This is a genomic window from Psychrobacter sp. Ps3 (genome assembly GCF_022129275.1).
Classification (GTDB): Bacteria; Pseudomonadota; Gammaproteobacteria; order Pseudomonadales; family Moraxellaceae; genus Psychrobacter; species Psychrobacter submarinus.
Map to the genome: position 1 here is coordinate 1 of NZ_JADQAL010000013.1, position 57,671 is coordinate 57,671.

Annotated in this window: 48 protein-coding genes; 42 read left to right on the forward strand and 6 right to left on the reverse strand. The window is 42.8% G+C overall.

Annotation, left to right across the window (positions count from 1 at the left end; all coding sequences use genetic code 11):
* The first annotated feature begins 91 nt into the window (after positions 1 to 91).
* The 3 genes from I3248_RS05810 to I3248_RS05820 all read left to right on the forward strand — a co-directional run bounded on the left by I3248_RS05810 (position 92) and on the right by I3248_RS05820 (position 4,010).
* On the forward strand, positions 92 to 1,396 hold the full coding sequence (locus I3248_RS05810) for a UbiH/UbiF/VisC/COQ6 family ubiquinone biosynthesis hydroxylase (RefSeq protein ID WP_238062908.1): 1,305 nt from the start codon (positions 92 to 94) through the stop codon (positions 1,394 to 1,396).
* An 85-nt stretch (positions 1,397 to 1,481) separates the two neighbouring features.
* The gene (locus I3248_RS05815; RefSeq protein ID WP_238062909.1) at positions 1,482 to 2,732 is read left to right on the forward strand and encodes an FAD-dependent oxidoreductase; all 1,251 of its coding nucleotides are present in this window, start codon (positions 1,482 to 1,484) and stop codon (positions 2,730 to 2,732) included.
* A gap of 36 nt (positions 2,733 to 2,768) precedes the next feature.
* Positions 2,769 to 4,010, forward strand: coding sequence for a PIN domain-containing protein (locus tag I3248_RS05820; protein WP_238062910.1), 1,242 nt, complete (start codon positions 2,769 to 2,771; stop codon positions 4,008 to 4,010).
* Positions 4,011 to 4,015: 5 nt separating this feature from the next.
* On the opposite strand, the gene I3248_RS05825 is transcribed toward I3248_RS05820, so the two are convergent.
* Positions 4,016 to 4,927, reverse strand: a complete 912-nt coding sequence (locus tag I3248_RS05825) for a lysine exporter LysO family protein (RefSeq protein WP_238062911.1) — start codon at positions 4,925 to 4,927, stop codon at positions 4,016 to 4,018.
* Positions 4,928 to 5,077: 150 nt separating this feature from the next.
* Here I3248_RS05825 and I3248_RS05830 point away from each other — a divergent pair, with 150 nt between their 5' ends.
* Complete coding sequence (locus I3248_RS05830) at positions 5,078 to 5,926, forward strand: SDR family oxidoreductase (RefSeq protein ID WP_238062912.1); 849 nt, start codon at positions 5,078 to 5,080, stop codon at positions 5,924 to 5,926.
* Positions 5,927 to 5,955: 29 nt separating this feature from the next.
* Here I3248_RS05830 and I3248_RS05835 read toward each other — a convergent pair whose 3' ends face one another.
* From I3248_RS05835 to nadA, 3 genes are read right to left on the reverse strand one after another with little or no spacing between them, the layout of a single operon-like run.
* Positions 5,956 to 6,927: a phosphatidate cytidylyltransferase gene (locus I3248_RS05835; protein ID WP_238062913.1), complete on the reverse strand. Its 972-nt coding sequence runs from the start codon at positions 6,925 to 6,927 to the stop codon at positions 5,956 to 5,958.
* A gap of 59 nt (positions 6,928 to 6,986) precedes the next feature.
* Entirely contained in the window at positions 6,987 to 8,921 is a 1,935-nt protein-coding gene (gene nadB / locus I3248_RS05840; RefSeq protein WP_238062914.1) for an L-aspartate oxidase, read from the reverse strand.
* 1 nt (position 8,922) lies between these two features.
* Positions 8,923 to 10,062: a quinolinate synthase NadA gene (gene nadA, locus I3248_RS05845; protein ID WP_238062915.1), complete on the reverse strand. Its 1,140-nt coding sequence runs from the start codon at positions 10,060 to 10,062 to the stop codon at positions 8,923 to 8,925.
* A 316-nt stretch (positions 10,063 to 10,378) separates the two neighbouring features.
* On the opposite strand from nadA, the gene I3248_RS05850 reads away from it, so the two are divergent.
* From I3248_RS05850 to I3248_RS05865, 4 genes are all read left to right on the forward strand, one after another.
* On the forward strand, positions 10,379 to 11,383 hold the full coding sequence (locus I3248_RS05850) for a hypothetical protein (RefSeq protein WP_238062916.1): 1,005 nt from the start codon (positions 10,379 to 10,381) through the stop codon (positions 11,381 to 11,383).
* A 214-nt stretch (positions 11,384 to 11,597) separates the two neighbouring features.
* Positions 11,598 to 12,458: a carboxylating nicotinate-nucleotide diphosphorylase gene (nadC, locus tag I3248_RS05855; protein WP_238062917.1), complete on the forward strand. Its 861-nt coding sequence runs from the start codon at positions 11,598 to 11,600 to the stop codon at positions 12,456 to 12,458.
* Positions 12,459 to 12,781: 323 nt separating this feature from the next.
* A complete protein-coding gene (locus I3248_RS05860; protein WP_025647182.1) occupies positions 12,782 to 13,423 on the forward strand; it encodes a MarC family protein in 642 nt (213 codons plus the stop codon).
* 354 nt (positions 13,424 to 13,777) lie between these two features.
* Positions 13,778 to 15,160: an NAD(P)/FAD-dependent oxidoreductase gene (locus tag I3248_RS05865; protein WP_238062918.1), complete on the forward strand. Its 1,383-nt coding sequence runs from the start codon at positions 13,778 to 13,780 to the stop codon at positions 15,158 to 15,160.
* A 156-nt stretch (positions 15,161 to 15,316) separates the two neighbouring features.
* On the opposite strand, the gene I3248_RS05870 is transcribed toward I3248_RS05865, so the two are convergent.
* A complete protein-coding gene (locus tag I3248_RS05870; protein WP_238062919.1) occupies positions 15,317 to 15,919 on the reverse strand; it encodes a LysE/ArgO family amino acid transporter in 603 nt (200 codons plus the stop codon).
* A gap of 152 nt (positions 15,920 to 16,071) precedes the next feature.
* On the opposite strand from I3248_RS05870, the gene I3248_RS05875 reads away from it, so the two are divergent.
* The 3 genes from I3248_RS05875 to I3248_RS05885 all read left to right on the forward strand — a co-directional run bounded on the left by I3248_RS05875 (position 16,072) and on the right by I3248_RS05885 (position 18,226).
* A complete protein-coding gene (locus I3248_RS05875) occupies positions 16,072 to 16,833 on the forward strand; it encodes a hypothetical protein (protein WP_238062920.1) in 762 nt (253 codons plus the stop codon).
* Positions 16,834 to 16,913: 80 nt separating this feature from the next.
* Positions 16,914 to 17,537: a hypothetical protein gene (locus tag I3248_RS05880; RefSeq protein ID WP_238062921.1), complete on the forward strand. Its 624-nt coding sequence runs from the start codon at positions 16,914 to 16,916 to the stop codon at positions 17,535 to 17,537.
* A 116-nt stretch (positions 17,538 to 17,653) separates the two neighbouring features.
* Positions 17,654 to 18,226 carry a hypothetical protein gene (locus tag I3248_RS05885; RefSeq protein ID WP_238062922.1) on the forward strand — a complete coding sequence of 191 codons (573 nt, stop codon included), beginning with the start codon at positions 17,654 to 17,656 and terminating at the stop codon, positions 18,224 to 18,226.
* A 180-nt stretch (positions 18,227 to 18,406) separates the two neighbouring features.
* Here I3248_RS05885 and rluB read toward each other — a convergent pair whose 3' ends face one another.
* Positions 18,407 to 19,324, reverse strand: coding sequence for a 23S rRNA pseudouridine(2605) synthase RluB (gene rluB, locus I3248_RS05890; RefSeq protein ID WP_238062923.1), 918 nt, complete (start codon positions 19,322 to 19,324; stop codon positions 18,407 to 18,409).
* Positions 19,325 to 19,602: 278 nt separating this feature from the next.
* Here rluB and I3248_RS05895 point away from each other — a divergent pair, with 278 nt between their 5' ends.
* The 31 genes from I3248_RS05895 to I3248_RS06045 all read left to right on the forward strand — a co-directional run bounded on the left by I3248_RS05895 (position 19,603) and on the right by I3248_RS06045 (position 57,515).
* A complete protein-coding gene (locus tag I3248_RS05895; RefSeq protein ID WP_238062924.1) occupies positions 19,603 to 20,709 on the forward strand; it encodes a polysaccharide biosynthesis/export family protein in 1,107 nt (368 codons plus the stop codon).
* Positions 20,710 to 20,721: 12 nt separating this feature from the next.
* Positions 20,722 to 21,153: a low molecular weight protein-tyrosine-phosphatase gene (locus I3248_RS05900; RefSeq protein ID WP_025647174.1), complete on the forward strand. Its 432-nt coding sequence runs from the start codon at positions 20,722 to 20,724 to the stop codon at positions 21,151 to 21,153.
* 73 nt (positions 21,154 to 21,226) lie between these two features.
* Entirely contained in the window at positions 21,227 to 23,431 is a 2,205-nt protein-coding gene (locus tag I3248_RS05905; RefSeq protein WP_238062925.1) for a polysaccharide biosynthesis tyrosine autokinase, read from the forward strand.
* A gap of 59 nt (positions 23,432 to 23,490) precedes the next feature.
* Positions 23,491 to 25,500 (forward strand): nucleoside-diphosphate sugar epimerase/dehydratase, encoded by a 2,010-nt coding sequence (locus I3248_RS05910; RefSeq protein WP_238062926.1) that lies wholly within the window; start codon positions 23,491 to 23,493, stop codon positions 25,498 to 25,500.
* A 9-nt stretch (positions 25,501 to 25,509) separates the two neighbouring features.
* Positions 25,510 to 26,787: a Vi polysaccharide biosynthesis UDP-N-acetylglucosamine C-6 dehydrogenase TviB gene (gene tviB / locus I3248_RS05915; RefSeq protein WP_238062927.1), complete on the forward strand. Its 1,278-nt coding sequence runs from the start codon at positions 25,510 to 25,512 to the stop codon at positions 26,785 to 26,787.
* A gap of 30 nt (positions 26,788 to 26,817) precedes the next feature.
* Complete coding sequence (locus I3248_RS05920) at positions 26,818 to 27,840, forward strand: NAD-dependent epimerase/dehydratase family protein (protein ID WP_238062928.1); 1,023 nt, start codon at positions 26,818 to 26,820, stop codon at positions 27,838 to 27,840.
* A 42-nt stretch (positions 27,841 to 27,882) separates the two neighbouring features.
* The gene (locus I3248_RS05925) at positions 27,883 to 29,319 is read left to right on the forward strand and encodes a lipopolysaccharide biosynthesis protein (protein WP_238062929.1); all 1,437 of its coding nucleotides are present in this window, start codon (positions 27,883 to 27,885) and stop codon (positions 29,317 to 29,319) included.
* A gap of 46 nt (positions 29,320 to 29,365) precedes the next feature.
* Positions 29,366 to 30,232, forward strand: coding sequence for a glycosyltransferase family A protein (locus tag I3248_RS05930; protein ID WP_238062930.1), 867 nt, complete (start codon positions 29,366 to 29,368; stop codon positions 30,230 to 30,232).
* 243 nt (positions 30,233 to 30,475) lie between these two features.
* Entirely contained in the window at positions 30,476 to 31,903 is a 1,428-nt protein-coding gene (locus tag I3248_RS05935; RefSeq protein ID WP_238062931.1) for an O-antigen polymerase, read from the forward strand.
* On the forward strand, positions 31,900 to 32,958 hold the full coding sequence (locus I3248_RS05940) for a glycosyltransferase (RefSeq protein WP_238062932.1): 1,059 nt from the start codon (positions 31,900 to 31,902) through the stop codon (positions 32,956 to 32,958). Before I3248_RS05935 ends, I3248_RS05940 begins: the two co-directional genes overlap by 4 nt.
* A gap of 253 nt (positions 32,959 to 33,211) precedes the next feature.
* Positions 33,212 to 34,129, forward strand: a complete 918-nt coding sequence (locus I3248_RS05945; protein WP_238062933.1) for a glycosyltransferase family 2 protein — start codon at positions 33,212 to 33,214, stop codon at positions 34,127 to 34,129.
* Position 34,130: 1 nt separating this feature from the next.
* Entirely contained in the window at positions 34,131 to 35,267 is a 1,137-nt protein-coding gene (locus I3248_RS05950) for a glycosyltransferase (RefSeq protein ID WP_238062934.1), read from the forward strand.
* 7 nt (positions 35,268 to 35,274) lie between these two features.
* Positions 35,275 to 35,868: a sugar transferase gene (locus I3248_RS05955; RefSeq protein ID WP_269117149.1), complete on the forward strand. Its 594-nt coding sequence runs from the start codon at positions 35,275 to 35,277 to the stop codon at positions 35,866 to 35,868.
* An 11-nt stretch (positions 35,869 to 35,879) separates the two neighbouring features.
* Positions 35,880 to 36,533: a NeuD/PglB/VioB family sugar acetyltransferase gene (locus I3248_RS05960; RefSeq protein WP_238062935.1), complete on the forward strand. Its 654-nt coding sequence runs from the start codon at positions 35,880 to 35,882 to the stop codon at positions 36,531 to 36,533.
* 58 nt (positions 36,534 to 36,591) lie between these two features.
* Entirely contained in the window at positions 36,592 to 37,797 is a 1,206-nt protein-coding gene (locus I3248_RS05965; protein WP_238062936.1) for a DegT/DnrJ/EryC1/StrS aminotransferase family protein, read from the forward strand.
* A gap of 58 nt (positions 37,798 to 37,855) precedes the next feature.
* Positions 37,856 to 39,307: a capsule assembly Wzi family protein gene (locus I3248_RS05970; RefSeq protein WP_238062937.1), complete on the forward strand. Its 1,452-nt coding sequence runs from the start codon at positions 37,856 to 37,858 to the stop codon at positions 39,305 to 39,307.
* Between the two features lie 531 nt (positions 39,308 to 39,838).
* Entirely contained in the window at positions 39,839 to 40,912 is a 1,074-nt protein-coding gene (locus I3248_RS05975) for a polysaccharide biosynthesis/export family protein (RefSeq protein WP_238062938.1), read from the forward strand.
* Between the two features lie 201 nt (positions 40,913 to 41,113).
* Positions 41,114 to 43,426, forward strand: a complete 2,313-nt coding sequence (locus I3248_RS05980; RefSeq protein ID WP_238062939.1) for a GNVR domain-containing protein — start codon at positions 41,114 to 41,116, stop codon at positions 43,424 to 43,426.
* Between the two features lie 82 nt (positions 43,427 to 43,508).
* Entirely contained in the window at positions 43,509 to 44,786 is a 1,278-nt protein-coding gene (tviB, locus tag I3248_RS05985) for a Vi polysaccharide biosynthesis UDP-N-acetylglucosamine C-6 dehydrogenase TviB (protein ID WP_238062940.1), read from the forward strand.
* A gap of 45 nt (positions 44,787 to 44,831) precedes the next feature.
* Positions 44,832 to 45,887 (forward strand): NAD-dependent epimerase/dehydratase family protein, encoded by a 1,056-nt coding sequence (locus I3248_RS05990; RefSeq protein WP_238062941.1) that lies wholly within the window; start codon positions 44,832 to 44,834, stop codon positions 45,885 to 45,887.
* Positions 45,881 to 47,680 carry an ABC transporter ATP-binding protein gene (locus I3248_RS05995; protein WP_238062942.1) on the forward strand — a complete coding sequence of 600 codons (1,800 nt, stop codon included), beginning with the start codon at positions 45,881 to 45,883 and terminating at the stop codon, positions 47,678 to 47,680. The genes I3248_RS05990 and I3248_RS05995 overlap by 7 nt, the downstream gene beginning before the upstream one ends.
* An 88-nt stretch (positions 47,681 to 47,768) precedes the next feature.
* The gene (rfbB, locus tag I3248_RS06000) at positions 47,769 to 48,833 is read left to right on the forward strand and encodes a dTDP-glucose 4,6-dehydratase (RefSeq protein ID WP_238062943.1); all 1,065 of its coding nucleotides are present in this window, start codon (positions 47,769 to 47,771) and stop codon (positions 48,831 to 48,833) included.
* Complete coding sequence (rfbA, locus tag I3248_RS06005; protein ID WP_238062944.1) at positions 48,823 to 49,725, forward strand: glucose-1-phosphate thymidylyltransferase RfbA; 903 nt, start codon at positions 48,823 to 48,825, stop codon at positions 49,723 to 49,725. The genes rfbB and rfbA overlap by 11 nt, the downstream gene beginning before the upstream one ends.
* Before the next feature lies 1 nt (position 49,726).
* A complete protein-coding gene (gene rfbC / locus I3248_RS06010) occupies positions 49,727 to 50,317 on the forward strand; it encodes a dTDP-4-dehydrorhamnose 3,5-epimerase (RefSeq protein ID WP_238062945.1) in 591 nt (196 codons plus the stop codon).
* Positions 50,307 to 51,197 (forward strand): dTDP-4-dehydrorhamnose reductase, encoded by an 891-nt coding sequence (rfbD, locus tag I3248_RS06015; RefSeq protein ID WP_238062946.1) that lies wholly within the window; start codon positions 50,307 to 50,309, stop codon positions 51,195 to 51,197. The genes rfbC and rfbD overlap by 11 nt, the downstream gene beginning before the upstream one ends.
* A gap of 45 nt (positions 51,198 to 51,242) precedes the next feature.
* Entirely contained in the window at positions 51,243 to 52,313 is a 1,071-nt protein-coding gene (locus tag I3248_RS06020) for a DegT/DnrJ/EryC1/StrS family aminotransferase (RefSeq protein ID WP_238062947.1), read from the forward strand.
* Complete coding sequence (locus tag I3248_RS06025; RefSeq protein WP_238062948.1) at positions 52,310 to 53,503, forward strand: ATP-grasp domain-containing protein; 1,194 nt, start codon at positions 52,310 to 52,312, stop codon at positions 53,501 to 53,503. Before I3248_RS06020 ends, I3248_RS06025 begins: the two co-directional genes overlap by 4 nt.
* Positions 53,504 to 53,566: 63 nt before the next feature.
* On the forward strand, positions 53,567 to 54,112 hold the full coding sequence (locus tag I3248_RS06030; protein WP_238062949.1) for a GNAT family protein: 546 nt from the start codon (positions 53,567 to 53,569) through the stop codon (positions 54,110 to 54,112).
* Between the two features lie 97 nt (positions 54,113 to 54,209).
* On the forward strand, positions 54,210 to 55,205 hold the full coding sequence (locus I3248_RS06035) for a glycosyltransferase (protein ID WP_238062950.1): 996 nt from the start codon (positions 54,210 to 54,212) through the stop codon (positions 55,203 to 55,205).
* Positions 55,206 to 55,383: 178 nt separating this feature from the next.
* On the forward strand, positions 55,384 to 56,370 hold the full coding sequence (locus tag I3248_RS06040; protein ID WP_238062951.1) for a phosphoribosyltransferase family protein: 987 nt from the start codon (positions 55,384 to 55,386) through the stop codon (positions 56,368 to 56,370).
* A 56-nt stretch (positions 56,371 to 56,426) separates the two neighbouring features.
* Positions 56,427 to 57,515, forward strand: coding sequence for a glycosyltransferase (locus tag I3248_RS06045; RefSeq protein WP_238062952.1), 1,089 nt, complete (start codon positions 56,427 to 56,429; stop codon positions 57,513 to 57,515).
* Positions 57,516 to 57,671 lie beyond the last annotated feature (156 nt).

Consider the following 57,671-nt stretch of genomic DNA (forward strand, 5'->3'; position numbering starts at 1 on the left):
CGCCTAAAAAATAGTCGCTGTCAGTGCCATGGTCGAATGTTCAACACGCCCTAGTCAATTTAAAATATTTTAGTTTTATATAGGAATAATTATGCAAAACTTCGAACAACATAGCGCTAATTCTAATTTAGACCCTAAGCCTAATGCAGTGACCGATCAGCAAGTACTTATCGCCGGCGGCGGTCATGTTGGCTTATCTTTTGCCTTGCTATTAGCGCATCACGGCATCAAAAGTACTTTACTTGAAAAAAACAGCTACCCTGAGATCGGCCCCGAAGACGATGCCAAGCGTAGTCACTATCTAGACAGTCGTAATACTGCCTTGTCACGGCGCACCGTGCAGATCTACCAAGAGATAGGGCTATGGGATGAGCTACAAAGCCATGCTTGCCGAATTGATGCGGTACAAATCAGCGAGCAAGGCAGCTTTGGGCGCGCGCAGCTTAAAAAGGAAGAAGAAAAGGTCGAGTCTTTTGGGCAAGTGATGGAAAATGCTTGGCTCGGCCATAAGCTATTACTGGCGGCGCAAGATGAGCCACTGATTACCTTAATCGATAATGCTGATGTGGTGGCGGTTGAGCAACAAGCGGATGGCGTTACTTTAACCTTTAACTATTATGACGGTAGTGAGGGGGAACAGCAACTGCAAGGCAGTGTACTGGTTGCTTGTGATGGCCGTGATTCGACAGTGCGTCAGCTGTTAGGGATAAGCACCACCGATTACGACTATGGTCAAACCGCTATCGTCGGCGTGGTGGAGACCTCTATGCCGCACAATCATGTGGCGATTGAGCGCTTTAGCCCGGCTGGCCCGTTAGCCGTCCTGCCATTGACTGATCCTGAAGGCGACGGCAATAATAAGTATCAAAAAGGCTATCGTCGTTCGGTAGTTTGGGTCTGTGCTAATGGGGAAGAGCAGCAATATCTAGAAGATGACGCGCACTTTTTAGCGACATTGCAGCAAGCGTTTGGCGAGCGCGCTGGCAGTTTTATCAAAGCCGGTCGCCGCGGCGCTTATCCGTTAACGCGAGTGCTTGCTGACAGACAGGTCAAAGGCCGCTGCGTAATTATGGGCAACGCGGCGCACACACTGCATCCAGTGGCAGGTCAAGGCTTTAACCTCTGTATGCGCGACGCCCATGTCCTGGCAGAAATGCTAAGCGAGCAAGTCAAGCAGGGCGCAGATATCGGCGATAAGCAGATGCTACAGCGCTATGAAAAAGCGCGTCAGAGCGACCAAAAGCGCGTCATTCGCTTCTGTGATGCAGTGGTACATGGCTTTACCCATTCCAATCCAGCGATTAAGCTAGCACGTAACGTCGCCTTAGTGGCTTTTGATAAGCTGCCGAATATCAAGCCCTTAGTCGCCACTTATGCCATGGGACTTAAGTCTTAATTCGTTTTACGCAAAGTCAAAGTATGGACAGCTATTAAATCTAGGAAGTGTTGAATCTAGGAAATATTGTATCTAGGAAGTATTTATGAAAAATAACCATAGCTTAATCATCGGTGGCGGTATTGTCGGCGCAACTTTAGCGCTGAAGCTGGCGCAAGCGAAACGTCCCGTAACCTTAATCGATGCAGCGCCTGATCGCGATGAGGCCAGTTGGCAGGAGCTACTTAACCAGCGCGATGCGCGGGTCTATGCGCTAAGCCTTGCGAGTATTGGTCTTCTACAAGAAGTAGGTGCTTGGCAAAATATTCAGACTAGCGGCCGTAAAGCCGACTATTCACAAATGCAGGTTTGGCAATTAAACGGCTTAGGCGAGCTATTATTTGGCGATAGTGATACAGAACATCTAAATATATTAGGCAGTATGGTAGAGCCGTTAGTCATCGAGCACGCGCTTTGGCAGCGCTTAAATGATAGCGATATTAGTGATTATCTCACGGTGATTAAAGGCCAAAAAGTAGTCAATATGGATTGGCTAGGGGCTGAAGGCTATCAAGTGACTTTGGAGAATGGCGAGAGGATTACGGCAAACTTACTTATCGGCGCTGATGGTCGCGGCTCGTTTGTCCGTAAGCATGCGGCTATTGAGCTTGATACTTTGGACTATCAGCAAACCGCGATTTGCTGCGCGATTCACACCGCTATGCCGCACCTGGCTACGGCACGTCAAGCGATGTTGCCGACAGGTACGCTAGCGCTATTGCCATTAGCGGATATCACTGAGGAAGATAAAGCCCGCCCGCAGCATTGGCAGTCAGTGGTCTGGACTTTGCCGCGCAACCAAGCGTTAGCGTTACTAGCAGAAGAACCAAGTTATATCGCTGATAAACTCGCTGCCGCGAGCAACTATGAGCTTGGCGCAATCGACAAAATAGAATCTATCGCCAGCTTCCCGCTCACCGCGCAGCAAGCCAAAAGCTATATCGCGGATAATCTGGTATTAATAGGTGATGCCGCGCATGGCGTTCATCCACTGGCAGGCCAAGGGTTGAACCTCGGTATGCTCGATGTAAAAGAACTATTTGCGCAATTAGAATACGACTATCAGCGCAGCGGTAACAGCTTGTGGGGTAGCGCGCAAACGTTACGCACTTATGAGCGTCTACGCCGACCGCATAATAGCCTGATGATGCATAGCTTTTCTGCGCTGAATTGGTTATTTGCAGGCTCGCTTGCGCAGATGCGTCCGATTCAGCAGATTCGCAGTGAAGGCATGTACCGAGTCAGTAAAATCAAGCCATTGATGCGCTTGTTTGCAAATCAGGCGAGTGGGGTTTAGGGAGGGTTGTGACAATCAAATAATAAGAGTATTTCGATGAAGCATATTTTAATTGATTATGAAAACATTCAACCCAAGAGTTTTGAGGGCATGGATACAAAGGAATGTCATGTATGGTTGTTTTTGGGCATACATCAGCAAAAGAGCTTGCCACTTGGGTTGGTCGAAGCATTACTCGAATTCAACAGCGATAATGTACATATCATCAAGATGCAGCATGCAGGTAAAAACGCTTTAGATTTTTACTTGTCTTTTTATCTTGGCAAGATATCTGAAATCGATGCACAGGCGGATGTGTGTATTTTGGCAAGAGATAGTGGTTACGATATCTTGGTTGAGCATCTCAACACTGTGTATGACGGTATGGCCATCACACGCGCAGGAGATGCCAATCAATTAAGCCTCGCCTATGAGGTAGAGAACACGATAGAGGCTGATATAGAACAAACTCAACTCATCGTTGATACCAGTCAAAACGAAGTGTTCTATGACGATACTAACAGCGATGGTCTGATAGATACGAAGACCGCTACAGTACCAATCAGTGAAGAAAAAACGCCTCAATCTATCATTCATGACTGCTATGTTTTGGTGTTCGATAGCATAGTAAATCGCAAGATGTTTTTGCCAAGCTATAAATCAAACCTACTCTCTGCGATGAAGAAATACGCGTTAGCAGAAGCTTTGGTTAAATTTGATGAAGCCGAACAAAACAATATCGTTGAAAAAGTTTTTGATAAATTTATCAAGAAAGGCCTGATAGAGCTCGATAGTAAAAACGAAAAACTCTGCTACAACACAGACAGTCAGGGTGTACTAAATTTAGTAGCCGAAAAAGTATTACTAAGTAAAGCTAAGACTATGACTGGATTAATCAACGTCATCAAACAAAAACTTGCCAGCTATCGTCAAAAAAATGACGAGTCACAAGTAAACCTAGTTATTACATGGCTAAAAAATCAAGGACTGATAAAGCAAAACAATCAAAAAGTTTGTTATCCAACCTTAGATGATTTATCAGTCCATAAAACAAAAACCAGTGCCAAAAACGTAAGCTCAAAGACGATAGACCAACGTACCGTATATCAATGCGCTATTGCATCTATTAAGGATCGGCCTGTCAGCTCACGACCTGCAAAAAAATCGAGTTTAATCAATTACCTTAACAGTCATCTGCGCGATGAAGACCTTAAAACAATTGATAATATTGTCAAACAAATGATTGGCAATCAGGTTGTCACGATATCTAGTAACAACAAGCTTAGTTATAATATATAGTCAACTCACCCCAACGCCGAAAACGCCACCATTAGTACAGGCGAGACAATATTAATCAAAAAGCCAAAGCTGATCGCTAGTGGCACGACCTTGAGGCCGCCCGATTGCTGAATAATCGGTAAGGTAAAATCGAGGCTCGTTGCACCGCCGAGACCCACTGACGCTGAAGGAGATTTACGCATAAAGACCGGGATAAATATCAGCGCAAAAAACTCACGGATTAAGTCATTAAATAACGCCACACTGCCCCAAATTGCGCCATAAGCTTCAGTCATGACGATAGCGGAGAGCGAATACCAACCAAAGCCTGACGCTAGTGCTAAGCCTTTGGTCCATGATACTTCGCTAAATAGCAAGGCAAAGAATAGTCCGCCTGCCAACACCGCAAAAGTGAAGATAACGCTCATCTCCACGCCGCGGCGATTGAGCAGTACTTCTTTTAGCGTAATGCCGGAGCCTTTAAGGCCAATACCGACCAACAAGATCAAAATCATCAGCAGGACAGTCATGGTGTTCTCAGGCGGTAGATAGCCTTCTGGCAAAAAATACCCAATCACCATACCGATGACGACGCAAACCACTTGTGCCAAGCTGCCTCTAATACTGACCCGATGTTCTTTAGATTTCGCTACTGGTTTTTTAGCTTGCCAAGGTTTTAGATGATCAAAGAGCATTAGGCTAAATAGCCCCGTACCTATGGTCAATATCGACAATATAATGACATACAGGGCAATCTCACCTATTTGACTGCCTAACCCTTCTACCTGCGACAGCTCAATGCCAATTAAGGTGAGAATAATAAACACCAAATAAGACAAACCCTTATCAGCAAAGACGGTCATCTTCGGGTTAGAAGGAATGGCAAAACCAATGAACATCGGCATAAGAACAAGAACGAGGGTAATCAGGCTTTGCATAGGGCAGGCTCGAAATAGCAGGGACTGTGGGACATTCACATCGTTTTTACAAGCCGGCAATTGTACCATAATGAGGAATAAATTTAGCGGATAAAACTGCTATAGTGGCGAGACGCCCATCCGCTTGCTAAATGTTTAAGGCTATCCACTATGCAAACCTGCCCCTCTGCCATAGACCATAAATACACTACAGAAAATCAAAGCGCGCCTCAGTTGATAGTCGTGGGTGGTACTAGCGGTATAGGTCTAGCTTTGGCTTTACATCACAGCGCCATTGGCTGGCAAGTGCGTGTGGTCGGTCATAATGATGCGAAGATTACCAAGATCAACGTAGAGCATCCTGAAATCATAACTTATGCGTGTGACTTGACTGATTCTGAGCAGCGCCGGCGCTTGTTAGCGGAATTAGAACAAACCCGCTTTGATAGAGTGATTTATAGTGCGGGAAGTTATCTTAATGAGCGTGTACATCAGCTTGACAAGGCCAATAGCGACTTAATGTTAGCGATTAACTTACAAGCATTTCAGGAGGTATTTGCATGGGGCAGTCAACAGTTAAAACACCAGCAGCTAACTGCTAAACATACAACAAAATCGATAATGCACGACGCTCAGCCGAAACCGAGCCTGATCTGTATGGCTTCTATCGCAGGCATGATGGACTATCCTTACGCTAGTCTCTATGCCAAAAGCAAACGGGCGATGATCGCTACGGCTAGCGCTTATCGATTGGCATTAGCGCCTTATAATATTCAAGTCACTTGCATTGCCTCAGGATATATAGATACGAAAGCCCTGCGGGACTTAAATCAGGGTAGTGCCGATCATAAGCCTTTTATTATTAGTATAGATAAAGCGCTTCAGCTTATTATGAAAGCCATCGATGAAGGGGTGGAGCTCGCTGTTTTTCCAAAGCGCCTTTACTACCTAACTTACATGTTAAATAAGTTACCTAAACCGCTGCTGAGTCGAGTATTGCGCGGTAAGTTGGATAAATAGCCATAATGAAAAAGGTCTGCTAAGTCTATTTACCCTAATAACCAATAAGCTACCGTGAATATTGGCACGCCAATTAATAAACTATCTACTCTATCGAGCACGCCGCCGTGTCCTGCTAGCATCGTACCAGTATCTTTGACCCCATGTTGGCGCTTAAAAGCCGACTCTAGCAAGTCGCCTGCGATACCACTAACGGCAAGACCATAAGCGCTAAGCAAACAAATCCACCAAGCAAATGGTGTCAACCAAACCCCTAAAAAACTGGCTAATAGCGCAGCCAGTAAACTACCAAAAAAAGCCCCTTCAATACTTTTATTTGGGCTGATTCGCGGCGCAAGACCACGTTTGAACAGTCGGCCTTTAAACAGTTTGCTGCATAAATACTGCGCAATATCATTAAACTGACTGGCGAATAATACAAACAACAACACCCCGTATTGGCTACGGTGCCAAGTCAGCTGCTGTAAAAACACTAAGCTGACAATAAGCAAAATAAAAGCGCCACTAAAGAGTCCGTCTAGTAGGTTGAGATAGATATAAGGCGGGGTGTTATGGCCAGTCAGAGGATCGTTGATGGTGTGAGAGCCAGAAGAGCTATTAGAACGCATGTTGGCTGAGTCTGCTGCTATCAGCTGTTTTCGCGAAATAGGTAACGCTAGCGCTTTGGGCTGTAGACCGCGGGCTTGTAGCTTACTAATCAGTCGTGATTTGCTCTCGGAGCGCCACAGACGGCTGATCTCATAGCTACCGCGCAAACCGATAAGCACAAAAAATCCCACTAGTAGCCATTGATAAGGATAATGACTATCGAAGCGGTGGCTACTGCTGTTTGTTTTGGCGATAAGATAGCAGCTACATAAGGCGGCAAGCATCCACCACCAAGAGCGCGCGATGAGATAAATCGTAGGCAAACGAGCACGCAGCTTCGGTATCGCCAGTAGCGCCCAAACCGAGCTGACAGTAAGCATAAGTAAGATAACAAATAGCGTATCAGTGCTCATTAGTGATTCACTCTATAAGATACTGTACCTTTAACTTACTATACTAGATAAGGCTACTATTAAATAGGGGCAAGCGCTAATAAAGGCTCACTATAAGTAAGGTTTTCTTCAAATAGCTCTATATTTTTGATTTTATTGGTTATTCCAATTCTTAAAGGTCTCTCACTAATACAAGGGCTGATAACGCTGACCAAAGGTTTAGTAGCCAAAGTAGGGTAGTCTTGACGGTAATGACCGCCGCGGCTCTCGTGACGCTGAAGGGCGGATTGCACAATTAAAGTTGCTAGTTGTAATTGGCGGGCGAGCTTAAAGTGCAATAAAGTTTCAGAAGTTATTGCTATATCTTCTAAACAAGCGCTCAGATTACCTCGGCTTTGTAAGTGACTGATATCATTTATGCTAAAAGCTTTGAGCAGTTGCTGCCACTGCTGTAGTTGCCATAAAGCTCGCTCAAGGGACTTAGCATGACGCACGATGCCCATATGAGTGGTCATTAGCGTCTTTAATGAGGCGGCTATAGCATCAGTATCAATATCAGAATTGGCATCAATATCAATATCAGTATCAGTAGACTGATGGAAGGTAATGTCCTCTGAGAGTAAGATAGGTTGGAGGTTGTCGACTGTAGGCGTCGACCAGATATGATCAGTCAAATAGCGTGGTAGGTGCTTAGCGATTTTATGACCAACGACGATACATTCTAGTAGCGAATTACTCGCTAGGCGATTGGCGCCGTGCAGACCGGTATATGCCACTTCACCGGCAGCATATAATCCGGGTACATCGCTTAGACCTTGATCGCAGGTGACGATACCGCCGCAGCTATAGTGGGCTGTTGGCGCGACGGGTATAGGGTCAGTGGTGATGTCTATTCCTAACGCTAACAGCGTTTGATAAATCTGCGGAAAGTGCGCACGCAAAAATGATGTGGGCAAGTGACTGACATCTAAGTGTACGTAACCTAAGCCATTATTAGCGATTTGCTCGGCAATAGCGCGGGCGACAATATCTCGCGGCGCAAGCTCGGCACGCTCGTCAACCGCTAGCATAAAGCGTTGGCCCGTGATCGGACAATACAAACGTCCGCCTTCACCGCGCAGTGCTTCTGATATTAAGAAGCTCGACTCACCTAAAGCCAGGCCTGTCGGGTGAAACTGCACAAATTCCAAATTGGCCAATCGGCCGCCGGCTTGCCACGCCATCATCACGCCATCACCCACGCAGACATTTGGCGCGCTAGCACGAGCGAAGAGTTGACCAAGGCCGCCGCTCGCCATCACTACCGCCTGACTTTCAATAGTCCGTTGGCGCTGATGATTATGATCAAAAACGATAGCGCCTTGGCAGCGATTACCTCCTTTACTTCCTTTATCCGTTAATAACTGCAGAGCTTCATGAAAAGGCAAAATACTAATGTTACTAGCGGCATGTGCTTGCGCAGTCAAAGCTTCCATAATATGACGACCAGTCGCATCGTCTGCATGAGCGACGCGGCGACAACCATGCCCGCCTTCTTGGGTCAGATGCAGATTATCAGTCGTCAGATTGGGCTGTAGATAAGAGGCAGCACTGTTATTCGCGTTGACATTAACATCAACATCAATATGGTCGTTATCACTAGGGTTAGCCACTTGCGTAAAAGGTACGCCTTGCTCGCATAGCCATTGTACGGCTTGTTTGCCAGACCTTAAGATGCTGGCAGTATTGTCGGAGGCGCACAGTCCAGCGCCAGCGATTAAGGTGTCTTTGATATGGTCGTTAACGCTATCCTCCGCCGCTAAGCTTGCAGCGATACCGCCTTGGGCATAATGGCTAGAGCAAGTCTCAAGCGCAGCCTTACTCAATACTGTGATATTTAGCGACTTTGGTAGCGCCAGCGCCGTGCTAAGACCTGCTAAACCGGCCCCGATGATCAGTACCTCAGTACGAATAGACTCAGTAACAGGATGAGTTTTGGCTAAATTAAGCGGCTTGCTGTTAGCGGCTACGCTCATATTAGGCGGCTCCCACATTATTAAACAGTGCACGGTCTTTGACGATATCACCGCTAGCAGTGACGCGTTGTTTTTTTGCGGCGGCAAAGTCAAGCATCCGCTGTAAAGGTTTGCTTGCCGCAGCTGCTAGCTCTTTTGATAGTGTGACTTCGCCGCTCTTATTCAGCAAGCATTGCTCAATGCCAAGTAGACCATTCATCGCCATCCAAGGACAAAACGCACAGCTCTTACAACTCGCGCTTTCACCAGCAGTCGGCGCAGCGAGGAAACGCTTATTAGGTGAGCGCTTTTGCATTTCATGCAAGATACCTAGATCGGTTGCCACGATAAAAGTATCAGCGTCCAGCTCATAAGTTGATTGCAGCAGCTTACTGGTTGAGCCGACCACATCAGCGAGCGCAACCACGCTATCAGGAGATTCTGGGTGTACTAGCACCTTTGCTTCTGGGTATTCTGCCTTGAGCTGATTGAGCTCAGTTGCTTTAAATTCGTTATGGACGAGGCAGGAGCCTTGCCAAAGCAGCATATCTGCACCTGTCTTGCGCGCGATATATTTGCCCAAATGCCGATCGGGGCCCCAGATGATTTTTTCACCTTGCTCGTGCAGGTGGCGAACGATATCGATACCGACAGAGGACGTCACCACCCAATCGGCGCGCGCTTTGACCGCAGCGCTAGTATTGGCATAGACAACAACGGTACGATCAGGATGCGCGTCACAGAAGGCGGAGAACTCATCGACAGGACAGCCCAAGTCCAGCGAGCATTCCGCCTCCAGATCTGGCATCAGCACTGTCTTTTCCATACTAAGGATCTTGGCAGACTCGCCCATAAAGCGCACGCCTGCGACAATCAGAGTCTGCGCACTATGCGCTTGACCGAAGCGCGCCATCTCCAATGAATCGCCCACGCAGCCGCCGGTGGCTAACGCCAAATCTTGAATAAAAGGGTCAACGTAGTAATGCGCAACTAGTACCGCGTTATGCTCAAGCAGGAGCTGTTTGATGTTCGCTTCGACTTGTAGTCGCTCGGAGCGTGGCAAGTCAGCCGGTAGTTTGGCTTTGGCATAATCGATACCTGTTTGTATCGCGATACGCTTGTCAGCGCTTAATACTGGTGCGTCGTAGGGATAAGTGTTCATAAGGGTGTGCCTTATTATAAAAATATTGGTCTTAAAAGAAATAAGTAGATAGTCAAATTAATGAGAGGTTTTATATTATGCTCATTTTGAGCATAAATACAAGTATTTTTTATAGGCTAATTATGCAGAGTGGTTCTGTAGTCTGTAGATGAGCATTCATTTTGAGCGATAGAATTACAACCTGAGACTAGGATAGTCAGCAAATCGCGTTATACTGCTAGAGGTTAACCATTCATTTGCATGACATTGGTATATTGGCATTAGTGCTTGATGGAAGTTATAAACAAAGATGATTAAAGGGTAAAAATATAACACTATGACGTTGTCCTATTCACACGCGCATCAACAAGGTAGCGGCACTACTGAGGTCGTGGCGGTACTGATAACTATCACTGATAATACCGCGCAAGTGCTCACTGTTGATCAAGGTAAGCTGTTACCTAATGGCCCTTTAATGCCGCTGCATCGCTCGCTACAAGCTGGCGTGCGGCAATGGGTGGAGGAGCAAACGCAGCAGCCGCTAGGGTATTTGGAGCAGCTTTATACCTTCGTCGATACCAATAGGCGTAATGAGGATGGTCATGCGCTGGTCTATGTCAGCTACCTAGGTTTAGTACAAGAGCAGCAGGCCAAGCAAGCGCAGAGCCAAGCTAGCTGGCAGGATTGGTACGATTATTTTCCGTGGGAAAACCACTTAACAGGTACACCGGATATTATTACCAATCTAATCCTACCGGCGCTATATATGTGGGCCGATAATGCAGAAGATGAGGCTATCCGGCAAAGACGGTATAAGCGTATCGGGCTATGTTGGGGCGTCAGTCAAACTAGCGAGAGCCATAAAAACGGAGCGAATGCTAGTGATGCAGATACAATCGACTGGGTAGCAGAGCATGTGCTGCTACGTTACGAGATGCTCTATGAAGCGGACTTAGTACCAGAATCGCCGAATTATCAGCCCAATAGGCTTGCCGCCAATTGGTCACAACAGATAGGCTTGCCGATGTATTATGATCATCGCCGCGTCATTGCTACCGCCATATCTAGGCTCCGCGCCAAGATAGAATATCGTCCACTTATCTTTGGTCTGATGCCAGATAGCTTCACCTTATCGCACCTGCAACAAAGCGTCGAGGCGCTATCGGGTATGCGGCTGCACAAACAGAACTTCCGGCGTCTACTAGAGTCGCAAAATCTTGTCATGCCTACTGGGGAGAGTAGTAGCGCTCAACGCGGCCGTCCGGCAAAGCTCTATCGGTTTTGCCATGATATCGAACTACAAAGTCTGCTTATGGATAGTAAACTACCGAAGCGTAAGTGACTCTTTACTCATTGCTTAAGTGGCTGTCTACCCAAGTAACTGTCTACCCAAGTAGTTTGAGTAACTTTTACCTAACTCAATTTCCAACTCAAAAACTTTTTATTGAAAATAAAAGCACATTACGCTATATTTATGCTCATTTTGAGTTTAAGTAGTTAGCGCCTCATAAGCGTTTAGAGACTTGACTCTTTTTAAGCAGAGGATAAACCAAACGATGAACACTCACTTAGAGCCGGCGCTAGATAAAGTACTGCTTGAGCCATTAGTACAAGCAGCACTAGTAGAAGATTTAGGTCGGCGCGGCGATGTGACCTCGCAAGCGACCATTCCCGCTGACAAGCAGGCAAAGCTACAGATTCGGGCGCGGCAAGCAGGGGTGATTTGCGGTATGGACGTCGCAAGGCTGTCGTTTGCTGCAGTTGATGAGCAGATAGAGTTTGTCGCTCAAGTTCAAAATGGTGAGCGCGTCACCGCTGGTACTGTGCTCGCTATCGTCAGCGGTAATGCGCGTCATTTGTTAACTGCGGAGCGTACGGCTTTAAATTTCTTGACCCATCTGAGCGGTATCGCGACTGCCACGCAGCAAATCGTCGATAGCGTCGCTGAGTATCCGGCGCAAATCACTTGTACGCGTAAGACGATTCCAGGGCTACGCACACTGCAAAAGTATGCCGTACGCTGCGGCGGTGGCCGCAATCATCGTTTAGGCTTAGATGATGCGATTTTAATCAAAGATAACCATATTGCCATAGCCGGCGATATCCAAACGGCAATCAAGCAAGCGCAAGACTTTGCCGGTCATCTCATTCCGATTGAGGTGGAGGTCGATACCTTAGAGCAGTTGCAGCTGGCATTAGACGCAGGCGTCAGCTTAGTACTCCTCGATAATATGAGTCCTGATACATTGAGCAAAGCGGTAGCGATGTGCCAAGGCCGCGCGCAGACTGAAGCTTCTGGCGGTATCACACCTGAGACCGTGCAAGCAGCAGCAAAGACTGGAGTGGATTTTATTGCCATGGGTTATCTGACGCATAGCACGACGGCGCTAGATATCGGCTTGGATTTTAGTGCTTAAGCCGCCGCCGTTAGCTTGATGTGTATTAGCTGTTCTTGTTAGCATGGAGTACAGCAGCGCTTATTGCCATCATTAGATATAGTCGAACCACTATTAAAGTGTTACAGCGTTAGACTCGTTTAGCCTACTACTGTAGTACTTGCACTCGTCTGCCTTGTACCACTTTTAATATTGATTGACTATATGTCTAGGTAAGTTAATGATTTAATTCGCCTCTCTTGCCATGCTATAATAATGGCATCAAAAATACACGGGGTCATCGCTGCAATCGCACGATGGCCTTATCTTTTGCCCGATGTTTATTCAAAACAAGCGAGCGCGCCGTGAATACTGAAATTATCAAAATTATCTTGGCTTTTTTGGTGCTGATTAATCCTTTTAGCGCCTTGACCTTATTTTTAGATTTGACGCGCGGTTATTCGATGATGAACCGCCGCAAAGTCGCGCGCATTGCTTGTTTGACTATTTTTATTACTATTAGTTTTTTTACCGTAGTGGGGGAGACTCTACTAAAGGCTTTGGGTATCTCCATCGGCTCGTTTCAGCTGGCAGGCGGTATCTTGGTGTTTTTAATTGCCCTTAATATGATGAACGGCGAGGGTAATCCTGTTAAGCCTGATCAAGAGAACTTCGATGTCGATCATGTGCAAGACGCACCGCCAACCACAGCTGCGGCAGTGGTACCACTTGCCATTCCGATGATGATTGGGCCCGGCGGTATTTCAACGGTTATCATATATTCATCGCAAGTGTCTGGTATTTTGCAGATATCCGCTATTCTTATCGCCGGCTTGCTAATCAGTATCTTTTGTTATTTAGCGCTGATGGCAGCAGGCCGGATTAGCCGCTTATTAGGCGATACCGGACTCAATATTATGAGCCGAATTATGGGTATGCTATTAGCAGCTGTTTCTATCGAAATCATCGTCAATGCTCTGCGTAGCCTGTTTCCTGTTTTATTATAGCTATTCTATCAATTCGTTTATTAGCTCAATTATCAGCGTACTTATAGTCAATCAATATTAAAAGTGGTACAAGGCAGACGAGTGCAAGTACTACAGTAGTAGGCTAAACGAGTCTAACGCTGTAACACTTTAATAGTGGTTCGACTATATTGATTGATAACGCTTCATGCCTTTGTCTGTTGCCATACGAATTATCCTGCCTTAAACCCCTCGGCAATCTCGTTCTTTTAGAGGTTTGCTAAGGTCTGCTCAATTGCTCTAAACCCCTGATCCATGACCAAGTAGAGCGTCTAACGACATGAATTATAAAAATATGTTATAGTAGTGCTCCACTATTATCAGCAGGAGTAAATCTTGAACAAGAAAAAAATTGCTATATTAGGTGCAGGTCCAAGCGGTTTGGCACAATTACGTGCCTTTGAAGCGGCGCGTTTAGCAGGCGCTAAGGACTTACCAGAAATTGTATGTTATGAAAAACAAAATGCCATTGGCGGCATGTGGAACTATAACTGGCGTACTGGTCTAGATAGAAACGGTGAACCCGTTCACGGCAGTATGTATCGCTACTTATGGTCGAATGGCCCTAAAGAATGCTTAGAGTTTGCCGATTATTCGTTTGAAGAGCATTTTGGCGAGCCTATCCCGTCATATCCACCGCGCGAAGTCCTAAAAGACTACATCATGGGACGTATCGATAAGCAAAATATCCAAAAATATATCCGTTTTGAGTGCCCAGTGCGTTGGGTCACTTTCGATGATGAAACCAAGCTATTTACCGTGACGGTGATGAACCACAAAACCGGCGAGCAAGAAGTCGGTGAGTTTGACCATGTGGTCGTCGCAACAGGCCATTTCTCAACGCCGAATATGCCTTATTTTGAAGGACTAGAAGCCTTCCCAGGCCGGGTGCTGCACGCTCACGATTTCCGTGATGCCTTAGAGTTTAAAGATGAAGATATCTTACTCATCGGTAGTAGCTATTCTGCTGAAGATATCGGTACTCAGTGCTATAAATACGGCACTAAATCGGTCACTATCAGCTATCGCACGCAAGCGCTTGGGTATGACTGGCCTGAGGGCATTAGTGAGAGTCCGCTAGTGACGCATTTTGAAGACGATGTGGCGCATTTCGCTGATGGTACGAGTAAGCGCTTTGACGCGATTATTATGTGTACCGGCTACTTATTCCATTTCCCGTTCTTGCCAGATGAATTACGTTTGCAGACGCATAACTGTCTGTATCCGGCCAATCTTTATAAAGGCATCTTTTGGCAGCCAAACCCGCAGCTTATCTATTTAGGTATGCAGGATCAGTACTTCACCTTTAATATGTTTGACGCGCAAGCATGGTACGCCCGCGATGTCATCCTAGGTGATATTGAATTACCGGATCTTGAGAGCCGTCAAGCGGACGAAGAAAAATGGCTCGCGACTTACGCTAAATGTGTAACGGTCAATGATTCGATCGATTTTCAAGCCGCCTATATCCGCGATCTGAACAACGCGACGGACTATCCTGAATTTGCAGTCGAAAAGCAAGCAGATATCTTGAAGCAGTGGCAGAAAGATAAAACGGAAGATATCATGAAATTCAGAGAAAAAGCCTATCGCTCAACGCTGACCGGTACGTTAGCGCCAGAGCTACCAGAGCCTTGGTTAGATATCACTGATGATTCGCTAGAGCACTTTTTGAACTTAAGCTTTATTAAGTCCAAAAAGCACAAAAAAGCGTCTTAACTAAAGGTTATCAATACTATTTTAGCTAATAGTTATTAGACAATGCTTAAATAGATAACGTTTACAACGCTTATCACATCGAAACCAAACATACTAAGATAGTGTGTTTGGTTTTTTTATGGCTAAATATATTGGCGATGAAAGGTTTGTGAAATGCTAACTGTTGTATAAATGCCACGCTAGATAAAGCATCAGTATTCCGACTAAGGCATCGAGTATATTCCAAGCCTTAGGTTTGGCAAATAGCGGCCGTAATAGCTGTGCACCATAGCCTAGCGCAAAAAAGAACACAAAAGAAGCGCTGACGGCTCCTACAGCAAAGGTGAGTTTGCTACTAGCACCGGTTGAAACCATGCCCACGAGCACCAAAGTATCTAAGTAGACGTGCGGATTGAGCCAAGTAAATCCAATGCAAAGTAGTAGCGCTTTTTTAAGGCTGCCTACTGCTTGGCCTTCGGTCGTCAAGGCATGAGATAGTTTTACGCTAGCATATAGGCTTTGTAGTCCATAACCGACTAAAAATACTACGCCTGCGAATTTCGCGATAGTCACTACTTGCGGGAAACGAGCCGTTACCGCGCCAAAGCCTGCGACGCCCGCTGAAATCAGCAGCGCATCACTGACAGCGCAGAATAGACAAATAAGAAACACATGCTCGCGTTTAAGGCCTTGTTTTAGGACAAAGGCGTTTTGTGAGCCGATAGCTATAATCAGCGATAAGCCTAGAAAAAACCCAGACAAATAATCAGCAATATTCATAAAGAGTGGCTTAGTTTTTTACTATAATTGGTGACGTTTGCTTACTGGAAGATGGCAAAAAAGCTGTTAAGATAAGCTATTCAAAAGTTGAATGCAATAGTGTAAGTGCGCTTTGAGCGGGTAGATTATGAGCGATTAGGGAAAGGTAAGTTATGGTAATAAGTCTGGCAAGAATGCTACAGTCATTTGGGCAAGAGCAAGATGACCTGCCGACTTCGGCTGCCAAAAGTGTACAACAAGCGGCAAGTAACGTGGATCAAGATTATACTGCTGCTGACAGTAGTGCTAACAATAGCCGTAAACATATTGAAGCGTTATCGCCGCTTACTGAGCCTAAACGCGCTGAGCGTATCTGTGCTGCATTGGCGCAAGTTAATGATATTGGTACGCCAACGCCGCTGACCGATCGCTATTTGGCGAACCGCGCTCAGTGGCGCTCGCCCAATCGACCCCCTTTTGACCCCGATACATTATGGTATCTCAAACATGGACGCTGCCCAATTATGACCGAACTTGTCGATGTGGTTGATGAGGCCACCCTAAACGCTATGCCTATTGAGGCAGTGGCTATCCTTGATCGTATCAATGGCAAGCTCAAACGCTACCGTGACTGGAGCGATGAGCTGAATGAAGAGCAACAGCAGCAGCATAATGAGCGCCAGTTCGTCATCGATAAACTGGTCAATGAAAGCATTCCAGAGGCGCTGCATCATTATGAGCAACTACTGCGCTTTAGTCCGCATCGAACAAGGAACACTATGGTGCAAGGGAGTATGACAGCAGGTGATATGTTGACCGATCTGTTTTTGGAGGTTGATTACGAGCTAGATGAGCTCCTTGATGAGCTGCATCAAACCGTGCTCAATCGCTTGGCATCGACTCATCGCTATGTCAAAAGTCGCACACAAAGCTAAGCTGTATTCACTAACTCTGTATTCACTAACATAGTAAGCAAAATATAGATAATTTCTCCACCTTTTATAAGGATACCGCCATGACTCAAGTAACCGCCATGTTTGTGATGTTCATCCTCTACGGTGTGCTACCGGCGGCAGGATTGTATCTGGGTTATCGCGGTATCAAAAAAGTAACGGCGCCAAAGATGCTTGAGTACAAGGCGATGCCGCAGCTCGGTTATATTCCTGAAAAGAGCTTACCTGCTGAGGTCAAAACCTTACTCGATAAGATTAATCAAAAAGGCGAGAAGCTACGAGTCATCTATGGCGATACCAATAATGATGGCAAAATTGATGATACGGATACGGTGACCGAAACTTATATCATGATTCAAAACTTGATGGACAAGCATATCCCGCAAGCGGTAGCCGACTACCGTCGTCTCCACGATTTGGATGGTCAGCGCGCCGATACCACTAAGATAAAACACTCTGGTGTTACGGGTAAAGAGGCGTTATTAGAGGTGTTAAGTACAGTAGACCGTCAATTTGATGACCTGCTCGATGCCTCTTATCATCAAGACGGGCAGAAACTACTAGTGACCAATCGCTACTTACAGCAGCGCTTTGATGCTCCTACTACTGGAAGCAATACCGCTAGAGCCTCAGATATAGTCATAAATGAGCAAGTGCTAAGCGATAAAAGTGAGTCGCAAGTTTAATTATTAATTTGGAATTTTATTAATCGATTTTTTTAGCGCTAAAAATAGCCTTATTAATAGGCATAGTTTGCAAAAGCAGCGGCAAAGAGTAGTAAGGAAATAGAAGGCTAAATGACATGAGTGTACTGATAGGCGTAGGCATTGCGACTACTGTCGGCGTCATTTATATTGGTAAAAAAGGCTGGCAGGCGCTGCATAAAGCAGTTGGGATTAGCCCTGGCGTGTTGGTTTATCAAGACCCTAATCAAGCGCTAACACCTAAAGATATGCGCTGGCGTCAGCTTACTTTGGATCCGAAGCACTTAGCACCTTTAACGCAACAGCAGCTGCGACAGCTACAAGCTATCGACGATAGGGTCGCGGTATATAGCGATTATCAGCAGAGCTTAGCGCAGCAAAACATTACAGCCACTATGACCGAGCAGCAGTTTGTGCTGCATAAGTTACTACACACGAGACTACCGGAGATGCTAGCCAGTTACTATCATTTGTTCAAACAAAACACAGATCGTGATAATGCTAAAAACAGTAATCATTCTAAAATCAGCCAACAAGACGAGGCTCAGCAATTACTGCAAGCGATGCTAGATAATATTGAATCAAGATTAGAGTCCTTGCTTGAGCAAATGCAAAGCCAGCATCTGCAAGATCTGCGCGTAATGAAGCAGTACATGGATAGTCAAAGTTAGCTTAGATGATGCAATTTCTGTGAGGTGCGTTCCACGTACCATTGGCTGGGTTTTTCTCAATAATCAGTGCGCGGGGCGTACCTTACGTGAACTAAAATCATAACCTACAAAAAGAACGGCCATTGATATTTAATATCAATGGCCGTTTTTTATGCTTAATTTGGTTTAACGTATTTTAATCTAACGGTTGTTATTACGGCTACGACCTTTACTAGCAGGGCTGCCGCTACGCTTAGACTTAGCATTATTATCATTGCTATCGGATCTACGGTTGTCACTACGTCGCGCTTTTAGCGGTTTACTTCTAATACGCTTTTGCTTCTCTTTAGCTGCACCATGCAGACCGGTGCCTTGACGCGGGCGCAAGCTAACTAAATCAGTCAAAGTGTTAATGTCTTTTTTGTCTAACTCAATATGACGACCTGTACGCAGCTCTTTGGGTAGATCAATAGAGCCGTAGCGCGTACGTAATAGGCGGCTGACTTTTAGGCCTTGCGACTCAAATAGACGGCGCACTTCGCGATTACGTCCTTCTTTAAGCTTGACGTGATACCATTTATTCACGCCTTCACCGCCGCCTTCCTTAATATCTTCAAACTGCGCCATACCATCTTCTAGCATCACGCCAGAAGTTAAGATACGTGCAATCTCAGGCGTCACTTCGCCTAGTACTCGTACCGCATATTCACGAGTGATTTCATTCGATGGATGCATTAATCGATGCGCCAGCTCCCCATCATTGGTAAACAACAGAAGGCCAGTTGAATTAATATCCAATCGACCGACCATTACCCAGCGATCGTGGGTAAGCTTTGGTAGACGCTCAAATACAGTTGGGCGACCTTCTGGATCGTTCGCTGAACAAATCTCACCTTCAGGCTTGTAGTAAGCGATAACGCGGCGACGCTTTTCATTCTCGCTGGTGTATTTGATCTGACGACCATCAACGCGAATCTCATCACCTGGACTGACGCGATCGCCAATAGTGGCTGGGCCATTATTGACCGTGACGCGCCCAGATTTGATGACTTCTTCCATCTGCCGGCGTGAGCCAAGACCCATACGAGCGAGTGCTTTTTGTAGTTTTTCATCTTTCATAATATATCCTTGAATCGGGTAAGTGTGTACATTTCTCAATGTAAAAAGTTAGATTGGCTATTTTACGCTACTTTGAACGACAAAGCAGTAGTCAGCGACTATAATATCTGCAAACTGGTGTACATAAAAGTGAACAAAAATAATAACAATAGATGAAATTTTAACCAATTATGTTATTATGGCTTTTTTTTTATAGTATAAATGCCTTACTAAACTAGTAATATATCCTTGTTATCTATACTTTTTATCTGTCATCATGCTCTATAAAGGTCTTCATTATGCGCCAATCCTTTAAACTATTAAGCACCTCGGGCTTATTGCTCATGACTTTATGGTCTGCAGGATGCGCGACGACGACGATCAATCCAGGCTTGCAAGCAGGTGATTTGCCGCCGGTAGGGGACTTCACTGCCGAAAACGGTTTGCAGTTCAATATACAGCCGCTCAACTTAGCGACCTTGCCGCCTCCGCAAGTCAGCCGTCCTACGAATGACATCTATCAGCTTATAGCGAGCTCAAAGAAAAAAGAATACCGTATCTCTCAGGGTGATATCTTAGCTATTAATTTAGTGGGTTATCCAGATATGAATATCGCTTCATCTGGAAATAGTAATAGTCCTGCATCTGCAGGATACCCAGTAGATCAACAAGGCTTTGTGCAGTTTCCATTAGTCGGCAGAGTTCAGGCGGCAGGATTGAGCGTACCGCAATTTACCGCCTCCTTGCAAAGTCAACTGCAACGCTACCTGAAATACTCTGATCCACAAGTAAAGATTATCAATTATCGCGGTAATAAGTTCTTTATCGATGGTGAAGTCAAACAGCCTGGCGAGTTTGCTATTGATGATGCGCCTGTATCATTATATAGTGCGATCTCCAAAGCGGGCGGCGCCACAGAGACTGGCGATTCAAACAGTATCGTGCTAAACCGTAATGGCCGTAATTATAATATCGGTTTAAGCGATCTACGGCAGATAGGCGCTTCGGGTAATCAGATCTATATCCAAGACGGCGACTCTATTCATGTTAATAGCCAAGATCGAAACACCGTCTATGTGTTAGGCGAGTTTGGTCAAATTGAGCCGGTGCCTATCTTAGAGCAAGGACTGAGCCTAGCGCAAGTGTTAGGTAGATCTAAAGGTCTGAACTCTGCTACTGCTAATGCGGCCAAAGTATATGTAGTCCGTGACAATCCAAACTACCAGCGCACCAATATTTATTATGCTGATATGCAAAGTCTGACTAGCCTCGCACTAGCCAATCGCTTCGAGATGCAGCCGAATGACATTCTTTATGTGGATCCAACTGGCTTGACGCGTTGGAATCGTGTTATTAACTCACTCCTTCCTTCAACCTCAGCAATTAGAAGCGTTTCCAGCTTATAGGTGGCAAATATTATGGCATTTGATAATATTTTGGTGGTTTGCGTAGGCAATATTTGTCGCAGTCCTATCGCTGAGGCGGCTCTTACGCAGCAGTACCCTAATAAGACAATCGACTCTGCTGGGCTCTCCGCTGTAGTCGGTAATGGCGCTGATCCTAACGCTTTGGCAGTGATGTCAGAGCTGGGCATAGATATGTCTGCGCATATCGCCAAGCAGATTGATGAGACGCTAGTGAAGCGAGCAGATCTGATTCTGACGATGTCTAATAATCAAAGCAAATGGATTGAGGATCGTTGGCCGCATTGCCGTGGTAAGACTTTCCGTATTGGGCATTGGATTGACAAAGACATCGCTGATCCATATCGCCATGATCTTGCTGTGTTTGAAAAGGCGCGGCAAGATATCTTTGATAGCCTAAAACCTTGGGCTGATAAAATTAGCTAACTGCTTACCCCTAACTAAGTGATATCGAGTTACTGATATTGAGCTACTAATCTAAAATGATGAACCCAAAGTTATGACTATAGATTCACAAAATAGTGCCAAAACGGCTGTCGAAAAAGAAGACGATGAAATCGACCTAATGGCGCTACTATTAGCGTTATTGCGTGGTTGGAAGACTATACTGTTTTTTGCCATATTGGGACTATTGATTGGTATCTTATATAGTCGCTATGTCAATCCGACCTATAAATCTGAAGCTTTAATACAGATCGATGAAAAGTCATCAGGAATATCAGCGCTTGGCGGCGATATCTCAGAGCTTATCGGTGCTGAAGACAGCAAAGCGCAGGCGGAAGCTGAATTGATCCGTTCTCGAATGGTGCTAGAGCCTGTGATTAACTCGCTACATCTACGTATCCGCTTAGCTGATCCTGAAGTAGGCGCTTTAGATAGAATCGTCAATGACCGTACAAATACCGCTATACATACGCCAGAAGGAGTGTCCCTAACTACGACAGACGGCCAAGCCAGTATCAGTCAATTCAATGTCTCGCAAGGCTATCTAAATCAGCCATTTACTCTCACTCGCTCTGAAACGGGTTTTACGCTTAGCAATGAGCTTGATGAGTTCAAAGGTCAGCTTAACCAACCTCATCAGTTCAAAGGGGCGGATGGCCAGATCCAGATTACGGTAAACGATTTACCTGCTGATAGTCATGCTATTAGTCTGACTAAACAATCATTACAAAAGACTACCAATACAATAAATAGCGCGCTATCGGTAGTTGAAAAGGGTAAACAGACTGGTATTATTGAACTGTCCATGACAGGTAATAACCAGCAACAGACCAGTCTTATCTTAAAAGAAATCGTCTTATCTTATGTGGGTCAAAACCAGTCTCGTGGCACTGAAGATACCACTAGAACGCTTGAGTTTATGGAGACTCAAATTCCGGTATTGAGAAAGAAACTAGAAGACTCTGAGGCAGAATTCAATGAGTTTCGAACTAAGTACGGTACCATCGATGTCAGCCAAGAAGCAGAGATTTTATTAGCAGAAAACTCTCAAATTGACACACAGCTCAGTGAGCTTAAGCTAAAAAAAGCAGATCTAACAACGTATTACACTGACGAGCATCCATTAGTTATTCAAATCAATGAGCAAATAGCGGTATTGAATGCTCGCAAGCAAAAAATTGATAATACCATTACCGGCCTACCAGAAGTGCAGCGTGAGTTCTTAAAACTATCACAAGATACCGAGATAAATAGAGAAATCTATTTAAATCTACTTAAGAACTATCAACAGCTACAAATAGCCAAAGCAGGTCAAACAGGCTTTGCACGTATTATTGACTTGCCTATTAACACCTTTGACGCTATCGCCCCTAAAAAGCTACAAATCATGATCTTAGCGCTGTTATTAGGTGGCATGCTAGGAGCTATGTTAGTGCTGCTTAAAAACTTATTACGAAACGTGGTTAAAGATCCTGAGCGTCTTGAAGCTAAGACCGGTGTACCAGTAATTGCTACGGTTCCGCGCTCGCCACTGTTAACCAGACTACGAAAGAATAAGAAATCACAAAATCGTCTATTGGCCCATGCCGATAACGATAGCCTGAGCTACGAGGCGATAAAGAGCTTAAGAACGAACTTAATGTTCGGTATGCCAGTAGTCGGCAAAGTCGGTGAACGTGCTAAAGTCGTCTTAATTACTGGTGAGAGCCCAGGGGTAGGGAAGTCATTTATCTCTGCTAACTTAACTGAAGTATTCTCACAGCTCGATAAAAAGGTGTTGATCATAGATGCGGATATGCGCTTAGGTGAGCTGCATAGAATGTTCGATATGACGCCTGACAATGGCTTAGGGGATTATTTAGCGCGGCACATTGAGTTAGCTACGGTTATACATCCGACCTCTATAGATAATATCGACTTTATGCCGCGTGGACAGCATCCTAAGAACCCATCATCCTTGCTCTCAGGTGATAAGTTTGAGCAGATGATGACCGAGCTCAATGAGCACTACGATTATGTTGTTATCGATTCGCCGCCTATCTTAGCCGCTTCAGACGCGATGGTTATGTCGCATTACGCGGATAGAGTACTAATGGTCACACGCTATGATCAGTCGATAGAAGGGCAAGTCACTTATGCAATCAAGCAGATGCATAAAGCTGGTATTCAAGTCGATGGTATTGTCCTTAATGATGTACAACAGGGCTTGATGAGTAAATATAGTTATCACTATAGCTATGCCTATGGTAATAATAGCTAACTATGGTTTTGTGAATATTTAACTAAGCCTATAAAGTATAAATAGAATAGTTGTCCATTATGTCGATAGAATCCAAGCCTACTAGCACTCAGCAGCACCAAGAAGTGACTAGTTGGTCGCAACGGGTTGCTGAGTATCTACTAGCGCTACCGCGCAGCGCTAAGCAAGCTATCTTGATGACGGCTGATTTTATGATGTCAGCGGTATGCTTATATTTCGCTATTGCAGCACGCTACGGTTATATGGGCAATCATATTAGCCCAGTTGCGCTATGTTTGTATGCTTTAGTTCCGGTGATTGGTTTATACCTTATAGGTTTTTATAAAGGTGTTGCCCGTAGTTTCTTTGATTCAGCCATGGGTAAAGTGCTACAGCTATTTTTGCTGTTGATTGTCATCGCACAAGGAGTACTTTATCTTGATTTAATACCCGGTATGCCGCGTGCCGTACCTATTCTATACCTCTTTCTATTCTTTATTTGGCTTTGGAATAGTCGTTTAACTATTCGCGAGCTACTTGCACGTTGGCAAGGTCAGCGGCCGCAGCGTCAGCTCAATGATGAATCTGATAATGTACTTATTTATGGTGCAGGTGAGGCAGGTAAAGAGCTGTTAGAAGGCCTTAGGAACTCTCATAAGTATAATGTCGTGGCTTTTGTTGACGATGATGTTCAGCTTACTGGTGCTTATGTGTTAGGCAAGCGCATCTATGGTGCCGATGAGCTAGTGAGGGTCGTATCTAAGCTCGATATCTCGCAAGTGTTCTTAGCTATTCCTTCTATTAGCCGTGCTAGCAAGCGGCAGATCATCGATAAGCTAGAAGGCATCTCGATTAAAATTAAAGAGCTACCAAGCCTAGAAGAGATAGTCGATGGTAAAGTCACTGTCAGTAGTATGCGCAAAGTCGATATCTTAGATGTACTAGATCGTCAGACGGTCGAGCCTGATGAGCGCTTATTACGATATAACATTACTGATAAATGCGTACTTGTCACTGGTGCTGGCGGCTCTATCGGTAGCGAGCTATGCCGGCAAATCATTATAAATAAGCCTAAAGTTTTGGTACTCTACGAGCTATCTGAGTTTGCGCTCTATAGTATCCATCAAGAGCTGATCGCTAGAGTGGCTAGCAAAGACATCTATCAAGGCATTGAAGTCATCGCCATCATCGGTAATGTCACTAATGAAGCCAATCTACTACGCGTACTCAAACGCTATCAAATCCAGACCGTCTATCACGCCGCTGCCTACAAGCATGTGCCTATCGTCGAGCATAACCCTTTTGAAGGTGCGATAAATAACAGTAAGGGCACGTATCACTGTGCCCGCGCTGCAATCGAGGCTAAGGTCGAGACTTTTGTCCTGATATCCACTGATAAAGCGGTAAGACCGACTAATGTTATGGGTGCGACGAAGCGTCTAGCAGAGCTAGTCTGTCAGGCGCTTAGCCAAAAGAACAATCCCAATAATAATTATACCCTCATCAGTATGGTGCGCTTCGGTAATGTACTCGGCTCCTCAGGCTCAGTCGTGCCGGTATTTACTAAGCAGATCGCGCAAGGTAAGCCGATAACCGTGACTCATCCAGATGTCACACGTTACTTTATGACGATCCCTGAAGCGGCAAACTTAGTGATTCAAGCAGGGGCAATGGCAAAAGGTGGCGAAGTGTTTGTCCTCGATATGGGCGCTCCGGTAAAAATCGTTGATCTAGCAAAGCGTATGATCCAATTAAGCGGCTTTGAAGTAAAAGACGAAGCCCATCCCTATGGCGATATCGAGATTACCTATACCGGACTGCGCTCAGGCGAAAAGCTCTATGAGGAGCTGATCATCGGTGAGGACAATGTGGAAGATACCGACCATCCGTTGATCATGCAGGCGATGGAATCTAGCTTCCCTTTGGCGGATATAGAAAAGACATTGAACGAGCTTGCGCAAAGAGCGCAGAACTATGATGTTGATTGGCTTAAACAAGAGTTTCGCTATTTTGTCGCGGGTTATCAAGATGGTACTCCTGCTGAAGAGTTAGCGTTTAATGAAAATAAGACTATTAAAGAGGTTAGTTAACCATTCACTATGATAAATATTAATGACATTAAAATAGCAGTAATTGGCCTTGGTTACGTCGGACTACCCTTGGCAGTTGAGTTTGGTAAGCATCGTTCAGTAGTAGGCTTTGATATCAACGCTGAACGTATTTCAGCTCTGACTGCGGGAACGGACCACACGCTGGAAGTGAGCGATGAAGAGTTAGCGCAAGCTACGCATTTGAGTTATAGCTCAGATATTCAGACGCTTAGAGACTGTAATTTCTTTATAGTGACTGTACCTACGCCTATCGATGATTATAAACAACCCGATCTGACCCCTTTAATCAAAGCCTCAGAAGCCATCGGTAGTCTACTTAAAAAAGATGACATTGTGGTTTATGAATCGACCGTTTACCCTGGCGCCACAGAAGAAGTGTGTATTCCTGTGTTGGAGAAAGTGTCAGGATTGAGCTTTAACCAAGACTTCTATGCAGGCTACAGCCCAGAGCGTATTAACCCTGGTGATAAAGAGCACCGCGTGACTAATATCCTAAAAGTAACAGCTGGTTCTACCCCTGAAGTAGCCGACTTAGTTGATGAGGTTTATAACTTAATCATCACTGCTGGCACGCATAAAGCAGCAAGTATCAAAGTAGCGGAAGCGGCAAAGGTGATTGAAAATACCCAAAGAGATGTCAATATTGCCTTAATTAATGAGTTAGCTGTTATTTTTAATAAAATGGGTATCGATACTCAAGCAGTCTTAGAAGCGGCAGGTACCAAGTGGAACTTCTTACCGTTTCGTCCAGGCCTCGTCGGTGGTCACTGCATCGGTGTTGACCCGTACTATCTCACCCATAAAGCACAAGCTATCGGCTATAACCCAGAGATCATCTTAGCAGGACGTCGCTTGAATGACAGCATGGGTGAGTATGTGGTGACGCAATTGGTCAAGACTATGATCAAAAAGCGTATTCAGGTAGAGGGCGCAAAGGTACTAATTCTAGGTCTAAGCTTTAAAGAAAATTGCCCAGATGTACGTAATACCAAAGTTATTGATATCGTACATGAACTGCAAGAATACAATATCGACGTTGATGTCTATGACCCTTGGGTAGATGCGAGCGAAGCTGAGCATGAGTATGGCATAGCACCAATATCTAAACCAAGTAATAATCAATACGACGGCATTATTCTAGCGGTTGCGCACAAAGAGTTTGCGCAAATGGGCGTCTCTGCCATCCGAGAGCTAGGTCGTGATAACCATGTCTTGTATGATCTGAAGTATCTGTTTGCCAAAGATGACACTGATATTCGTCTATAAATTATCCATACATCAAGATTGGAAAGCATTATGTCAAAGTATGAACAAGTCAAACAAGAACTGTTAACTGATAAAAAAACATGGCTGATTACAGGTGTTGCTGGGTTTATTGGTTCAAATTTGCTTGAAACCTTACTAAAGCTTAACCAAACCGTCGTAGGCTTGGATAATTTTGCCACAGGTTTTCAGCATAATTTAGATGAAGTAAAAAGTTTAGTAAGCGCTGAGCAGTGGGAAAGCTTTACTTTTATAGAGGGTGATATTCGTCAGTTAACTGATTGCTCGAAAGCCTGTCAAGGCGTTGATTACGTGCTGCACCAAGCAGCGCTAGGCTCAGTACCGCGCTCTATCGCTGATCCTATCGCCACCAATAATACTAATATTTCAGGCTTTTTAAATATGTTGGTAGCCGCTCGTGATGCTAATGTAGCTAGCTTTACTTATGCTGCTAGTAGCTCAACATACGGTGATCATCCGGCGCTGCCTAAGGTTGAAGAAAATATCGGTAATCCTTTATCTCCGTATGCGGTGACTAAATATGTCAATGAGTTATATGCAGATGTATTCTCACGTACTTATGGCTTTAAGACGATCGGTCTGCGGTATTTCAATATCTTTGGTAAGCGTCAAACACCAGATGGTGCCTATGCGGCGGTGATTCCGAAATGGACGGCTGCTATGATCGCAGGTGATGAAGTATTTATTAATGGTGATGGTGATACCAGTCGCGACTTTAATTTTATTGAAAATGCGGTACAAGCTAATATTTTGGCAGCGACTGCTAATGAAGAAGCCAAGAACCAAGTATACAATGTCGCTGTGGGCGGTCGTACTACCCTCAATACATTGTTCTTAGCACTTAAAGAGCATTTAGGTGCTAACGGAGTTAACTACACGCAAGATGCTGTGTATAGAGACTTCCGTGAGGGGGATGTGCGTCATAGTCAGGCTGATATTACTAAAATACAGAATGCATTAGACTATGAGCCACAATTTGATATTATTCAAGGGATTGAGAAAGCGATGCCCTGGTATGTTGAGTTTTTAGGATAATTATAATTTAGATCTGATATTTTAAATAAATAGTGAATTATAATGAGTCTTAAAAAACAAGCGATATCTGGAGTTAAGTGGAACTTTGTACAACAGTTTAGTGTGCAAATTATCAATTTCGTAGTTCAAGTCATATTAGCAAGACTGTTGATGCCTGAGATGTTTGGACTTATAGCCATGGTCATTATTTTCATATCCATAGGCCGAGCTCTTATGGATGGAGGTATGACAAGCTCACTAATTCGTACTAAAAACCCTGATCAATTGGATTATTCTACAGTCTTCGTAACTAATATTATAGTGAGTTTTATAATATATGGGGTAGTGTATTTTTCTGCACCTCATATTGCCGATTTTTACAATCAAAATATACTTACAGATATAGTACGTCTTTTCGCTTTAACGTTCGTCATTCAAGCTTTAGTAGCAGTACACGTTGCCAAGCTTACTAAAGAAATGAATTTTAAGCTGCAAATGAAGTTGGAAATTCCTGCTACTATAATCTCAGCTATAGTTGGGGTGACTATGGCGTATAAAGGTTATGGTGTATGGAGTCTAGTGTGGTTGAATTTAATACGAGCTATTGCATTTACAGTTCAGTATTGGTTATTTGTTGATTGGCGCCCTTCTCTGGTATTTGATAAAAACCGTTTTAAATATCATTTTCAATTTGGATATAAGCTAACTTTATCATCCTTATTAAATACAATTTATAATGATGCTTACCGAATTGTTATAGGTAGATTTTTCTCTCCTGCAGCGGTTGGTTTTTTTAATCACGCAGAGACAATGCGTCTTTTCCCAGTTAACCAAATCAGTTCTGTAGTTGGGAAAGTAACTTACCCTTTATTTTCAAAAGTTAACGACGATTTGGCCTTAAAGTCAGTTTATCGGACGACTATGAAGCTCATACTTCTATGCGTTGTACCTGTGATGCTATCCTTGATATTAGTTGCAGAAGAGGGTTTCAGGTTTGTATTCGGTGAAAAATGGTTACCTGCAGTACTTTATTTTCAGATTTTGGCGCTAGCATCTATAGTAAGGCCAGTCAGTTCATACAATTTAAATATACTAAAGGTCAAAGGGCGTAGTGACTTGTTTTTAAAGCTAGAGATTGCAAAAAAATCTTTAGGTGTAATTGCTATTTTGATAGGTTTGCCTTTTCAAGTAATAGGTCTCGTTATAGCATCCACTGTATTCTTCTATATAACTGTAATAATTGATATGCATTATAGTGGTAGACTTATTTTATATTCAATAAAAGAGCAAATAAAAGATATTTATCACTTATTCGTTATAGGTGGCTTTGTGTTTTTAATGCTTTATCCTATTAAGTTTTATTCTCAGTCATATTTAAAACACGACTTCTTAATAGCATCTTTATTTTCTACTACATTCATAATTTTATATCTATTAGTAATATTTGCTTTTGATAAAAACTTATATCAAACATTAAAATCAATTATACATAAAAATTAGTGATATTTTATTTTTAACTATACTTACGTAAGAGTGTTGAATTGATATGTTTACTGTCGTTATACCATTATACAATAAAGAACTAAGTATAAAAAACACAATAAAAAGTGTGCTTAATCAAACTTGTCAAGATTTCGAAATAGTCGTTGTAAACGACGGCTCTACCGATAATAGCGTCAAAATGGTTAAAAGTATTAAAGATAATAGAATTCGTTTAATACAACAAAAAAATCAAGGCGTATCAGCAGCACGTAATCGTGGCATAAAAGAAGCCAGTTATGACTGGATAGCATTCTTAGATGCTGACGACTTATGGGAAGTTAATCATCTCGAAGAAATTAATAAAATGATGGCTTTGTTTCCAGACGAAAAGATTTATGTTACATCATTTGAATACTCTGATGGCAGAGTCATGTTCAAACACAAACGTCAAACGCCTATTTTTAAAATAGAAAAATATTTTCAAGAAGCATTAAAGGAGAACATTATATGGACAAGTATAGTAGTAGTTAATAAATATTGTTTTTCTAAAGTAGGTGGTTTTAACACAGTTCTAACAAACGGAGAAGACCTAGAGTTGTGGGCCAGATTGGCAAGAGAATGGGGGATTGTAAAAAGCTCAGCTACAACCGCTACATATAGAAAAGATGCAGAGAATCGAACATCTTTAAACAGGAAGGTTGAAAAAACTCATGTTTATCACTTTAATTTAGATGATTTACCAGTATCTGATGAGAAGATTTATTATAAACACCTAATTTTAGCTAGATTATATGATTATTGTCGTGCATTGGATTTTAATTGCTTTATTAAGTTGAAAAATAAGCATTCTCAACTTAGTTATATAGAAGTAACTATATATATATTTAGTCATCTCAAAAAAAGATTAAAACAAAAAATGCTCAACTTTTGATCATGAAAATGTTTAAACTATATGCCAGTGTATAGTGTAATACATATTAATAAGACCATATATAGTGGAATTAAGTTATAGCTCTTAAATTGAATTTCATATCAGTTATTTTAGTCGTTGAGCTAGAAATTTATTTCGATATAAAGACGTATTTTATTAATTGATTTTAGTAGGTTAGACCTAATGAAAGTATCAAAAATAGCTTTTATAAGGTATTTTTATTAGATTAAGGATTTAATAATTGTGTTGCTATTTTATATTTGCCTGCTTTTTTTTGTCGTTTTGCTTATGCCAAACACACACGAGAACTTTGATCCTTTCTTAAATATAAGTTTTTCTATAATTTTCTTAATATTAATACTTTCTTACTTTTTAAAGAGAAGAAGATACATCAAGAATTGGCTACGTTTTGATTTAGTGTTTTTAATTGGATACTTTATAGTTCACTTTCAGTCTTCATTATTATATTCAATAGGTTTAGATGACCAAGTCATTCCGCATCCTTGGGTAAATATAGAAGTCGTAAATTACGCAACTTGGCTTAGTCTACTTGCTATTATTTTTTGGTTTATGGGGACTACTTTAGTCTCTGAAAAAAAATATTACCTATTGAGCAAAGTTGAACGGAATAATGTTTTTGTTGATCGTATTTCACCTATGATTGACAAAGTTATTGTAGTTTCCTTTGCTCTATTTATAGTTGTAGCGGGAAGTGCTCTTTTTTCAGGAATTTATGATGGAGGACGAAGTTGGGGGGCGGGTGCAGGTTATTTTTATCTATTGTTAACATTTTCAATTTATCTTAGAACTATATACTTTGTGTTGTCGCTTGAAAAAAAGACAAGTATTAAGCATGCCATAAAAAGTCTCACGACGAATAAAATATATGTTGCGAGTTTACTGTTTTTTGTACTCATGTTTTTATCTGTTGGTGACAGAGGACCGGTAATCAGTGTTGTATTGCTGTTTTTCACATTGTATGGAGTTTATGTAAAACCGTTTAGCTTTAAAACAGTAGTTGTTTCCATGGTTATTGCTGCTTTATTGATGACAATTTTAGGTTTAGGTAGAACCAGAATTGCAGAGAATATCGGATCTCAAGGGATTATAGAGAGGGGGTATACGGCTTTAATTTCTTCAGATGAGATTATTATTCCAAGCGCCGAACTTGCTGGCTCTAATAAGATTTTATTTGCTGCACTAGATAATGTGCCAACGCGCTATCCTTACTTATATGGGAAAAGCTTTGTTATTAATTTCTCATCAGCCTTACCTATTCCTGGTGTTACACAACTTTTTACAGATCTTTTAGAAATACCAAAATATCAAACCACTACAACTCACTATTTTACATATATACTTATAGGAACAAATCCTACATGGGGTGCAGGTAGTGAAGTAGTAGCTGATGTATATGTTAACTTTGGAGTTTTCGGTATCCCAGTAGTGTTTTTCTTATTCGGTTTAGTTTGTGCGCGTTATAGCTTTGCAACGGAGCATTTCGGTAAGCATGTTAAAGTAAGCTTTATAATCGTCTATGCAGGCTTAGTGGTCAATGCACTAAGTATCAATCGAGGTATGCTTTTATATCCTTTAATGCCAATATTTTATATGCTCACACTATACTGGCTTTTAAGAATAACTCAATCAGGTTTGAGGAAGTTTAAATGAATAAAAGTATCTGCTTAGTAACACCGTCAATGCAGAAAGGTGGCATGGAACGAGTTCTATCAATATTTGCCAACTATATGGTAAGAGAAGGAATAAAAGTTTATATTATATGTTTGATAAATGGTGAGACAGTATATGAGCTAGACAGCAGAGTTCAGGTTATTGCACCAAGAACAAAATACCGTGGTGGAATATCTGGAAAGCTACAGGTGCTATTGTTTTTGTGTAAACAATTACGCCTTATATCGCCAACTTCATTTTTGTCATTCAGTGAAGTCTTTAATCCTTTGTCTATTATTGCAGCACGTATAACAGGGAATAAGTGCTATATCTCCAATCGAAGTAGCCCAGATAGGATCTACTCCTATGCTAATAAAGCTATTGCTAAAAAAGTCTATCCATTAGCTTCTGGCTTGATAGTACAAACTGACCTTTCTAAGAGAGATGCTATTAGCAAAAAACTAAATAAAAATGTAGTTGCTATCCCCAACCCGTTAAAGGATTTTGAAGAAAGAGATGAAATTGAGAAAGAAGATATAATTATTTCAGTTGGTCGCTTAGTAAGTAGTAAACACTTTGATGAATTAATCGATATTTTTGTGAAAGCAGATGATAAGTGTGAATGGAAGCTTTTTATACTTGGAGACGGTCCTGAAAAGGATAACCTTGAAATAAAAATTGCAGAAATGGGCGTGCAAAATAGAGTACATCTAAAAGGGGTTATTAATGACATCGATCAATACTTATATAGAGCCAAAATTTTTGCTTTTACTTCAAAGTCAGAAGGTTTCCCAAATGTACTGAGTGAAGCCATTGCAGCCCCTCTGCCGGTCATAGCTTATGATTGTACAGCCGGTCCATCGGAAATGATTGATGATGGTAAAAATGGTTTTTTAATCGAGCAAGACAACCAGTTATTATTCGAACAAAAGCTGCGATTACTTATGCAATCGCCACTGCTGCGCGAAGAGTTCGTAAGTGATTTTAGCAATTATCGCCAGCGGTTAAGCAAAGATAAAATTTGCAAAGCATATTTGGATTTTATCTTAGACTAAAAATAACTGTACTAGGAATGATGTTTTATAACGGCAAAGTTTACTTGGATATGACAATTTGATGGGTTTTAAAAGTATATTAACAATAAAGGTTGAAAGCTAATTCATGTCTTGTTTTCTGACTTTACAGAATTTTCAAATTAAAGCCGTCTGTTAGTTTTGCTAAATTTATAATCTAGTATTTCAGAATTTTTTATATGATATATCATCATAGAAATTCTGAATATCTATATAATATATAATTGGTGCTTATATGATTAATGAGAAACAAACACCTATTTCTATATGTATCCCATTTTATAATGCTGAATCTACTTTACTAGATGCAGTACGCTCCGTATTTGCACAAACTCATAAAAGTTGGGAACTTATCTTAATTGATGATGGTTCTACAGATCGCTCATTAGAAATAGCGCGATCGATAAATGATCCTAGAGTTATCGTCTATTCAGATGGTAAAAATCGTCGATTGGCTGCCCGTCTTAACCAGTTAACTGGGCTTGCCAAGTACGATTTGATTGCGCGTATGGATGCAGATGATCTAATGTCTCCTGTACGCTTAGAAAAGCAGATTAAACTATTAAACGCTAATTCAAGTATAGATTTAATTTCAACGGGGCTGTGCTCTTTAAATAATGAAAATGAAGCTTTAGGTATTCGATGTATCACTTCCGAGCACACGATAACCAGTAAAAGGCTTTTATCTGGTAATTCAGGTATCGTCCATGCCTCCTTATTGGGCCGTCGTGAATGGTTTAAACGTAACCCTTACAAAGAGAGCATGCTTAAATCTCAAGATACAAATCTGTGGGTACGTTCATACTCTAAGAATGATTTAAATGTAGCGTTTATCCCAGAGCCACTTTATTATTATCGTGAAGACGGCAACGTTACGCAAAATCAACTATTACTTGCGTATAAAATGGGGCGCCATACTATAATTGCGGATGCAAAAAATAATTTTGATTTAAAGCTTAAATCAAAAGCTCTTGTTAATAATTTAGTAAAAACGTTTTTAGTTAGATTCTTTCCAGATGCTGCTATCAAAGTAGCTCGTAATCGTCGTAATGCAACGTCAGTTTCTAAGTCAGAGAAAAAACGTATTGAAGATGAAATTGAATATATAAAAAGTATTGATATTCCTGTTGCCGATTTAAATGGAGATAATTAAATTGACTAAGAAAATATGCTTCATAGTTACTGATGCTATTTCATTTAATGTTTTATGTCGTGGTCAACTAGAGTACTTTAGAGATCACTTTGACCTTGATATTACTTTAATTAGTGGTGGTAGTAATAAAGAATTAGAACTATTAAGGAAGCGTGGAGTAGGTAAGGTTATTAATGCAAAATTCCAACGCAAGCCATCTCCAATTCAAGATGCTAGATCGTTAATTTTCCTTATACGTTATCTGAGGTCTGATTATTTTGATCTTATAGTATATTCAACACCTAAGGCTCTATTACTGGGTAGCATTGCCGGGGCTTTCAGTTTAAAGAGCAAAAAGATTGCAGTAGTACATGGCAGGGTATATGAAAATTTTACAGGTTTAAAGAAACTAATTTTTCAAAGCTTTGACCAACTAAGCTTTTTTCTCTCTAATAAAGTTGTATTTGTTTCAAAATCATTACTCCAAAATTATATTGATGACAAAATCCTTGATAATAAAACTGGTAAGGTTATTAAGCAGGGGTCTTTTAATGGAGTAAACACATCTGTATTTCATCCAGTAAATTCAGATGAAAAATTTAGACTGAGAGCTGAGTTAGGTCTGCCTCGGGAAAGTTTTTTGATTTGTGTTGTAGGTAGGATATGTATTGATAAAGGTATAAGAGACATAAAGTTACTAGCAGAAAAACTGAAAGATAAACGCCTTAAATTCGTTTTTGTAGGTAGTTTTGAAGATGATAAGGCAAGAGAGATTGTGAAAGAAATAACTGAGCGACATCAGGGGTACTATTTGCCTCATACACCAAGAGTTTATGAGATTTTTCAATGCTCCGATCTGCACTTGTTTTTAAGTCATCGAGAAGGTTTCGGCAATGTTGCTGTTGAAGCTGCGAGTTGTGGAATACCAACTTTTGCATACGACGTAGTTGGTGTTAAAGACAGCGTAAATGATGGTATTAGTGGTCAGCGATTCAATTTTCAAGACATATCGGCGGTTTCGCAGGCTATTACTGAATCAGTATATGATGATGATTTCGAGCAAAAGTATTCTGGTGCAAGAGATTGGGTTGTTGAAAATTTCGATCAAGAAGAAGTGTGGGATAGTTATTTGAAATTTTATCTAGCAAATATAAATTGAGTAAAATATGATAAAACGTCTATTTGATATAACAGCTGCTACAACCGCAATGGCGGTATTATCTCCTGTATATGTTATCACTGGATATAAGGTAAAGAAAAATTTAGGCTCGCCAGTGCTATTCCGTCAGACACGCCCCGGACTGAATGGAAATCCGTTTGACATGGTAAAATTTCGAACCATGACAGATTGTAGAGACTCAGAAGGTAACTTACTACCAAATAAGGATCGTCTGACTCCATTTGGTAAAATGCTGCGTAATACTAGCCTCGACGAATTGCCAGAGTTATGGAATGTGATTAAAGGTGATATGAGCTTGGTTGGCCCGCGTCCCTTACTGATGGAGTATTTGCCACTATACAATGATGAGCAAAAACGCCGCCATCACGTGCGCCCTGGTATTACAGGCTATGCACAGGTCAATGGGCGCAATGCTATTGGTTGGGATGAAAAGTTTGCGCTTGACCTTTGGTATGTGGATAATCAATCGCTATGGCTAGATATTAAGATACTGTTCAAAACCGTCAAAAAGGTATTAGTCAAAGACGATATAAATGCTAGTGAAGATGTGACAATGAGCAAGTTTACTGGTAATAAATAGAAGATTTAAATATGAGCCAATTATTAGGTGTATATGGGGCAAGTGGATTTGGTAGACAAATCATGCCATTATTAAAATTACAATATCCTGACTTAGATATTAGCAACTTTGTTTTTATTGACGATAATAGTGACTCGACAGAATTGAATGGTCATAAAGTATTAACATACTGCGATTTCTTGGAACATCCATCTATTGATAAAAAAGCAACTATCGCTATAGCCAATAGTCAGGTACGTGAGCTTTTATCTAATAGATTAGCTGCAGATAATATAAGAAATATCGCAGTGAGTTCTAAGACTGTTGTCGTTTTAGATGAGAATACGGTAGAAATCTCAGAAGGTAGTATTTTATGTAGCCATGTTTGCCTAAAGATAAATATTAAGATTGGTAAGTTTTTTCATGCCAATACCTATAGTTACATCTCACATGACTGCATCATCGGCGACTATGTGACCTTTGCCCCGCGAGTCAGCTGCAACGGCAATATTCATATTCACGACCATGCCTATATCGGCACAGGAGCAGTTATCAAACAAGGCACACCTGATAAGCCATTAATTATTGGTAAAGGCGCTATCGTCGGTATGGGTGCCGTAGTAACCAAAGACGTGCCAGCCGGAGCCATAGTAGTAGGTAATCCAGCACGACCTTTAAGTAAATAACTTGCAAAAACCAGTACACTATAAGTCTTACGACTTATTATAAAAAATTGAGAACCTTATGCTAAACACTCCCTTTTCACCTTGGCCAAGCTTCACCCAGCGAGAAGCCGATGCTGTCAGTCAAGTCCTATTATCTAATAAGGTAAACTATTGGACCGGCATAGAGGGGCGCGAGTTTGAAAAAGAGTTTGCCGCTTGGGCAGACAGCGACTACGCTATTGCTATGGGTAATGGTACGTTAGCATTAGATGTAGCCTTACAAGCGTTAGAGATTGGCGAAGGTGATGAAGTCATCGTGACGCCGCGCACCTTTATCGCCAGTATCTCATCAGTCGTCAATGCTGGCGCGACGCCTGTCTTTGTCGAAGTGGATGCAGCTACGGGCAATATCACTCCTGAGACGATCGAAGCGGTACTGACGGACAAAACTAAAGCCATCGTTTGTGTGCATTTGGCTGGCTGGCCGTGCGATATGGACGGCATTATGGCACTGGCAGATAAGCACAATCTATACGTGATTGAAGACTGCGCGCAGGCGCATGGTGCAACTTATAAGGGTCGTAGCGTGGGGAGTATCGGCCATATCGGTGCGTGGAGCTTTTGCCAAGACAAAATCATGACCACCGGTGGTGAAGGCGGTATGGTCACCACTAATGATGAGCAATTATGGCGCAAAATGTGGGCGTATAAAGACCATGGCAAAAGCTACGCTGCGGTTTATGAGACACAGCATCCACCCGGCTATCGCTGGTTGCATGAAAGCTTCGGTACCAATTGGCGTATGACTGAGATGCAAGCGGTGATCGGGCGTATCCAGCTACAGCGTATGCAGGATTGGACCGCTAAGCGCACGGCCAATGCCCATGCTATCCTTGATGCTTGTGAAAGGTGGCAGGAGAAAGGCTATTTGTCTGTACCTAGACTAGAGCAAACGCCAGAGTTTGCTGATTGTACACATGCCTATTACAAACTATATGTATATGTACAGCCAGAGAACTTGCCAGCAGGGTGGTCGCGAGATCGTATTATCGCGGAGATTAATGCATTAAAAGTGCCTTGCTTCTCCGGCTCCGCTTCTGAAGTCTACCGTGAAAAAGCCTTTGATAATACTGGTCTGCGGCCAGCAGAACCTTTACCAATCGCAAAACAATTGGGTGAGACGAGTCTCATGTTCTTAGTACATCCAACTTTGACTGAGTCAGAGATTGAACAAACTGTGCAAGCTATCGAACAAGTATTTACCAAAATGGCTGATGCTGTTTAAGTATAATCTGTATTATTAAGCTATTATTTATCATACCTTGTTATAAAAGCAGACCCTTATGAATAAAAAGTTAATGACGGCATTAACTGCCAGTATCGTAACAATGTCTTCTATGCTAGCCACAACCGCTACTGCGCAAAACCTCTATATGAATGACTTGCGCTTAAAGGCTGATATCGACTGGCTCAACACTCAAGGCGTCACTCAGATCAGTACCAGCACTTGGCCGTTGACGGCTAATGAGATTGAACGCGGACTATTGGGCGCCCAGTTAACTACGCCTGTGCAGCGGCAAGTCGTGCAGTCTATCCAAACCCGTCTTAATAAAGACCGTGAGTCCTTAGTTAAAGCGACTGGCGAGCTCTCTATACAGACCGATCGTCAGCAGCTGCCCCAGAGCTTTGGCGAGGATAAGCTCGCCGGACAACAGCTTAGTGGCTCGGTAGGGTTGAGCGAAGCCAATTGGGAGTTCAATCTGCAGGCTAATGTCAAGAATGACGAGCTGATCGATGATGACTCTGATGTTAGCTTTGAGGGGTCTTATCTGGCGGGTATGGCTGCTAATCAATGGCTAGTCGCTGGTAAGATTCCGACTTGGTGGGGTCCTGGGCATGACGGTAGCCTGATTCGCGGTGATGCTAGCATCCCGGTGACCGGCTTTACTATGCAGCGTGATCAGCAAACTGCGCCTGATTATAAGTATCTAAACTGGGTCGGACCTTGGCAATATCAGCTGTTTGCCGGTCAGCTTGATGATTATGATGCGGTTCCTGACGCTAAGCTATTTGGCGCGCGTCTAACCGCTAGCCCATTGCCTTGGTTAGAAGTCGGCGCTTCACGTAGTTTTATGTGGGGCGGCGAGGGTCGACCTGAAAGTTTAAGCTCCTTTGGTGATGCCATATTAGGTACCAAAGATAATGGTGGTCGTGATGGTGGCGATCCAGCCAACCAATTAGGCGGCTTTGATGCCAAACTCAAGCTCGCCTCACTGATTGATGTTCCGGCTAGCGTCTACGGTCAGTATATTGGTGAAGACGAAGCGGGCGGCCTACCTGCCAAAAATATGTATCTGGCCGGTGCTGACTATGCTTCATCTGCCTACGGTAAGCCCTATCAGCTTTATGCTGAATATACCGATACGCGTACCAGCGGTGAGGTCAGAGGGATTTCATATGACCATAGCACTTACACTGACGGCTACTATCAGCAGGGCTATCCGTTAGGCTATGCGCTTGGTGGTGATGCTGAGAGCATCTCTGTAGGCGGTAGATTATGGCTTGATGAGCGTAACTTTATCAATGCCAAGCTGCAGCATGCGAAGGTAAACCAAGCCGATGAAGCGATTAACCAAGCCTATCCAACGACGGATAAACTCACCGCTGTCGATGTTGCATGGGAGCACCAGCTGCAGCCGCTAACCAAAGTCAGCACAAGACTATGGGCAGTAGATTCAGATGTAGAGTCAACCGATGTCGGTGTTGGTGTCGGTATTGAGCTTGCGACTTATTAAATAAGAGCTTTTATAGAACAGAAGCTTTATAAGTGTGGACATTGTTTGCTCTAGCGCTTATGTCATTATCACTAGATAACATAAAAGAGCGGCCATTGATATCATATCAGTGGCCGCTTTTCTGTGCCTGACTATAATGCTATCTCAGCGATTATTACGACAGTCAATAATATTCACAAGCTAAACCCCATACTTGCTAGTAGCTTAGCAGTTATTGACCATGTATAGGCCTCTATTTCAACCAGGCGTATAACTACTTTCTGTAAGTTAAAAACCTAGCCTAGCTATTTAGAAGTTTTGACTACCTTTACATATCTCTAAATTAATAATGAAGTTTTGTTGTATTTTTCAGATAAATACTATATAACTATAATTAGATATATATATTCAACTATTTATATATAATTGTTTTGTTAAGCGGGTAACAGCAGATTGCTAGAGGGTGACAGATAATGCCATAAACATAGCTGCTCTGAATGGCAATGAAACTGTTTTTAGGTTTGGCATAGCTCAGTTAATAAAGGTCTCATTATGCGTATTCATCTTTTCCAGCGCTTAACGATAATGTGCTTATTGGTCTTAGGTACTATATCCGGTTGTACCAGTATTAACTCGGGACTGCAAGTGGGCAGTTTGCCACCTAGCGGTGCTTTTGTAGCAGAAAATGGTATGACCTTTCACGTGGAGCCATTGACTATAGCTAATTTGCCAGCCAAACAGGTACCCGTACTCGATAATAATTTATCTCGTTTAATCAAAACCTCAGCGCCAATAAGCTATCGGATTAAAGCAGGCGATGTTATGAGTATTGCTCTTACTAACTATCCCAACATCAGTGAATCAACCTCGAGTCTGACCGTAGATCAGCAAGGCTTTATTCAGTTTCCATTGATAGGCCGCCTCAAAGCAAGCGGTATGAGTGTGCCGCAGTTCACTGCCACATTGCAAAGCCGGTTACAACGCTATCTTAAATACTCAGATCCGCAAGTCAAAATGGTTAACTATCTAGGTAGCAAATTCTTTATCGATGGTGAAGTTGCGAAGTCTGGCGAATATCCTATTGCTGATGTACCAGTCACTTTATACAGTGCTTTGTCTATGGCAGGAGGCGCTACTACCGAAGGTGATTCAAATAATATCGTCTTAAATCGCCGCGGTAAAAACTACAACTTAGGACTACAGTCGCTCCGGCAGCTCGGCTTATCCGCCAACCAAGTCTACATACAAAACGGCGACTCCATCCATGTCAATAGTCAAGACCGTAATAGGGTCTATGTATTGGGCGAGTTTGGCCGCGTGGCACCAGTTGCTATACCTGAGCAAGGGCTGAGCTTAGCGCATGTACTAGGTGAGTCGAATGGTCTTAATTCATTTACAGCTGACGCGGCAAGGGTATACATCGTCCGTGATAATCAACAGTACAACTATACTCATATCTATTATGCTGACATGAAAACCATCACCGGTTTAGCACTAGCCAATCGTTTCGAGATGCAAGCCAATGACATTCTCTATGTTGATCCGACAGGTCTAACGCGTTGGAACCGAGTCATCAGTGCTTTATTACCATCGACATCTGCAATCAACACGCTTTCAGGCTTTTAGGTAGAAGAGGGTGAGAAGGGGTAGCCGCGTGAGCTGTAGCAGGGCTGTGGGACGGGCCAACTGACAAAGACAGTACCAATCCTTATGAGGTTAATAATACGGTGCGGATAGCAATTAGCAATTAGCAAAGATAAGCGTACCTTGGGCACTCAGCTAACGCACTAAGCTGAACGACTAATACTAACTGATGAAGATATAGTTATGAATAATCATTCAAAAGAGTTATCTAGACACAGCGCCCCTAGAGATACGGGTAAAGATAATGAGCTACTAGGTCTGTTTTTAGTATTATTGCGCGGCTGGAAGCTGATAGCGCTGTTTGCAATATTGGGTCTGCTCATAGGGATGTTATATATCCGCTACGAAAACCCTACTTATAAATCAGATGCGCTCATTCAGATTGATGAGACCACAACAAACGTATCTGGTCTAGGGTCAAATATAGCCGAGCTGTTGCCACCTGATGATAGTTCAGTTCAGGCACAAATCGAGCTGATAAGATCGCGCATGGTGTTAGAGCCTGTGGTTGAGTTACTACATTTAGATATTAAGTTGAGCGACCCGTCAGTGAGTCAGCTAGATAGAATATTGAGCAACCATACCAGTGTGCAAATGAATACCGCTGACGGCGTCACCCTTGAGACCGCTGACGGCTTGGTACAAGTAAGCCAATTTACAGTGCCCAAAGACCTGTTAGATCAACCTTTTATGTTATCTAGAACGGACACTGGCTTTAGTTTGAGTAATGGCAGTGAGCAATTTAAAGGCGGCCTTAATCAAGCGTATCGTTTTAAAAGCAATCAGGGCTTTATCGAGATTACGGTTAATGATTTGCCCTCTGGTGATCACCCTATAAACATCACCAAACAATCGCTGCAAATCACCACAGACTCGATCAATAGTGCCTTAACCGTAGAAGAAAGAGGCAATCAAACGGGTATTATCGAGCTGTCTTTATCCGGCCTAAATCAAGAGCAGGCTAGCCTAACCTTAGAGCAAGTCGTACGCTCTTATATTACTCAGAACCAAACTCGAAGCTCAGAACAAACCATCAAGACTATCGAGTTTATGGAAAAACAAATTCCAGAGCTAAAACAAAACCTTGAAGCCTCAGAAGCGATATTCAACGATTTTCGTGAAAAATCGGGCACCATTGATGTGGCACAAGAAGCGTCAATGCTACTCAGTGAGAATGCTGGAATTGATTCACAAATCAGTGAGCTGAAGCTTAGAAAAGCAGAGCTTACCACTTACTACACGAATGAGCATCCACTAGTCGTGCAAATAAACGACCAACTACGAGTGTTGAATGCCAGACAGCAAGAGATCGACAATACGATTAACAGGCTACCAGAAGTACAAAGAGAGTTTTTGACGCTATCAGAAGATGTCAGAATTAATCGAGAGATTTATCTAACAATTCTCAAAAACTACGAGCAATTAAAAATCGTTAAAGCAGGCGAAGTGAGTGATGCTCGTATCATCGATCTACCTATCAATACCAATAGAACCATCACGCCGAAAAAGCAGCTTATCATGGTGCTGGCGACTTTGTCTGGTGCATTAATAGGTGCTCTATTAGTCTTTATTATGCATCTGATCAGAAACGTCGTCAAAGACCCTGAGCGTATCGAGTCTAAGACAGGGATACCGGTTATTGCTACCATTCCTCGCTCTACGCCACTATCTAGGCTTAGCTCGAATAAAAACGCGGCGCCTCGCATGCTTGCACATATCGATAATAATAGCCTGAGCTATGAAGCCATTAAAAGCCTGCGAACAAAACTTATCTTAAATACGCCAACAACCGTACCAGAGAGCCAAAATGCTAAAGTGTTTTTAATCACTGGTGAAAGCCCAGAAGTTGGTAAGTCGTTCATCTCCGCTAATTTAGCTGAAATATTCGCTAAACTAAATAAAAGAGTGCTGCTCATAGATGCCGATATGCGTATGGGTGAGCTGCACCATGTCTTTGGTCTGAGTCAGTATGAGGGTTTGGCAGATTATCTATCTTTTGAGCAAGGGACAGAACCACTCAAGCCTATCACTGATGTCCAGCGTACTGATATGCAAACTTCCGATATTCAAACTGCCGATAGGCAAACAACGCAGCCGGCTGCTGATCTGGATATCGATAACGTTATCCATTATAGTGGTATCGAATATATCGACTTGATACCGCGCGGCAAGCATCCCAATAATCCGGCCTCGCTCCTGATTAGCGAAAGGTTCGATGCCTTATTCACCGAACTAAAATCTCGATACGACTATATCATTATCGACTCACCCCCAGTATTAGCCGCTTCAGATGCCATGCTACTCGCTCAGTATGCTGATCAAGTACTGATGGTGGCTCGCTATGATAGCTCAATGGAAAGACAGCTCACGTATGCCGTCAAGCAAATGCAAGAGTCTAATATTCATATAGATGGCATTGTCCTTAACGATGTAAAACAGGGGCTAATGGGCAAGTATAGCTATCACTACAGCTATGCCTATGGCAGTAATCGATAATACGCGCCAGTGTTGTCACGAGGGTAGTGACCATATAGCTGATTTATCAAACGCTTCAACAACGATTAGGTGATAGGACTTTATGAAAAATATAAATAATCTAAAAATTGCTGTTATTGGTTTGGGGTATGTTGGACTACCACTGGCAGTTGAGTTTGGTAAACAGCACTCAGTAGTAGGTTTTGATATCAACGCTGCGCGTATCGCTGCGCTCAATAGCGGTACGGACCATACGCTAGAAGTTAGCGATGTTGAGTTAGCGCAAGCGATAAATTTACGCTATAGCTCAAATATCGAAGAGCTCAAAGACTGCAACTTCTTTATTGTCACTGTGCCTACGCCTATCGATAATTCTAAACAGCCTGATCTAACGCCACTGATCAAAGCGTCAAAAGCAATCGCTGGCTTACTAAAAAAAGACGATATCGTGGTCTATGAGTCAACGGTTTATCCAGGCGCGACAGAAGAGGTATGTATTCCGGTGTTAGAGAAAGTCTCTGGACTCACCTTTAATCAGGATTTCTACGCAGGCTACAGTCCTGAGCGCATCAATCCGGGTGATAAAGAGCACCGCGTGACAAATATCTTAAAGGTGACTGCAGGCTCAACCCCTGAGGTCGCCGACTTTATAGATGAGGTTTATAAATTAATCATTACCGCCGGCACGCATAAAGCGGTAAGTATCAAGGTTGCAGAAGCCGCCAAAGTGATTGAAAACACACAGCGCGACGTCAATATCGCGCTGATTAATGAGCTAGCGGTTATCTTCAATAAAATGGGTATCGATACCGAAGCTGTATTAAAAGCGGCGGGTACTAAATGGAACTTTTTACCTTTTCGTCCAGGCCTCGTTGGCGGACACTGCATCGGTGTCGATCCTTACTATTTAACGCACAAGGCGCAAGCTATCGGCCATAACCCAGAGATCATATTAGCAGGCCGGCGTCTAAACGATAGCATGGGTGAGTATGTAGTGACCCAATTAGTCAAAATCATGATTAAAAAGCGCATTCAAGTAGAAGGAGCGAAAGTCTTGGTTTTAGGATTAAGCTTCAAAGAGAACTGCCCAGACGTGCGCAATACCAAAGTGATCGATATCGTCCATGAGCTTGAAGAATACAATATCGAAGTGGATGTCTATGATCCTTGGATAGATAGAGCAGAAGCTGAGAGTGAATATCAGATTACCCCTGTTGAGCAGCCTATAACTAACGGCTACGATGGTATTATCCTAGCAGTGGCTCATAGTGAGTTCGTTGATATGGGGGCTGAGCACATTAGAAGCTTTGGTAAAGCTGACCATGTGCTCTATGACTTGAAGTATGTCTTTGCAAAAGAAGACACTGATATTCGTCTATAACGCTATAAGTACATAACCTAAAAAAACATGATAAGAGAAGAGTATATGACCGCAATAGCGTACGAAAAAGTCAAAGCTTCATTAGTAGCCTCTCCCAAAACTTGGCTGATTACTGGGGTAGCGGGGTTCATTGGCTCTAATTTACTAGAAGAGCTATTGTTACTAAATCAAAAAGTAGTAGGCTTAGATAATTTCGCTACTGGATTCCAGCATAATCTTGATGAAGTGCAAGGTTTAGTCAGTGCTGAGCAGTGGCAAGGCTTTACTTTTATAGAAGGTGATATACGTGAGTTAGCGGACTGTGAGCAGGCATGCGCAGGCGTTGATTATGTGTTGCATCAAGCGGCACTAGGCTCGGTACCGCGCTCTATTGCGAACCCTATCGCCACGAATGAGACTAATATCTCAGGCTTTTTAAATATGCTAGTGGCAGCGCGAGATGCTAATGTTCTAAGCTTTACCTATGCCGCTAGCAGCTCAACCTATGGCGATCATCCGGCACTGCCAAAAGTCGAGGACGCTATCGGTAAGCCATTATCGCCCTATGCGGTCACTAAATATGTCAATGAGCTCTATGCGGACGTGTTTGCCAGTACTTACGGCTTTAAGACGATTGGTCTGCGTTACTTCAATATTTTTGGCAAACGCCAAGCGCCTGATGGCGCATATGCCGCGGTGATTCCTAAATGGACAGCAGCGATGATCGCAGGTGATAAGGTGTTCATCAATGGTGATGGCGATACTAGCCGTGATTTCAATTTTATTGAAAATGCAGTGCAAGCCAATATTCTGGCCGCAATGGCAAGTGAAGAGGCAAAGAATCAAGTCTATAACGTCGCAGTTGGTGGCCGTACGACGCTGAATACTTTATTCACAGCCTTAAAAGATAATCTCGCTATGAACGGTGTGAGCTATCGCCAAGCGCCTGTTTATCGGGACTTTCGAGCAGGTGATGTGCGCCATAGTCAGGCAGATATCAGTAAGATTAAAAATGCCTTGGGCTATGAGCCGCAGTTTGAGATCGTTGCTGGTATTAAAAAAGCCATGCCTTGGTACGTTGGTTTTTTACAAAACCGCTTAGAGTTGGATAAATTATGTTGACTATCATCAAGCAGCTCTTTGCTTTGCTGACCGATGAGCAGCTAAAGCATTTTTATGTCTTGCAAGTCTTAGTCGTCGTCATGGCGTTTACCGAGCTGCTAGGCATTGCCTCTATCGCACCTTTTATGGCTTTAGTTGGTGATATGAGCATACTTGAGAGCAATGGCGTTTTTGCCCAGCTATACCAACTCTCCGGTCTCCATGATCCCATGGATTTCTTATTTTATACCGGTGTGTTTGTGTTAGTTATGCTGACATTTTCTACACTGGTTTCTATGTTTACGATTTGGAAACTGTCTATCTTTGGCGCTCGTATAGGCACAGAGCTTGCTGATCGCCTCTATACTTATTACATGCAGCAAAGCTGGCAGTTTCATGCCAGCGGCAGCAGCGCCCAGCTGACCAAGCAAGTCTCTACCGAAGCGGCGCGAATCAGTAATGGCATCATACAGCCGCTAGTGAGGATGAATGCCAAGCTGGTTTTGGCGCTATTTATCTCTATCGGTATTGTAATCTATGAGCCACTTATTGCCATTCTAGGCTTGTTCATATTTTCGTTAGCGTACTTTTTGCTCTATAGGTTGGTGCGCAAAAAGTTAGTGAGCAATGGTCAGAAGCTCTCTAATGTATCGACCCAGCGGTTTCGGCTGATGAACGAAGGCTTTGGTGGTATTAAGGATGTATTACTGCTCAACCGTAGCCATGATTTTATTGAGCGTTTTCATGACAGTGGCAAAGTCTTTGCTCGCGCACAAGGGACCAATATCGCCATCAGTCAAGTACCGCGGTACTTTGTAGAGCTCATCGCTTTCGGGGCGATGATCTCATTAGTACTAGTGTTGATCAAACTGCACTCAGGTAATTTAGGAGAAGTGCTACCTATTTTAGCGGTGTATGCGCTAGCCGCTTTTAAGCTTTTGCCAGCTCTACAGCAGATCTATGCCAGTGTTTCTACTATAAAAGGTAATGTTGCCGCTTTTGAGGCAGTAAAAAAGGACTTAGAGCGCTCCTTTGATAAGCAAAAACCTCTTAATGAGAATCCGTCAACAATACCGATTAGTCTGCACAAAAGCATTGTTTTGCAACAGATAGAATTTAGTTATCCCGGCAAAGAGATACCAGCAGTAGACGGCGTTAGTATGAATATCCCTGCCAATAGTGTGATAGGTTTGGTCGGTTCTTCCGGCTCTGGCAAGTCGACTTTGATTGATTTATTGCTTGGCCTACTGACTCCGCAGCACGGCAGTTTATATGTTGATGACATTCGTATTACCGCCAATAACAAGCGAGCTTGGCAAAACTTACTAGGCTTCGTACCACAGAGTATTTTTTTAAGCGAAGGCACTATCGCCGAAAACATCGCTTTTGGCGTGCCGGCAAAAGATATCAGCCTAGAGCAAGTCAATAAAGCATTGACGCTTGCCAATCTCAGCGAATTGGTCAACCAATTACCCGAGGGTATCAATACCAAAGTAGGCGAGCGCGGGGTAAAGCTCTCAGGGGGCCAGCGTCAACGTATTGGGATTGCACGTGCACTTTATCATGAGGCCCAAGTGCTCGTCTTCGATGAAGCTACGAGTGCGTTAGATGGTATCACTGAAAAGATAGTGATGGACGCTATCCACGAGTTCAGTGGCAAAAAAACCATCATTATGATTGCTCATCGTCTAAAAACGGTAGAGAAGTGCGATCTTATCTACTTTATGGAGCACGGGAAGATAGTAGACTGCGGAACTTATCAAGATTTAGTCGTGCGCAACTCAAAGTTTAAGGAGATGGCGAAACACGCTTAATGACACTAATGGCAGATTTGGCGATTAACGTTATGCTCACAGCTACTTAAGCGCATATTTTAGGGATATAAATAACAGGGTGGAGCTTATGAATATATTAGTTACTGGCGGTGCAGGTTTCATCGGCTCTGCGGTGGTCCGCCATATCATTAACAATACCGATAATGAAGTGTGCAATATCGATAAGCTGACTTATGCAGGCAATTTAGAGTCATTAGTAGATATCGATCAAAACGCGAGGTATCAGTTTCAGCAGCTAGATATCTGTAATGCCCAAGCATTAGAAAGTGTTTTTGATCATTTTAAGCCTGATTTGGTGATGCATCTTGCCGCTGAATCCCATGTCGATCGCTCCATCGATGGCCCAGCAGAGTTTATTACGACTAATATCGTCGGTACTTATACGTTACTAGAGGTGGCCCGTCAGTATTGGCAAGGTCTTATAGAAACCGATAAATCCCGTTTTAGGTTTCATCATATCTCAACCGATGAAGTATATGGTGACTTAGCAGAAACGGATGCGCTATTTGTTGAGTCTACTCCTTATGCACCAAGCTCCCCTTATTCTGCCTCAAAAGCCAGCGCGGATCACTTGGTACGAGCTTGGGGTCGTACTTACGGTCTACCCATCATTATTACTAATTGCTCAAACAATTATGGACCGTATCACTTTCCAGAAAAACTGATTCCTTTAGTCATTCTAAACGCCTTAGATAATAGCGCCTTGCCAATTTATGGTAAAGGCGATCAGATCCGCGATTGGTTGTTTGTGGAGGATCATGCTCGGGCGCTTTATAAAGTGGTCACAGAAGGTAAAGTCGGCGAGACATACAACATAGGAGGTCATAACGAAAAACAAAACATCGAAGTCGTCTCCATTATCTGTCAGATTTTGGATCGAAAGCAGCCTCGTGCGGATGGCGCTAAATATGAGTCACTAATCCGCTTTGTCAAAGATCGTCCCGGTCACGATTTACGTTATGCCATCGATGCTAGCAAAATGGCTAATGAGCTGGGATGGACGCCGATAGAGACTTTTGAGAGCGGCATTGAAAAAACGATTACCTGGTACTTAGAGAATCTAGCATGGTGCCGGCGAGTACAAGACGGTAGCTATCAACGCAAACGATTAGGAGTACATCATGAGTCATAATACGAAAGGCATTATCTTAGCAGGCGGTTCTGGCACTAGGCTCTATCCTTTAACGCAAGGGGTCAGTAAGCAGCTGATGGCGATTTATGATAAGCCAATGATCTTTTATCCGCTCTCAGTGCTGATGCTCGCGGGTATCAAAGAGATTTTGATTATTACGACGCCGGAGGACGCCTCTCAGTTTCAACGTTTATTAGGCGATGGTAGTCAACTCGGTATCTCCTTGCAATATGCGCAGCAGCCAAGCCCTGATGGTTTAGCGCAAGCCTTTATCATTGGTGAGGAGTTTATTGGTAAAGATAATGTTTGTTTGATATTAGGAGATAATATTTTTTATGGTCAAGGCCTCGTTAAAATGCTGAAACAAGCTCAAGATAATGTGGAAAGTCATGAGTATGCAACTGTGTTTGGCTACTATGTCAAAGATCCGAATCGCTACGGGGTAGTCGATTTTGACGAGACTGGCAAGGCGTTGAGTATCGAGGAGAAACCTGCAGAACCCAAAAGTTCCTATGCGGTAGTGGGCTTATACTTTTATCCAAACTCAGTGATAGATATTGCAAAACAAGTCACCCCATCAGAGCGCGGCGAGTTAGAGATCACTACAGTAAACCAGACTTATCTAGAGCGTGAGCAGCTGCATGTCGAGCTGATGGGCCGAGGGTTTGCTTGGCTTGATACTGGGACTCATGAGAGTCTAATAGATGCTAGTAACTTCATCCAAACGATAGAGAATCGTCAGGGTCTAAAAGTGGCTTGTCTTGAAGATATTGCTTTTGAAAAAGGCTATATCAATCGTGAGCAACTACTGGCGTTGGCCGAACCTTTACATAAAAATCAATATGGCCAATATCTGATTAGACGAGCCAACGAGAAAAAGGTAGGGCGTTGATATGCAGCTTAGGAGAACGGCTATCGCTGACGTTATTATCATCGAACCTAAAGTGCACGGTGACGAACGCGGCTACTTTTTTGAGAGCTATCGTCAAGATGTGTTAGAGCGCTTTGTGGGTTATAGCGTCAACTTCATTCAAGACAACGAGTCCAAATCTGACCGCGGGGTGCTGCGTGGTCTGCATTATCAAATAGGGAATAGCGCTCAAAGCAAGCTAGTACGAGTTATCTCAGGGCGAGTCCTGGATGTCGCTGTTGATATTCGTAAGGGTAGTCCAACGTTTGCTCAGCACGTCGCTATTGAGCTTACCGCTGATAATAAAAGGCAAGTGTTGATACCAAGAGGCTTCGCTCATGGGTTTGCGGTGTTAGAAGATAACACTATCTTTAGTTATAAAGTCGATAATTACTACAGTCCTGCAGAGGATAGGGGTATCGCTTTTGATGACCCAAGACTAACAATTAACTGGGGTCTACCTACTAGCGAGCTACTATTATCAGCAAAAGATCAACAACAACCGCTACTGGCTGATGCTGAGTTATTTAGTTATCAGGCCAACTATTATCGGACGAGTGATTATGAGTACTAATATCTTAGTGACAGGCGCAGGCGGGCAGTTAGGTTCTGAGCTGCGCTATCTCAGTGAGGATATTAGGGAAAACAAAGTCAGCTTAAGCGCAGGATACGCCTTTATTTTCGCTGATAAAAGCCGCTTAGATATTACCGATAAAGGTGCGATTGAGAGTTTTTGTAGTACCAATAGTGTGAGCTATATTATTAATTGCGCCGCTTTTACCGCCGTAGACAAAGCAGAGAGTGAAGCGGATAAAGCCAATGCCATAAACCATCTTGCGGTTAAGCACTTAGCCGAAGTCGCAAAAAAGCACGACATCGCTATGATTCACATCTCAACTGATTATGTCTTTGATGGTGATAGCAAGCAAGCTTATAAGGAAACAGATATTACTCATCCAAACAATGTATATGGTAAAACTAAGCGATTAGGTGAGCAAGCACTGCAGGATATCAGTCCACCTAATAGTATTATCATTCGTACTTCTTGGCTGTATTCTTTATTTGGTAGTAACTTTTTAACCACTATGCTCAGGCTAGGGCCAGAGCGAGAGCAGCTAAATGTCGTGAATGATCAGATTGGGTCACCGACTTATGCTCGCGACTTAGCGAGAGCGATTGTACAGATTATTCCTCAGCTTAAGCGTGCCAGTCAGGAGGTAGAAATCTATCATTATAGTAACCAAGGCCAGTGCAGTTGGTATGAGTTTGCCAAAGCTATTTTTGTAGCGGCCGATATCGATTGTCGCGTACAGCCGATACCTAGTAGCGACTATCCTACGCCTGCGAAGCGGCCGAGTCATTCAGTATTAGCGACAGCAAAAATCGAGCAGGAGTTTGGGGTTGAGTTATCGCAATGGCCGCAAAGCCTAAACAGCTGCTTAGCTCATTACTGAGGCAACTATACAGAGATAAGTCATATTCGCATACGAGAGAATGTCATGATACCGGTCACAAAAGCTTATTTACCAAATAAAGACACTTATCAAGACTACGTAGAGGGTATTTTTCATCGTGGCTGGCTGACCAATAAAGGGCAGCTGGTAAAAGAGCTAGAAAGTCGTCTGCAGAACTATTTGGGTGTCAAGCATTTGATAGTAGTGGCAAATGGAACGCTAGCCTTGCAGCTCGCCTACAAGGCTTTGGAGCTAAAAGGCGAGATCATCACTACGCCCTTTAGTTTTGTTGCGACTACCAGCACCTTAGTTTGGGAGGGGTTAAAGCCTGTTTTTGTTGATATTGATCCTGCTACTTTTAATATCGACCCTACTAAGATTGCAGCAAAAATCACTACAAACACCAGCGCTCTCGTTCCTGTACACGTCTTTGGTAACCCTTGTGAAGTAGAGCAAATCCAAGACATTGCCAAAAAAAATAACTTAAAGGTGATCTATGACGGCGCCCATGCGTTTGATACCCAGTATCAAGGCCAAAGCGTATTAAATTATGGTGATATCAGTACCTTAAGCTTCCATGCTACTAAGCTGTTTCACAGTACTGAGGGCGGGGCCATTATCACCAATGATGATGAGCTTGCGGGCAAGATAAGACTGATGATGAACTTCGGTATCGCTAGTGCCACTCAAATCAACGCTATGGGTATCAACGCTAAGATGAATGAGTTTGAAGCAGCGATGGGGCTATGTGTGTTAGATGAAATAGAGCACATTAAGGATAGCAGAGCTAAAATCTGGCGTCTCTATCGACAAGCCTTGACAAAAAAAACGCTAATCTTTCAGCGTTGGCATAAAAAAAGCAAGAATAACCATGCTTATGCACCCATACTCTTCAACTCCGAATCAGAGTTATTAAGAGTAGAGGCACAGTTGAAAAAAAACCATATTTCCCCCAGACGTTACTTCTATCCTAGTCTGGACACCTTAGACTATTTGGGCCATGAGCAAGTTTGTAAGCATTCAAGAGACATAGCTAGCCGTATCCTTTGCCTACCGCTATTTACGGGTCTAACAAAACAACAGCAAGATAAAATTATTGCGTGTATTGAGTCATGACAACAAAAACGATATTGATATTAGGCGGTTCAGAGTTTCAGGTTCCGTTGATCCAAGCGGCGAAACAGCTGGGTCTATATGTACTCACTTGTGATTATCTGCCGGACAATCCAGGTCATGCTCTAGCAGATAAATATATCAATATCAGTACTACTGACAAGGACGCAGTGTTGCAATTGGCTATCGATTATAAGATAGATAGTATCGCTACCTTTGCCTCAGATCCAGCTATTCCGACTATAGGGTATGTCGCCGAAGCGTTGGGATTACCCGGTATTAGTGCTCAAGCTGCTCAAACTTTTTCGAATAAGGATTTGTTTCGGCAAGTGCTAAAACAGGCTGGGCTGAGGACACCAAGTTTTTATCTGACCAAGTCAGCTGCTATCCCATTTGGGCTAAATAATAATAAACCCTATATCGTCAAGCCGGTGGATAGCTCGGGCAGCAAAGGCGTTAGGTTAAGTACTGACACTAAAAGCAATATTTTAGAGTGTATCGATTATGCCTTGAGTTTCTCTCGTAGCCATAGATGCATCATTGAAGAGTATCTTCAGGGTCCACAAGTTCATGGCGATGGCTTTTTGCAAGACGGTAAGCTGATCGCGGGCTATTTTGGTGATCAGTACTTTTATACTCAAAGTGATAGCTTTATTCCGATCTCAACCCGCTGGCCGACGGTGCATGCTGATGTTTATCAGCAATTAAAAGGACAGCTAGAGCAGCTAGCCACTCATACTGGATATCTCAATGGTCCTATCAATGTTGAAGCTCGACTCAACCGTGATAATGAGCTGTACCTGATTGAAGTGGGCGCTCGAAACGGCGGTAACTTTGTACCTGTATTGCAAGAGCGCTTAACTGGGTTTGACTATGTCGATGCGGTTCTCAAAGTTAGCTTGGGACAAAAGGTCGTTCACAATGAGGCTTTTCAGCAAACTCAGCGCAAGATCGGTGCTTATTATGTCCTGCATGCGCAAACAGACGGCATTTTTGCCGGTATAAACATTGATTCTTCACTAGAGCCGTTTATCTTTTATAAAAAGCTGTTTAAGAAAAAAGGCGAGGCCGTGCAGCAATATTGCGGCTCGCATACCTCAATTGGAGTTCTACTATTAGCGTTTCCAACGGTTGAGACAAGAGATCAGCAGATGAATAATATAGCCAATTTAGTCCAGGTGTTATATGCGTAACCCTAGATAATCAGTGGTTAGCTAAAACGCTTAACATCCAAACCAAGCTCATAGGGGACCACAATGCTAAAAAATATGAAGGTTTATCTCAGAGCTTTAGAGTTAGAGGATTACCAAACCTCTATCGCTTGGCGGCAAGATCAACAGATTTGGAACATGGTTGTCGGCCGGCGTTATTTTGTTTCCAGTGAGTTTGAGAAAAAATGGGTGCAGCAAGCGGGCGACTTGCAAGGGCAGTTAAAGCTAGCTATCTGCGATGTACTCACAGACAACTATATTGGCAATATATACCTTAATAATATTGACTTTTTTAATCGAACTGCCAACTCAGGAAAGCTCATTGGCAATAAAGCCTACTGGGGCAAAGGGTTTGGTACTCATGCTACGCTACTTCTTTTGTATCATGCTTTTTATGATTTGGGCTTAGAGAGGATAGAGTCACGTGTTTTACTGCATAATCAAGCATCGATACGTGTACTAGAAAAGTGCGGCTATAAAGCAGAAGGCGTCATGAGAAAGGCGGTGTTTAAACAAGGCCGGTCGCAAGATTTGGTTTTGATGTCTGTAATTCGAGAAGATTACGACGAAGTTATCAAAATATACCAGTAAGTAGATGACTGGCTCGTTTGCACTAGCGGCCAGTTGCAGCACTTCATACAAGGATTGTAAAGTGAATACTGACGTAGATAGCTCAAAGGTTCAGTGCATGAGTTTATCCCCTCCTGAACCTAAGCCTGAAGCGGAGATAATGGCGCAGTGGCAACAGAGTTATACTGTGCCTTTAGTGTCTATTGTCTGTATTACCTATAATCATGAGCCTTATATTCGTGACGCCTTGAATGGGTTTTTGATGCAACAAACCGACTATCCTTTTGAGGTGTTAATCCATGATGATGCGTCAAAAGATAACACGGCAGATATCATTCGCGACTATGAGCAAAGATATCCCAATATCATAAAACCTATCTATCAAACTGAGAATCAGTATTCTAAGGGTATAAAAATCAGTCCGACCTTTAACTTCCCAAGAGCGCAAGGGGACTATATCGCTTTGTGTGAAGGCGACGATTTTTGGACTTGTAGCGATAAAATCAGCCGGCAAGTCTCATTTTTACGTAAAAATCCTAAAATATTCCTATCCATTCACCGCGCTCATATCTGTACGGATAACCAAATCATCGATGTCTCTACTAGCCACGGAGAGTATGAAACCGTGCTGTCGTCAAAGCTCGTTTATACCACAGCAGGGCAGTTCTGTCCGACCGCTTCTATGGTTATCGCTAGAGACAAAGTAGCAGTGATGCCGGAGTTTTTTGCTAGAGTGCCCATTGGCGACTTTTTTTTAGAAGCAATAAGCGCTATTGGCGGCGTACATTATTTACCAGAGGTCTGTAGCGTTTATCGTGTCGGCGGTAGTGGCTCTTGGACAAATAGGGTGGTCAGCGATGATCATAGGTTTTTTAAAAAAAGTGAGAGAATGCTGAACAGCTTAAAAGAGCTAGAAGCCTATTTACAGGTTCCTGATAGCCAATATGTTCATCATAAAGCTACGGCGATACATCTTAACTTGGCTAATAGGCATCTGCAGCAGGGAGATTTCAAAAAGTATAGAACACACTGGTTCGCCTCTTTTAAGCCTATTAGACGTCTGCAAAGAACGGACATTAGGTTGTTGTTAGGTCTGTTAAGAATTAGGTTTTAAAGCGCTCAGAGCAGGTACTAGTTAGATAGGGCTTGTCTTAAATATATATTCAAAATAAAGAATATAATTCTTTACAACAAGTAAACGCTATAGCATACTTATGTTAACTATTAGTTATACGACCCAAAACATAAATTAGATTTGGACAAAATAATATTGAAAAGTTGCGAGAAAAGCTATGAATTATAAATCTTTTGCCGACCTCTCCATTGATATCAATAACAACTTATTCAAACTAAATAATGAAGGCTATGATCTGATTGTTGGTATCCCCCGTAGTGGCATGATACCCGCGTACATGATAGGACTTTATCTCAACGTCCATGTCACTAGCCTAGATTCATTCATCAAGAATGAAAAATTGACTTCGGGCGTATCTAGGAATACCAAGATGTCTCTCATCTATGCTATGGATGCACAAAAGGTTTTACTGGTAGACGATAGTATCGTAACTGGTAAAGCGATGCAGCTAGCATTAGAAAGCATACCAGACAATATTAAAAAGAATATCACTACCTGCGCCATCTATTCAGATAAAAAAAACAAACCTGATATCGATATTTATCTGGAACATGTCAAAAGGCCACGGGTGTTTGAGTGGAATATTTTTCATTCAAGACTGATGAAAAACGCTTGCTTAGATATAGATGGCGTACTGTGTATAGACCCTACAGAAGATGAAAACGATGATGGTGATAACTATATTCATTTTATATTGAATGCCAAACCACTGCACTTGCCCAGCACTAAGTTAAAAGCTTTAGTCACTAGTAGGCTTGAGAAATATCGCCCGCAGACTGAGCAATGGCTCAAGGCACACAATATACAATACGATGAATTAATCATGCTAGATCTGCCCAGCAAAAAAGAACGTCAAAAGCTAGGCGCGCACGCCAAACATAAGGCTGCCTATTATAGTCAGTCCGGGCTCGATCTATTTATAGAAAGTGCACCAGCGCAAGCCTTGGCCATTATGACTGCTACCGGCAAGCCCGTGTTCTGTACGGGTGATAATCAGATGTATATGCCCAGCCTAAGCAAAATATTTATGAAGCCGCCTAAAAGTTTATTAAAACAATGGGAGCATGCTATTGCCGTCAAATTACCAAGCCCTCTAAAAAAAGCCATCAGGCCAATATATAGGGCATTAATATTCAAATACTAATCAATCAAAGAGCAAATACTAGTCCTGTAGGCTCAACTCAATAATACGGAGCTATTTTGAAAAAAATAACTATACTTCTTCCTGATATGCGCGAGGGTGGTGTCGAAAACATGCGCCTTATCCTAGCTAAGGAGTGGCGTGCTCATTATGATGTTGAGTTTTTGTTGTTATCAAAAAGAGGTGGGTTACTAGAGCTTATCCCTAAAGACATTCGAGTAACTGTGCTCAATGTAACCAGATATAGAATGCTGCTTCCTAGCTTAGTACGCTATATCCGTCAAGAACAACCAGAGGTTATATTAGCAGCGATGTGGCCATTGACAGTTGTTGCTGCTCTAGCGACTAAGCTCAGTCTACAAAAGACCATGTGTGTGATCAGCGATCATGGCATTTTGTCAGCGCAATATCAGCCTAAAGGTAAGTGGCACGATCTAAGTCTTAGAGCCAGTATGGCGCTCTCTTATCGGTTGAGTGATGAGGTAGTTGCTGTGTCAAAAGGTGTCGCCAAGGACATCTCTACCTTAGCGTCACTACCTTTAGAGTCTATTAAAGTGATCTACAACCCTGCCTCTAAAATAGATCTAGATGAACTACAAACTCGAAGTCCTTTTGCGATCAACGATGGACTAGCAATCATAACAGTCGGGCGTTATAAAAAAGTTAAAAATCATGCGCTATTGATTGAAGCCTTTGCGCTAGTCAGAGAAAAAGTAACAGCCAAGCTTTATATTGTAGGTGATGGCGATTTAAGGAGTGAGTATGAGACATTGATTGAGTCGCTTAATTTACAACAAGACGTTGTTTTAACCGGATTCGTTAATGACCCTTCTGCTTACTACACTCACGCTGACTTATTTGTCCTGTCTTCTGATTACGAAGGTTTTGGCAATGTGATTGTCGAAGCTATGGATGCAGGAACCCCCGTTGTCGCTACCGATTGTGAGTGCGGCCCTAGAGAGATTCTTGAAGGGGGTAAATATGGCGCCTTAGTGCCAGTAGGTGATATTGAGGCTTTAGCTAGCGCTATGCTTGAATCATTAGCGCGAAAGCATGACTATGAAGCGCTAAAGTGTCACGCTTCTACCTTCTCAGTAGCCAAAATCTCCGCTCAGTACCTGGCTATTATGTTCCCTGATATCACCTAAATTAAAGCTTAAGAAAAGGTAGTCTCTTGCAAAACTGACTTTTATCTATTTTGTCTGTAGTTGTGTTGAATGATAGATTTTTGACGATTTAAATGAAGCTTTAATTGAAAAAGTAGTAGCGGTAAGCTCAGGGTAGTTACTACTCCAATTTAGTAA

Coding starts and splice junctions, on each gene's coding strand:
- I3248_RS05810 (WP_238062908.1), top strand. CDS start 92: ATGCAAAACTTCGAACAACATAGCGCTAATTCTAATTTAGACCCTAAG.
- I3248_RS05815 (WP_238062909.1), top strand. CDS start 1,482: ATGAAAAATAACCATAGCTTAATCATCGGTGGCGGTATTGTCGGCGCA.
- I3248_RS05820 (WP_238062910.1), top strand. CDS start 2,769: ATGAAGCATATTTTAATTGATTATGAAAACATTCAACCCAAGAGTTTT.
- I3248_RS05825 (WP_238062911.1), bottom strand. CDS start 4,927: ATGCAAAGCCTGATTACCCTCGTTCTTGTTCTTATGCCGATGTTCATT.
- I3248_RS05830 (WP_238062912.1), top strand. CDS start 5,078: ATGCAAACCTGCCCCTCTGCCATAGACCATAAATACACTACAGAAAAT.
- I3248_RS05835 (WP_238062913.1), bottom strand. CDS start 6,927: ATGAGCACTGATACGCTATTTGTTATCTTACTTATGCTTACTGTCAGC.
- nadB (WP_238062914.1), bottom strand. CDS start 8,921: ATGAGCGTAGCCGCTAACAGCAAGCCGCTTAATTTAGCCAAAACTCAT.
- nadA (WP_238062915.1), bottom strand. CDS start 10,062: ATGAACACTTATCCCTACGACGCACCAGTATTAAGCGCTGACAAGCGT.
- I3248_RS05850 (WP_238062916.1), top strand. CDS start 10,379: ATGACGTTGTCCTATTCACACGCGCATCAACAAGGTAGCGGCACTACT.
- nadC (WP_238062917.1), top strand. CDS start 11,598: ATGAACACTCACTTAGAGCCGGCGCTAGATAAAGTACTGCTTGAGCCA.
- I3248_RS05870 (WP_238062919.1), bottom strand. CDS start 15,919: ATGAATATTGCTGATTATTTGTCTGGGTTTTTTCTAGGCTTATCGCTG.
- I3248_RS05875 (WP_238062920.1), top strand. CDS start 16,072: ATGGTAATAAGTCTGGCAAGAATGCTACAGTCATTTGGGCAAGAGCAA.
- I3248_RS05880 (WP_238062921.1), top strand. CDS start 16,914: ATGACTCAAGTAACCGCCATGTTTGTGATGTTCATCCTCTACGGTGTG.
- I3248_RS05885 (WP_238062922.1), top strand. CDS start 17,654: ATGAGTGTACTGATAGGCGTAGGCATTGCGACTACTGTCGGCGTCATT.
- rluB (WP_238062923.1), bottom strand. CDS start 19,324: ATGAAAGATGAAAAACTACAAAAAGCACTCGCTCGTATGGGTCTTGGC.
- I3248_RS05895 (WP_238062924.1), top strand. CDS start 19,603: ATGCGCCAATCCTTTAAACTATTAAGCACCTCGGGCTTATTGCTCATG.
- I3248_RS05900 (WP_025647174.1), top strand. CDS start 20,722: ATGGCATTTGATAATATTTTGGTGGTTTGCGTAGGCAATATTTGTCGC.
- I3248_RS05905 (WP_238062925.1), top strand. CDS start 21,227: ATGACTATAGATTCACAAAATAGTGCCAAAACGGCTGTCGAAAAAGAA.
- I3248_RS05910 (WP_238062926.1), top strand. CDS start 23,491: ATGTCGATAGAATCCAAGCCTACTAGCACTCAGCAGCACCAAGAAGTG.
- tviB (WP_238062927.1), top strand. CDS start 25,510: ATGATAAATATTAATGACATTAAAATAGCAGTAATTGGCCTTGGTTAC.
- I3248_RS05920 (WP_238062928.1), top strand. CDS start 26,818: ATGTCAAAGTATGAACAAGTCAAACAAGAACTGTTAACTGATAAAAAA.
- I3248_RS05925 (WP_238062929.1), top strand. CDS start 27,883: ATGAGTCTTAAAAAACAAGCGATATCTGGAGTTAAGTGGAACTTTGTA.
- I3248_RS05930 (WP_238062930.1), top strand. CDS start 29,366: ATGTTTACTGTCGTTATACCATTATACAATAAAGAACTAAGTATAAAA.
- I3248_RS05940 (WP_238062932.1), top strand. CDS start 31,900: ATGAATAAAAGTATCTGCTTAGTAACACCGTCAATGCAGAAAGGTGGC.
- I3248_RS05945 (WP_238062933.1), top strand. CDS start 33,212: ATGATTAATGAGAAACAAACACCTATTTCTATATGTATCCCATTTTAT.
- I3248_RS05955 (WP_269117149.1), top strand. CDS start 35,275: ATGATAAAACGTCTATTTGATATAACAGCTGCTACAACCGCAATGGCG.
- I3248_RS05960 (WP_238062935.1), top strand. CDS start 35,880: ATGAGCCAATTATTAGGTGTATATGGGGCAAGTGGATTTGGTAGACAA.
- I3248_RS05965 (WP_238062936.1), top strand. CDS start 36,592: ATGCTAAACACTCCCTTTTCACCTTGGCCAAGCTTCACCCAGCGAGAA.
- I3248_RS05970 (WP_238062937.1), top strand. CDS start 37,856: ATGAATAAAAAGTTAATGACGGCATTAACTGCCAGTATCGTAACAATG.
- I3248_RS05975 (WP_238062938.1), top strand. CDS start 39,839: ATGCGTATTCATCTTTTCCAGCGCTTAACGATAATGTGCTTATTGGTC.
- I3248_RS05980 (WP_238062939.1), top strand. CDS start 41,114: ATGAATAATCATTCAAAAGAGTTATCTAGACACAGCGCCCCTAGAGAT.
- tviB (WP_238062940.1), top strand. CDS start 43,509: ATGAAAAATATAAATAATCTAAAAATTGCTGTTATTGGTTTGGGGTAT.
- I3248_RS05990 (WP_238062941.1), top strand. CDS start 44,832: ATGACCGCAATAGCGTACGAAAAAGTCAAAGCTTCATTAGTAGCCTCT.
- I3248_RS05995 (WP_238062942.1), top strand. CDS start 45,881: ATGTTGACTATCATCAAGCAGCTCTTTGCTTTGCTGACCGATGAGCAG.
- rfbB (WP_238062943.1), top strand. CDS start 47,769: ATGAATATATTAGTTACTGGCGGTGCAGGTTTCATCGGCTCTGCGGTG.
- rfbA (WP_238062944.1), top strand. CDS start 48,823: ATGAGTCATAATACGAAAGGCATTATCTTAGCAGGCGGTTCTGGCACT.
- rfbC (WP_238062945.1), top strand. CDS start 49,727: ATGCAGCTTAGGAGAACGGCTATCGCTGACGTTATTATCATCGAACCT.
- rfbD (WP_238062946.1), top strand. CDS start 50,307: ATGAGTACTAATATCTTAGTGACAGGCGCAGGCGGGCAGTTAGGTTCT.
- I3248_RS06020 (WP_238062947.1), top strand. CDS start 51,243: ATGATACCGGTCACAAAAGCTTATTTACCAAATAAAGACACTTATCAA.
- I3248_RS06025 (WP_238062948.1), top strand. CDS start 52,310: ATGACAACAAAAACGATATTGATATTAGGCGGTTCAGAGTTTCAGGTT.
- I3248_RS06030 (WP_238062949.1), top strand. CDS start 53,567: ATGCTAAAAAATATGAAGGTTTATCTCAGAGCTTTAGAGTTAGAGGAT.
- I3248_RS06035 (WP_238062950.1), top strand. CDS start 54,210: ATGAGTTTATCCCCTCCTGAACCTAAGCCTGAAGCGGAGATAATGGCG.
- I3248_RS06040 (WP_238062951.1), top strand. CDS start 55,384: ATGAATTATAAATCTTTTGCCGACCTCTCCATTGATATCAATAACAAC.